The following is a 57671-nucleotide window of genomic DNA, read 5'->3' on the forward strand; positions in this document are numbered from 1 at the left end:
AGAGGAGGCTGAACATGCTTAGTTTTGCATTTATGCGCCATGCTTATATGGCGGGGACGATCATTGCGATTATTAGCGGTATTATCGGGGTCTACGTCATTGGCCGTAACATGTCGTTTCTGAGTCACATGCTTTCTGAGATTGGTTTTTCTGGGGCCTCGTTTGGAATTTTTATGAGTTGGCCACCGTTAAACGGAATGTTAATTTTTACGATCATTAGTTCTGTTTTAATTGGACAAATGAGTTCGAAATCGTCACGCCGAGAATCTTCTATTAGCGCGATTTCCAGTTTGTTTTTAGGATCAGGAATTCTATTTCTCTCCTTGGCAAATAAAAATGCGAGTGATGCTACCAGCATTTTGTTTGGGAGTATGATTGGCATTAGCTCATCTGAAGTGAAACAGATTATGTGGCTATCGTTGGCGGTACTGATCGTTATTTTTCTGGTTTATCGAGACCTTAAATTTGATTCGTTTGATCATGTGGGGGCGGCCGTTAAGGGCGTGAACACGCAAGCCATTTCCATTATCTTCTTGGTGATTTTGGCCTTGAGTGTGAGTGTGGCCGCTCAGATTGTCGGTTCATTAATGATTTTTGTTTTGCTAACCTTGCCAGCTTCGAGCGCTAAGTACTTTACGCGAACCGTTAGTGGCATGATGATATTTGCGATTGGAGCTGCTTTAATCGGCGTATGGCTTGGCTTGTACTTAGGCTATGTCACCAATTTACCGGTTAGTTTCTTTATTGCCATTATCGAATGCGCGATTTATTTTACTGCGTTGGGCTGGAACCGAATTAAAAGCTAAGTAAAAAACTACCGATTATAAATAGCTATCATAAATCCGCTGCTTGCAACGGATTTTTTATTTTATAAGTAAAACTAGCATTATCCATCTAAAAATTTAAAAAATGACGGGAAAACTTTCTGTTTTTTCTCCAAAACACGAACATTTATGCTATGATCGAGAGTAAAGAGTTTTTAAATTAGAATGGAGTGTTAACGGTGAGTATCCGAAGAAGTGATCGATTAATCGATATGACAAGATATTTTTTAGAACGACCACATACGTTAGTAACGTTAAGCTTTTTTGCCGAACGTTACGCGTCTGCAAAATCCTCAATTAGCGAGGATATGGCCATCATTAAGCGAACGTTCGCGGATCGCGGTACCGGACGATTAGAAACGATTCCAGGAGCAGCCGGTGGAGCTTTATTTATTCCAACCATCAAAAAAGGTGAAGCTAGTGAAATTATTGAGGATTTGATTCAACAGCTTTCGACAGCGGATCGAATTTTACCCGGTGGCTATTTGTATATGTCTGATTTATTGAGTGATCCGATCGTTCTTAAAAAAGTGGGTCGCTTGATTGCTAGTGAATATGCAGATGAAAAAGTTGATGCAATTATGACCGTTGAAACGAAAGGCATTCCGATTGCTCAGAGTGTAGCCAATTATTTAGGAGTGCCGTTTATTATTGTGCGTCATGATTCAAAGATCACAGAAGGTTCCACGATCAGCGTGAACTATGTGTCTGGATCTTCTGCGCAAATTAAAAAAATGGAGCTTTCTAAACGCAGTTTGAAGGCCGGCACTCGAGTACTCGTGGTCGATGACTACATGAAAGGCGGCGGCACCTTAAAAGGGATGCAGGCGCTGATTACTGAGTTTGAAGCTGAACTAATTGGCACGACTGTTTTTGCAGAAGGTAGTTTTACGGGACAACGGATGATTGATAATGTAACATCATTATTGAACGTAGATGCTAGCAACGATGAAATTCAAATTCAACCTGGTAATTATTTAACCAAGGTTTTTAATCAGTCTAATTAAATAAGGAGAATTTACAATGAGTGGAAAGTATACGGTTATCTTGGCAGCTGGTCAAGGAACACGGATGAAATCTAAATTATACAAAGTTTTACATCAAATTTGTGGAAAATCAATGGTCGATCATGTTTTGACGCAAGTTGAAAAAACCAACATGGATAAAGTTGTGACGGTTGTGGGCCATGGCGCTGAACAAGTTGAAGAAGAACTTGGCAAACGGACTGAATATGCTTATCAAGAGTCACAATTGGGAACTGGTCACGCTGTCTTACAAACTGAATCTATTTTAGGAGATCAGGATGGTATGACAATGGTTGTGAGTGGCGATACCCCCCTTTTTCGGGCAAGCACTTTTGAAGACTTGTTTGAATATCACAAAGAAAAAGGTGCAGCAGCCACAATTTTGACGGCGGATGCCGATGATCCATTCTCTTACGGCCGGATTGTTCGTAATAATGTTGGCGTTGTGTCTAAGATTGTTGAAGAAAAGGATGCCACTCGTGAAGAGGCAGCTATTCATGAAATTAATACAGGTGTTTACTGTTTTGACAACAAAAAGTTATTCGCCGCGTTACATAAAGTAAGAAATGATAATGCCCAAGGTGAATACTACTTGCCAGACGTGATTGAAATCATGAAGTCTGAGGGTGAAATCGTTGCTGCGTACGAAATGAAGGATTTCTCAGAGTCAATGGGTGTCAACGATCGAAAAGCGCTTGCCCATGCTACAAAGATTATGCAAGAACGGATTAATGAACAACACATGGTTGACGGTGTTACTTTGATTGATCCTGATAACACGTATATTGATGTTGATGTCAAAATTGGTTCTGACACAATCGTTGAGCCTGGGGTATCGATTTCTGGTAAAACTGAAATTGGTTCTGATTGTGTGATCGGAGCTAATTCTAAAATTGTATCATCTAAAATCGGGGATCGCGTGCATGTGACTTCTTCTACAATTGAAGAATCAATTATGCATGACGATAGTGATATTGGTCCTAACAGCCATTTACGGCCCGAAGCTGAAATTGGTGAGTTTGTGCATATCGGTAATTTCTGTGAAATTAAAAAAGCTAAGTTGGGTGCGAGAACCAAAGTTGGCCATTTAACTTATGTGGGAAATGCTGAATTAGGAACTGATATCAATGTCGGCTGTGGGGTGGTCTTTGTGAACTACGATGGGATTAACAAACACACCTCAATCATTGGCAATCACGCGTTTATTGGTAGTAATTCAAATATTATTGCGCCAGTTAAGATGGCAGATTATTCATACGTTGCAGCGGGGTCAACCATTACCGATGATTTGGCGAAATATGATATGGGAATTGCCCGTGAACGGCAAACTACCAAACCAGGATACTTTAAGAAGCTTCCAGTGTATGAAGCAGCCAAAAAAGAAGAGGCAGAACGCCAAAAAGACTAGATTTGGACTTGCTTTTGGCCCTGTAAATGACTTATGATATAGAGTGGTAATCGAACAGATTCTTAAAAATCATTATTGGAGGATTTCATGTCTGGACAATATTCTGATCCAAAGCTGAAGATTTTTGCTTTGAATTCAAACAAGCCTTTAGCAGAAAAAATTGCTAAAGCAGTTGGTGTTAAGCTAGGTAAGACTTCTGTTGATCGTTTTAGCGATGGCGAAATTAGAATTAATATTGAAGAAAGCATTCGTGGGGACCAAGTGTATATTATTCAATCCACTTCGGCTCCTGTTAATGATAACTTGATGGAACTTCTAATTATGATTGATGCACTGCGGAGAGCAAGTGCACAGACCATCAATGTTGTGATTCCATATTATGGTTATGCACGTCAGGATCGTAAGGCACGTTCGCGGGAACCAATCACCGCAAAACTTGTGGCTAATATGATTGAAAAGGCTGGTGCAACCCGCATTATCGCCCTCGATCTACATGCTGCCCAGATCCAAGGATTCTTTGATATTCCCATGGATCACTTAATGGGAGCACCATTGTTGGCAGATTACTTTATTGAGCATCATCTTGATAAAGATTCTGTTGTGGTTTCTCCTGATCACGGTGGTGTGACACGAGCCCGTAAGTTAGCTGAGTTCTTAAAAGCTCCAATTGCCATCATTGATAAACGTCGTCCACGTGCTAATGTGGCCGAGGTTATGAATATTATCGGTGAAGTTAAAGGCAAACGTTGTATCATGATCGATGATATGATCGATACAGCCGGGACCATTACTTTGGGTGCACAAGCCTTGATGGATGCTGGCGCAACGGAAGTTTATGCTAGTTGTACGCATCCTGTTTTGTCAGGCCCAGCCATTGAAAGAATCGCTAACTCACCAATTAAAGAATTAATTGTGACAGATTCGATTGATTTACCAGAGGAAAAGAAAATTGATAAGATTACGCAAATTTCAGTTGGTCCATTAATTGGTGAAGCAATTCGCTTAATTCATGAAGACAAGCCAGTTAGTCCACTGTTTAATAATCGTTTCAGTAAAGAAGAAGCTTCACGCGATTAATATAGGTTAATATAAAAACAGCAGAAATTGATAGAATTTCTGCTGTTTTTTTGTGCCGAAATTTTGGTATTAGTTTGTGGTGCGGAGTTTAAAACATAAAACAAAATACACATGTTAACGCTATCATTAATGCTAGTAAGGTGTTAGAATTTAAATAGAAGCAGGAAATTTTTTTCTGCATATTTAACTGATTTTATTTGAAGGGAGAGAAAAAATGAATAAAAAAGAAACTACCTAAACACGAAAATACGTGCTACTGGCAAGTACGCTATTGTTTTCGGCATCAATTTTAGGGATGGGTGTTACGCCTAATCAAGTACGTGCGGATACTTCGGAAGTTGCAGCAACTTCGAAAGAAAATGTGAGTTCAACAGTTGAAACGGCAAAAGCCAATTTTTCTCAAACAAAGAAAGACACTAATTCAACAAGTCAAAAAGCAACTCAGGAGACATTTAAACAAACGACTGAATATCAAAATGCAGCCGGGCAGCCAATTGCTAATTCCACCAGTACAGAGCTTAAGGCTGGTGAAAATTATAGTTTGAGTGCTCCAGAAAGGATTAACGGGTACAAAGTCAATTATAGCGAGAGTAGTTACACGTTAGTAAATGAAGATGGAACAAATACTGACAAAGTGAGTGTTATTGCAGCCGCTGCAGGACTTACAAGCGATCCAAGTACTTGGGATGCTTCTGACTGGCAGACGGTATTGGAAGTTCTTAATTCAACAACGGTGTCAGAAAATGGGGTTGGTAAAGGATATAGCATCACTTTGACTTACAAATATGATGCTGAGGAACCTCAAGGAACATTTAAACAGACGACACAGTATCAAGATACGGCTGGAAAAACAATTGCTGGATCGATTAGTACAGATCTTAAGGCTGGTGAAAATTATAGTTTGAGTGCTCCTGAAAATATTGCTGGGTACAAGGTTAATTATGGCAAGAGCACTTACACAGTGACTAATGAAGATGGCACAACAACAGGGACACTGAGTGAGCTCGCAAACAATGTTGGCATTACAAGCGATCCAAGTACTTGGAATGCTTCAGATTGGCAGGCTGTATTGAATATTCTCAATTCAACGACGGTGTCAGAAAATGGAGTTGGCAAAGGTTACAGCATTACTTTAACTTATAAATATGACGCTGTAAAACCAATTATCAACGTGAAGCCAAAACTTACGATCAAAAAAGGCACTAGTTTTAAACCGCAAAATCTGGTTAATTCGATTGTTTCTTCAACGGGAACAACTTTAAGTTATGCTGAAGCGATTGCTAATGGGAGCTTAGTTGTAACTGGGCCAAGCAATTTTAATACAAATATTGCTGGTAATCGTGGGACTTACACATTTACGTACACAGATCCAACTACAGGACTCTCTGTAGCGGCGACTGGCGTGGTTGTTGTAGCGGCTGATAGTGGTTCAGAGAATCCTGGAACACCAGGCGGTGATGGTAACAATGGAAATGGTGGAAACTCAAACGGTAATGGTGGAACGAACTCCAACCAGAACCAATCCGGTAATCAAGGCAATGGATCAGGTCAAGGGACAAGTCAAAATCCTGCAGCTACGGGTCAAGGAACCTCAGAAACCAACAATGTGCAAAAAAATTCTAGTTCGGTTTCGGCAAATAAAGAATTGCCACAAACAAGTGAAGCAAGTAGTATTGCCGGCAGAAACGTCGGATTTATTGGACTATTTTTAATGGCAACTCTTGCGCTGTTGGGATTACCTAGAAAGAAACGCTATTAAACCCGATTTGTGAGCATTGATATACTAATTTAAAGTAAAAGGCAGTGAAATTCTATTTACTGCCTTTTTTGATACTCATATTTCTACGCGAATTTTATAATCAAGTTAGCCACCTTTTAAAAGTGGCCAAATAAAAGACACCAAGACGAAAAAATCAGGTATCATTGAAGTTCCCACACTAAACAATGAAAGAGGTTTTCGTCTTGGTGCAAGAACAGCTTATCACATCTCACGTAAAGGGTCATCATTTAACTCCAATTGAGCGAGGCAGAATTGCTGGCTTACTTTCTGCAGGCAAATCTGCTCGTCAAATTGCCGCTGAAATTGGTGTCTGTCATCAAACTATTAATAATGAGCTTAAGCGTGGCCGCATTCAACAGGTAAAGAAACTCAATGGTAAAGAACAGTACTTTAGCGTTTATGCGCCTGATACGGCCCAAGTTCGGTATCAAACGAATCGACAACGCTGTCATCGACCTCTAAAATTTAAATTTGTTACTAACTTTCTGGCTTACTTTGATGATCATTTCCACCAAGATGATTGGTCACCTGATGCAGCAGTCGGCTTCGCCCACCAACAACATCTGTTTAAGCGCACGGAGATGGTTTGTACGAAAACTCTCTACAACTATATCGATGCGCAATTGTTAGAGATCCGTAATCTTGATTTGGTGGAGAAGGCTAACCGTCGTACTAAACATCACTGGTCAAACAAGCATCGACGTTTAGCTGGTAAAAGTATTGAGGAACGTCCTAAAAGGGTCGACAAACGCAAGGAATTTGGCCACTTTGAGATTGATACTGTAGTTGGTAAACGAAGTGGACATGAAAGTGTATTATTGACCTTCACGGAACGTAAAACTCGTTATGATATTGTTCGCTTGATTGAAGGCAAAGATGCTGATTCGGTATCGTATGCACTTAAGGGAATTTGTGCTGAATTTGGTGATCTTATTAAATCTGTTACTGCTGACAACGGAACGGAGTTCACAGCCTTGAATGCAGTCTTAGACGGCGTAGCTGACATCTATTATGCCCATCCGTATAGTTCCTTTGAAAGAGCAACCAATGAAACTCATAACCGCATGATTAGACGATATTTACCTAAGGGACACTCATTAGATACGATTGGTCCCAAGACGGTTTCAATGGTTGAAAGTCGTCTTAACCAATTACCGCGACGTATCTTGAAGTATCAAACCCCAAAAGAAGCTTTTCAAATTGAAGCAGCACGTATTCGTAAATCATGTAGTGCGTAGCTATTATCTTGACCTTCAATAGATATTCTGACTTGCCCCGCAACTTCGCCTGCGGGGTGGCTAACTTGTTCTTGCAATTTCCGACTCATATTTCTATGTAAATTAGACAAAATTAGGTAAAATAAGACCATAAACTAATATGGAGGTTGTAACTATGACAATTGAAAATAAATTACTCAGTTCGCTCTCTTATTTAAGTATTTTGTTTCTTCCCGTTATATTTCCGCTGATCGTTTGGTTAGTAACAGCTGGTCGTCCTGAAACTCATCGCAATGCCTTGAATGCATTACTCTTACATCTTTTTCCGGCCCTTTTAATATTTGTTCTCCTTATTCTGGCAGGTGTTCATGGGCTGATTACAAATAACGCGCAGTCAACTGGTTGGATGATTGTGATTTTTGGTGGGCTCTGTGCAATCGTTGCAATAACGTTAACTATTTACAGCATTTACAAAGGAATTAAAATTTTGGTTGATTAATGATATGGCCGCTACAAAGCCCGCTACAATGGGACCTATCAGACTTATAAAAAATAATTAAAAAAGTTAAGTGTTTTTGTTGCAAACGGTTACATCACGTGGTAATATAATAAGTGAGGAAAGGGAAAAGTTAAAATTTCCGATTAACTCAAACTTCTCAAAGCGCCTTAGGTCAGTCGATAGTTGCCGATGGTGATCTAACGTAGAGGCGCAGCTGAAGGTTATGTTGTGAAGGCTTATCATTCATGGGCATCGCGTAGAAGTTTTGCTTGTTGAAAAACATGTGAGCAGTTTACAGTCAGAATTATGTGTTTAACTCAAAAGTTTGGATGCGCGATTTACGAGAGTATGATTTGATACCGTAAATCATGGGCATCGATAGATAAAAGTTTGGTGTTGAAGAACATTATGAGTTGTTAAGGTAGTTAGTACTTGGCTCGAAAAACCTGGATGTGCGGTTCGTGACTTAAAACGTCATGAGTCATGAGCATCGATTCAAAAAAGTTTTGATGTTGAAAAATATCAAGAGCAGTCAAAGTAGTTGGTACTTGGCTCAAAAATCTGGATGTGCGAATGATGGGTGCATAATCTTCTTGGTAAATGTTGCAACTGGTTTAGATTTAGATTAAATGTTTTTGTTGATATGTAGTTGAACTTCGGTTTAAGTAGGTGTTGCCAATGACAAGAGAAAACGTAAGTTAGAAATAACTTACAGAGTTCCAAATTATAAGAAAAATTGTGTAGTAAGAACAAATAGAAGTACGTTTGCGGAGGGTATTCAGCATAAAAAAACTTAATGCTTCCAAAACCGTCTTTAATCACCGTTAGCCTGTATTTTGTGTATGTATCAAGTGGGGTTCAAACTTACGCTGATCATATTAGCAGATTTTGATAACGACGATCACAGGTAGGTCAGGTTCACGACGGTAGAACAATAGAACAATGAAGGTGTAATGTTATTAACAAATTTGATTTTGAAGATGTTAATCGCGAAATCCTTTCCTCGTAGGTAGACTTTAAGCTTTGAGAAGAACTTAGAGTCTACTTTTTTTGCGTCCAAAAACAAAAAAATAGCAGCCATGGAGCGCTACTATTTGCGAGCTATTTAGTTTAATAGAGAGTGGCTGGACGAGAGTAACCAACGCAATGCCACCATGGAGAAGCAACCTTTTCGGTAATTACGCCTCGATTTTGAGCATCAATCATTTTACCGCTACCTACATAGATACCAACATGGGTGATGCGCTTTTTACTGCTACCGAAGAAAACCAAATCGCCTTTTTTTCGTGAACCAGTGGAAGCTTTTTTATACTTATTGTATTGAGATTGTGCGGTTCTTGGTAAAGTCTTGTTAACGGATTTCTTGTAAACATACTTTGATAAACCGGAACAATCAAAACGATTGGGACCAACAGCGCCATAAACGTAACGTTTGCCTAATTGCTTATGAGCATAACTATAAACTTTAGAGTAGAGCGCTGTTCCTGGCTTAACTTTAAGATAGCCATGCCAAACCCAGCCAGAAGCCTTACCGTTAGAGCTAATTGCATAATAGTATTGAGTGCGAACACCGTTTCTTAAGATGACACGTGATTTGGTGACCCGCCAAGTGGTTCTTGGATAATTTTTTAAATAGTGGTTAGTTTTGAAACTTACATAAGGTAGCTTACCGTTCAAGTTAAACATGTTGCCTTTAGCACTTGTCCGAACGTAAGGCTTTACGGCCACATTCTTTGTAGAAACCACCCGAAACTTAGTTGCAGCGTGTGCTTGCGTTGTTGAAACGGCGGTGATGCCGATAAAAATAGAAAGAATCGCGAATAGTTTTATTATGTATCTCATGACGTACCCCCGTACTAAATGTTTAATTACTATAATTACGGGTTAAATATTACAACGAAGTAACTAAGCTGTCTCAATGCGATTAAGTAAAGAAGAAGGATTGAAACAAATTGACTAGTATTCAAAGGTAAATTGAGTTAGTAATATCGATTTAAAACAAAAAAAGAGCCACGAAATGGGGACTCTTAATGATTGCAAAATATGAAATTAATTAACATTATCTAAAGGGAATTGTTTTGAAGCATGTTTTTTCTTGAGGAGACGAAGCTGATCTTTCAAGCTCTGAATTTTATCGTCATGCTTGATTTTCCAGTCCTTGTAGGTAGATCGAGTATCCGTGTCACCAATTTCAAGACCAGTTTCAAGCCAGAAAACAGCTTCGGTTAAGCTTGCAAAATTCTTCATCCATAATGTGTGACCGTTGTCCGAATCAAACGCAACGTATGATTTATAGTGCTTTGTAAGGTAGGTGTGCTTCATGATTTTGAAAGCTTTACGCTGCCTTGTCAGTTTGTAATCGGGTAAAATAAAATGGCCTTGTGATTTGAGTTCTGGAACGTTGTTATTGCGCTTTTGTTCTTTATAATCGGTTAAAAATTCTTTAGCTGTTGGTTCGGTGATTAGTTCAACATCGATTTGACTCATGGTCATTCCCCCTAGGATATAATAGTTATATTTTACCATAAGAATTAATTTTTTACTCATATAAACCCAGTAATTAGTACAATTTTAAGAGAGTTTTAAAAAAATAACTGCATTTCGTAGAGCTTCCGTATTGAGTATTTTGCAAAAATCTTCTATAATTTTTAGTAGATAGAGATTATTCATTATTATTAATATACATACGAGCCTTGTGGTAATAAGTCAAGTATGTAAAAAGCTTTGTTTTTATTATTAATCAGTTCTTGAGAGTATAGCTTCCCCAGCCCACTAAAACAGTTAATTTAGCGGGTTAAGAAGGGACTCAGTATCGTAAACTCGAAAGCTATACCACTTTGGGTGGTATATAAAATTGATGGTTTCTAAGCAAGACTTCCACCAATCTTACAAGCTTTCGTGCCGTCAAGACAATAGCTCGACGATGACGATACTTGGGTACCTCTTCATATTTTTTGTGGTAATAGCGTTGGTAAGTAACATCATAACGTCTTATCGAGTTGGCAGCTTCAACTAGATAATAACGAAGATATTGATTACCCTTACGAGTTCGTGGTGTAGCTTGACGAACGCTTGTGCCTGATTCATGTGGTAACCAAGCCAGGCCAGCATACTTGGCAATATGACTTTCATCGGGAAAACGTTCAATTTGACCAATTTCTGCCACAATACCAGCCGCATAAACTGGGCCAATACCGGGAACACTAGTTAAACAATTGATATCTGTGATTTGAGTAGATATCTGTGTAATTGTTTTATCCAAAACTTGGATTTGTTTTTTTAACATCCGAATTTCATTCGCATAGACCGCCAAAATTTCATCAACAGAATCTGTTACGACTTTTGATAGGCGATAAGAAGAACGGGTTGCTTTCTTAATAGCTTTAGCAACGGCTTCGGCATCACCAAACTTACCGTGAGCTAACTGTTGAAGATGGGTGACTAATTCATCAAGAGGTAGCGCCGCTGCCTCGTCCAAGGTTAACTCTTCATCAGTAATTAGGGTCATCATAGTTGAACCAAAAACGGATGTTGGCAGCTCCCGTTCTAACGTATTACAACGATAATAAAGATTATTCAAAAAATGATTTTTAGAATCAGTCATTTGTTTAACCAAGTGATAACGTTCCCGTGTTAGACGTTGCAAAGCCACATAGTTTTCTTGGCGAGCAACTGAAGTTCCCAGTGGTTTGATCCGTAACAAATCAGCTAATTGTTTGGCATCAATCGCATCCGTCTTACCATCATCAAATAACTGGCTAAAATGATGTGACGTATAGGGGTTAATGGTGATAACCGATAAGCCTAAGGCTTGTAACTCGCTATCTTCGGCGAAAAAAGTCATCGGATGAAAATTATAGACCGAGGTGGCTTCCATACCAACAGTTATCTTTTCATAATGGTGGGTTTTAGTCTCAGTTAAGATTACCTGTTTAATTTTAACGGCACCATTAAGATCATTAGTAGTTTCATCTTGAAAACGGCAATGTTGATCAGAATCTAAAGCACAAAAGTCTAATTTATTTTTACCAACATCAATACCTAAATATAAATTCATAGGATAGGACCTCCTTTCACTTTGAATTAATTGGATAAGCTTAGGTGCTGCGTGATGTTCCCTAATTCCAACTCTAACGGGCATCCTCGCAATATAAGAAGACTAGATTAAAAGATTCAGCTGCGTGTCACGCGAGTGAACACGAATTAAATTAATCGCTACAGCTTGTGGTTTGCGGTGTTTCGAATTGTCTGGGCGGCGCGCTTATAACGTAGATAATCTACAGGAGATGAAAGCCTATACCAGTTGGACCTAAATCCAATGAACAATTAGAGAATATCACGCAACATCTAAGTAGGGAATAGTAAATAACAAAGTTTCAAATTATATAATACGAGGAGATGGCAATATGCGAAAATATGTCGCAGAAATCATTGGAACTTTTGTTTTAGTTTTTGTTGGAACGGGTACTGTTGTAATTGCTAAAGGAAGTACTTTAACAATTGGATTGGCTTTTGGATTGGCAGTTACCATTATGGCCTACTCAGTGGGTGCCATCTCAGGCGGTCATTTTAATCCGGCAGTTTCTTTAGGGATGCTTTTAAACAAACGGATTAGTGGAAAAGATTTTATTGGTTATGTGATTTCGCAATTTATTGGTGCAATTTTGGCCTCTGCAATGGTGTTTGATTTGGTTCATGAACTAGGATTATCAACAAAAAGTTTGGGTCAAACAGACTTTCCAAATATTTCTGTGGGTGGGGCTTTTATTACAGAAACCTTGGTCACATTCTTATTTGTGTTAGTTATTTTGTTGGTAACGAGTAAGAAATGGGGAAATCCAAATTTTGCTGGTTTAGTTATTGGACTGACATTAGGATTGATGATCATTGTGGCGTTAAACTTAACGGGCGGTTCATTGAACCCAGCAAGAAGTTTCGGGCCAGCGCTTTTTGCGGGCGGTTCGGCAATGGCACATTACTGGTTGTATTTGACGGCTCCGTTGGTAGGTGCAGTGTTGGCAGCGGGTGTGAGTCAGTTCTTGGGTAGTGAAGAATAAAGTGAGTGAGACAAATCGGTAAAAGGTCGGAAATAAGTGGGCTGGATGCGGGATCACAATCCCGCGGGAAGCGTACTTATTTCCGGCCTTTTGATTTGTCAAGCTGTCCTAAAAAAAGTGAGTGGAATAAGCCGGTAGAAAGTTTTCTATAAGCGCACCGTAAGCGGGATCGTAATCCCGCAGTAGGCGTGCTTATAGGAAACTTTTGGTTTATGGAACTGTCCTAAAGTTCGGCGGAAAAAAGCAGTCGAAGACGTGCTGTCCAAAAAGTTTTACGACCGAACCGGATTCCAGCACCAACGTTGCCGCAAAGCTAAAAACTAGCCTAAAGAATTGAGACCGATTTCATGCTATAATACAGGCATCAAATAAGATCTGGGGGAGCTCAAAATGGCAGACAAAATTTTGGTTTCGACAACAGAAAATATTCCAGGACATAATTATGAAGTGATCGGCGAAGTATTTGGGTTAACTACGCAATCTAAAAATGTATTTAAAAATATTGGCGCGGGGCTTAAAGGCATTGTTGGCGGTGAGATTAAAGCATACTCCGAATTGTTGACAGAAGCTCGTGATACGGCAATTAGTCGGTTACGCGACAATGCTACAGAGATGGGTGCAGATGCGGTAGTGATGATGCGCTTTGATTCGGACTCGATTAGCCAAGATATGGAAACAGTTGTGGCTTATGGCACGGCAGTTAAGTTGATTGATTAATATTTCAAAAAAATAAGGCTCAAGAAAGCTAGAAATAGTTTTCTTGGACCTTATTTGAATTTAAGATTTCTTTTTATGATGAGGTTTTTTCTGAATTTTGGAAACTTGATTTTGCAGCTGGTTCACTTGATCGGAAAGATCGTCAATTTTCTTTAAGAGTAAACTTAAATCGTTATCCTGCGTGCTCGTTGTGTCGGAAGTGAAGAATCCGGTAATTGTACTGGTTAACAAACCAATAAAACCAATCCCGCCTAACATCAGGACTGCCGCGATGATTTTTCCAATTGTCGTATGGGGAAAAATATCACCGTATCCAACGGTGGTTGCAGTTGTAATGGCCCACCACAAAGCGTTTGAAAGAGAAATTTTTTCGACGATTGAGTAGAGAAGGGCACTTAAAACAACGATCACAACACTGATATATAGGAGATACACAAAGCCGGTTGCGTAAAAGAAACGATGCACAGACTTGGTTATTTTACCGTCTAATCCTAAACGCCAAAAAATATGGTAATAACGAATGAGACGGATGACGCGCTCAATTCGAAAAATTGCAAAGATAGGATGTAACGGAATTAGTCCTAACATATCAAATGAGTTGTCGATGAGAAAGCTTTTCTTATTTTTGGAAAATCGAAACCGAACTAAATAGTCGACCAAAAAGATTGCCAGCATACTATTCATAAAAATCCCAGATGGCCCGGTTAGTAAGTTTCCATGTGTAAAGAAAGTTGAAAAGGCTAATCCACTAGAAATAAGTGCTAGTCCGCCAATCGCTAAGTGATAACAAATAAGCCATTTTTGTTGTTTTTTAGACATATTATTCACCCATACTTTTACTTGTTAAGCTCATTTTAAACCTTTCACAAGCTGTGTAAACAGATGAATTTTGATCGCAAGAAAACTTTTAGGATTGAAATGCCAAATTGGGCTAGCAAGTCGGCTTTCAATCGATTAGAATCGAGGGAGAGTGTCTCAAAACGATTCCAAGCACAATCTAAATTAGGAGGCCCAACAATGAAAAAAATATTGGCACTACATACAGGTGGCACAATTTCGATGTCGGCAAATGAACTGGGCGAAGTTTCGACAAATAAGGAAAATCCTTTGTTAGACAGCCGTTTTATTGACGATAATATTGAATTGACAAACGAAACGATTTTAAATAAACCTTCAGAACACATCACACCCGCAGATATGTTTAAGATGCAACAACGCGTAAAAAAAGCCGAAACACAGGATTATGATGGCATTGTGATTACGCATGGGACAGATACATTAGAAGAAACGGCTTATTTTTTGGATTTAACCTTGCCAAATCATTTACCAGTCGTTTTAACAGGGGCAATGCGGTCTTCTAACGAGCTCGGTTCAGATGGTGTTTATAACTTTCAAAGTGCAATTTTAACGGCTGCTGCGGACGAGTCTGTTGACAAAGGTGTTTTAGTGGTTATGAACGACGAAATTCACACGGCTCGCTATGTGACCAAAACGCATACTACGAATGTCGATACTTTTCGCACCCCCACGTTTGGACCAATTGGGTTAGTTGGCAAGCGCGGTATTCACTATTTTCAAGAATTAATTCAGCAAGCCGATGTGCAAGTTGATAAACTTAAACATAACGTGTATTTGTTGAAGGCCTATGCCGGCATGCCGGCTAGTTTGTTAAATTGTTTGGACCAAGAAGATACAAATGGGCTTGTCATTGAAGGCTTAGGCGCTGGGAACATGCCACTTGAAACGGTTGAAGCGATTCAGCACCTTATCGCCGATGATATTCCGGTAGTGATGGTTTCTCGCTGTTATAACGGGGTGGCTGAACCAATTTATGATTATCCGGGTGGTGGGATTGCGCTGGAACGAATGGGCGTCACATTCTGCCAAGGATTAAATGGACCTAAGGCGCGGATCAAGCTACTGGTCGGAATTAGTGCCGGGTTAACTGGCCAAAAGTTGCGCGATTATATTAGTAATGCAGTATCGTAAGATTAAAATTTTGTGAGAAAATTAAAAGTGCGCTATACTATTGCTATCTAAAGAAAAAGGTTGGGATGAAATGGCTGATAAAACAAAATTAAGAAATGATTTTTATGATGCAGTAAATGGCGAATGGCTTGAAACTGCAGTAATTCCAGGAGACCACTCTTCGACAGGTGGTTTTATGGATTTAGTAGATGATGTGGACGAAAAATTAATGAGTGATTTTGCTGATATGAAATCTGGCAAGCTTGTTAATGAAAACCCATTGATGAAAGAATTTTTGAAGTTTTATGAATTAGCAGCAGACTTTAAAAAACGGGATCAAGATGGTGCCGCTCCTTTGAAACCATATATTGATAAAGTTGAAGCAGTTTCTAGTTTTGAAGAGCTCAGCAAACAATTTAAAGAGTGGTCCGTTGAGGGCTTACCAACGCCATTTGATATTGGTGTGCAGCCTGACCTTAAGAGCCAAGGCAAAACTAAACTCAATGTACTCTGGGCTGAAGGTGGCGGTTTGATTCTTCCTGACAAAACCTATTATGATAAAGATAATCAGGCTGGTCCCCAGCTTTTAGCAGTCTTTACACAAATGGTAGAGAAGTTACTCACAATGGTGGGTAAATCTGAAGATGAAGCTAAAAAAATGGTGGCGGATGCCAAACAATTTGATGCTTCGATGGCACCGTTTAAGAAAAATTCTGAAGAGATGAGCGATGTTGCCAACTTATATAATCCGGTTGAATTTGATGAATTTGTCAAACAATTAGGTGAATTTAAGATTGGGGATGCCGTTGTTGAATTGTTAGGTGAAAAACCAAAGCAAGTGATCGTCACGGAACCAAAGTTCTTTGAAAACTTTACTAAAATGGTTAATAAAGAGACTTTCCCAGCATTTAAGAATTGGGCAATTGTCAATGTTGTTCGTCATCTGGCAACGTATTTGGGAGAAGACTTCCGTCAAGTTGCTGGAACGTATTCACGAACTTTATCTGGTCAGAAAGCTGCAATGAAACAGGAAAAGAGTGCCTTTTATTTGGCACGGCGGATCTTTAGTCAAGTTGTTGGTGACTACTATGGTAAGAAGTATTTTGGTGAAAAAGCTAAGCAAGACGTTCATGATATGGTTGTAGCTATGACAGGTGTCTATAAACAAAAGCTCCAGAACAACACATGGCTTAGCAAGGCGACTCGTGAAAAAGCGGTTGTGAAGTTAAGCGCGATGGATATCCATGTTGGTTATCCAGACAAGATGGAAGACGTCTTCAAGAAGTTGCATACAACCACAGCTGCAGAAGGCGGTAGTTTGCTAGAAAATATTCAGGCCTTTTCTAAAGTGTTTACTGAAGATGAACTCAGCAAATTTAATCAACCAGTCGACAAAGAAAAGTGGGAAATGAGTGCTGACACTGTGAATGCGTATTATTCACCAGAAGGTAACTTGATTTGTTTCCCAGCAGCGATTCTTCAAGCACCATTTTACAGTTTAAAACAAACAGCAAGCCAAAATTACGGTGGTATCGGGGCAGTTATGGCTCATGAAATTTCGCATGCGTTTGATCCGAATGGTGCTTTGTTTGATGAAAACGGAAGCTTGAATAACTGGTGGACAGATGATGATATGAAGGAATTCAAAAAGCGTTCGCAAGCCATGATTGACGAATTTGATGGACTCCCATATGCGGGCGGTAAGGTTAACGGTAAGTTAGTGGTAACCGAAAACGTGGCTGATGATGGTGGTTTGAGTTGTGCTTTGGGTGCGGCTAAGCTGACTGGTGATCCTGATTTAGAAGAGTTCTTTGTAAACTGGGCAACAGTATGGCGTAGTAAGGCGACAAAGGAACGCAAACAATTACTCCTTTCAATTGATGTGCATGCCCCAGATAAGTTGCGGGCAAATGTGCAGGTTAAAAACTTTGATGAGTTTTACGAGACTTTCAATGTGCAACCTGGCGATGGTATGTACTTGGCACCGGAGAAACGGGTGCAAATCTGGTAGTGAGTGGATTGAAGCGGTAGTGAGTGAGATAAAGCGTTAAAGGCCGGAATATAACTGTCCTGGATGCGGGATTGCAATCCCGCTGGAAGGATAGTTATATTCCGGCCTTTGCTTTGTCGAGCTGTCCTAAGGAAGTGAGTGAAACAAGTTGGTAAAAAGAGACGCATAAGTGTGACGGATGCGGGATCGCAATCCCACGGTAGGCATGCTTATATTTTTTGTGCTGTCCTAAGGAAGTGAGTGAAACAAGTTGGTAAAAAGAGACGCATAAGTGTGACGGATACGGGATGGCAATCCCGCTGGAGGCGTGCTTATGCGTCTCTTTTTGACTTGTTGAGCTGTCCTAAAAACAGTGCATAAAATTCCCAGGAATAAAAAAACACCAACCAATCATTTTTAAAGTGATCAGTTGGTGTTTTTAGATACCAAAATTTATTTAGTAATATAAATATAAAGGTGAGTGGTTGAATAACCGACTGCAAATTTGACACCGTTAGATTTAATCACGTTAGTGGCAGTCGAAGTACTGCTACTATTTTTTGCATCTTTTTGTAATTTTTCAAATTGTTTCATAACTGACTTATAGTTTGCGCCTAATTCATTAGATAATAGCGCAAAAACAGTTCCAAAATCTTTTTGACCATCTTTTTGTTTCATGGCTTTTACAGGCACGATAAGGGTCAAGCCCATTAAGTTCTTGTCCTGATAGTTGGCCCGAACGGTGTAATTGTGTTGGGTAATCACATTTTTTACACCATTTGATAAGGTAGTAGGTAATAATTTATCTTTGTTTTCTTTCTTAGCGGTTGCCATTGCAGCCTGGACTTCTTTGCCTTCTTTTTGAAGGGCAGTCATTTCTTTTGCTTGGGCCTGTAATTTTGCAAGAGCAGCCTTTTGTTGGGATGCAGGAAGCTTAGCAATCGCTGCTTTGGCTTTAGCTGCTGAAGTTGTTGTCGATGAACTAGCCTTAGCCTTTTTTTCAGCTGCCGCTAAATCCTTAGCTTTCTTTTGATCAGCTTTTGATAGAGACATCCCAATGACTGCCTGGTTATAGCTAGCGGAAATTGTTTTGTATTTGCCAAGCGCCTTGGTTTTATTAATAGTAACTTTTTTAGTGATGACGTCAGAATCTTTTTGAGATGTAACGACAACAGTTTGCTGCTTAGTTTTAGCGGGAACTTCGATTATATAAGCACCATCAGTATTTTTGACAGCCTTTTTTGATTGGTTATCAATTTTGTAACTTATTTTGGCATTTTTACTCGTCTTTCCTTTAATGACGGCTACCATTCCACTCGGCGTTTTCGTGGATGCGCCAACGGATAATTTATGATTGCCACAACCAGCTAACGTGGCGAGCGCCAATAGACCAATAACCCCAGTTAAAAACTTTTTCATAATGTACCATCCTTTAATTTTACGTTTATACGTGCCCAATATGACACGCTGTCATAAACATGAATTATACACCCTTATTATAAGAAATACGAGAGCCAATCATCTGAATTTTAAATAAATTTAGATTGCTTTTTTAAACCATTTGCAAATGTAAAATAATATAAAGTTTGTGTTTTACTTTGAAACGATTTTATAGTAAGATATATATTGTGGTTTTGATAGTAAAACACGAACAAACATATAGAGCTAATTTGAAATTAGCAAGGCTAAGGGAGAAATGCAGTTATGGGAGAAAAGATTAAGAATTATTTTGAGATCGATCAGTTACATACAACCGTGAAACGGGAAATCTTGGCAGGATTTACCACGTTCATCTCAATGGCCTACATTTTATTTGTGAATCCAAGTGTCTTGGGAGCTTCAGGAATGGACAAAGGGGCTGTGTTTACAGCCACAGCCTTAGCTAGTGCGTTGGGTTGTTTCTTGATGGGAGTGCTTGCTAAATATCCAATTGCAACAGCACCAGCATTAGGAATTAACGCTTTTTTCGCTTATTCAGTTTGTATCGGGATGAAGATTCCTTGGCAAACAGCATTGGCCGGCGTTTTTGTTGCTTCGTTGATTTTTATTGTCATTACAATTTTTAAATTACGTGAAATGATTATTAATGCCATTCCTGCAGATTTGAAATACGCGATTTCTAGTGGGATTGGGTTGTTTATTGCTTTTATTGGTTTACATGATGGTGGTTTGATCGTCGCTAATAAATCGACAGTGGTTGGTTTAGGTTCATTGGGAGTTGCCACAACCTGGTTAACAATTTTTGGTTTAATTTTAACTGCAATTTTAATGGTTCGTCGTGTACCAGGTGGAATTTTTATTGGTATGGCAGCAACTGCAATATTAGGTTTGCTAACTGGTTTGATTAAGGCACCAGCCCAATGGGTATCAGCTGCTCCAAGTTTGAAACCAACATTTATGGTTGGCGTACGACATATTGGTGATATTAATACAGTCCAATTATGGGTGGTTGTTTTAACATTCTTATTGGTTACTTTCTTTGATACAGCTGGTACCTTGGTTGGTTTAGCACAGCAAGCTGGATTTATGAAAGATAATAAAATGCCACGAGTTGGTAAAGCTTTGATGTCAGATTCGACTGCAATGTTGGCTGGTTCAGTCTTTGGAACTTCACCAGTTGGCGCGTATGTTGAATCTTCAGCCGGAATTGCCGTTGGTGGTCGTTCTGGATTAACGGCTGTGACAACCGGAGTATTGTTTATCTTGGGATTATTCTTCTCACCAATGTTAGCTGTTGTCACGAGTCAGGTAACAGCACCAGCGTTGATTATTGTTGGGGTATTGATGGCACAATCCATGAAACATATTGCTTGGGAAAAAATGGAAATTGCCATTCCAGCATTTTTGATTTTGATCGGAATGCCATTGACGTATAGTGTTTCGGATGGGATTGCCCTTGGGTTTATTACGTACCCAATTACAATGATTGCTGCAAAACGAGGTAAGGAAGTGCATCCGATTATGTACGGATTGTTCTTCGTGTTTATCTTCTTCTTGTATATTTTGAACAAAGGCTAGTGAGTGAGACAAGTCGGTAAAAGGCCGGAAATAAGTGTGCTGGATGCGGGATCGCATCCCGCGGGAAGCATACTTATTTCCGGCCTTTTGACTTGTCGAGCTGTCCTAAGGCTTAGCGAAGAGGTGCAGGTAAGGGAAGTATGCGGGATCGCAATCCCGTTGGAAGCATACTTATTTCCGGCCTTTTGACTTGTTAAGCTGTCCTAAGTAAGGCTTAGCGGTAAATGACTAAAAGGTAAAAACTTATGGAATAAAAGATGGTTCACATGTAAAATGGCAGTCAGAATTTAACGCTTTTCTCTTCATTTTTTTGTCGTGTTAGTATCATTACTAAAATTAGTGACAGAAGTTTTTCTTGGATTGAATTTTTTGGTAGTAGATGACGACTTTTTATCAGGAACTGACCACGTGTGTGCCCACCATGCGGCATTAGTGCTATCTTGTTTACTGGAGCTAACAACATTAGTGTCAAAGGAGGCCTTGTGTTTGCTATACGATGATAAACTGATAAATATTAAACATACCAGTACTAAACCAACAATAGATAAAGTAAGATAACGTAATTTTTTTTTCATGTTAAACTTCCTCTCTGCAATTACTGAGCATGCATCCAAAAGTCAGCTTTCGAAAACGCTTTAAATGACTATATTATATACCCGAATGAGTAGATGAGCGTACTTTTAGTTTCATTTAGTTCAAGTTATCGGTGAACGTTATGCATTACTTCTTATTTTTGAATCGTTTTGCTTGCCTTTAATTCTATTTTAGTGTTAGTATTCAAAATAGTAGTTACAAATGCAAGTACAGTAACTACAGCTAACAAAGGTAGTTGGTACGACATATCATTTTTGAAGGGAAGAACGCGGCTGCAGCAAAAGATATTCATTTTGAAGCATTGATATTTCGTATCTCATTCTAATCCTTTGTTGAGAAACAATAAGGAAAGAAGGTTTTACAATGAGATTTGGAAATTTTAGTAATCGTGATTATCGCATTGCTTTGGATACAGAAACACAATTATTCTGGGCAAGTGAAAAACGCGATCCAAATATTAAAGCCAGTGGTGTGACAATCACTGAAGCACTTAACAAGTTAAACGAAAAAACTAATGGTCTAGTACAACAGTACGCAAACTAATAAGAAATTCGAGGTCTAGCAATTTTGGATGCTAATGATTCCGTTTCGGATAACGTGTTCGATTCCTCTAGGATAAGTTGATACAATGGTATTAAACTTATCCTAGAGGAATTTTTTTATACATATGAATTGGAGAAAACTAACATGGCAAGTAAGAAAAAATTTTACGCAGTCGCAAAAGGCAAGCAAACCGGTATTTTTACGGACTGGAACGAGACTAAGGCAATGATCGATGGTTTTCCTGGGGCAAGATACAAAGGGTTCACAACGGAAGCTGAGGCCCGTCAATGGTTAGATGATGGTGGGACAATTACGAAAAAAACAGTTTCTAAAAAAATAACTCCTGCCCCAAGCCAACAACCAAATGATTCCGACCTTGTGGTGTATACAGACGGTGGATCCCGAAATACGGGGAATGTGAATGGCGGACACGTTAAGAAACAGGATAAAGCAGCTTGGGCATATTTGATTAATTTAAATGGTCAACAAGTCTCGGATTCTCAAGGTGAGTTTGGCGCAACGAATAACCGCATGGAAATCATGGCGTTGATTCGTGCCTTGGAATGGCTGGAAGCCAATCGAAAACAAACGGCTGCTATTTCAATTGTGACGGATTCCCAGTATGTTTTAAATGCGATTCAAAAGCACTGGATAGCTGGCTGGAAACGGCGCGGCTGGAAACGTGGAACGGGGCAACCATTAGCTAACAGCGAGTTGTGGCGACAATTGGACGGGCTTTTACCTAAGTTCAGTCATTTGCAGTTTCATTGGACAAAAGGCCACGCCACTAATGAAGGCAATGTTTTTGTGGATCATTTATTAAATCAAACGATGGATAAAATGAGTGGTACACAACGACAATCAGTTGCTAGTAAGCCCGTTATGTCCCAAACAACTCCGAAATCTCCAAAAAAAGTGCAACAAAAAAGCGTCCCGACTTCAGATGCACAAAAGTCACTGGACGCGATTAAAAAAAGTTTAGAAAAATTGGAATGGTACAACGACTAAACGGATTTGGAGATTGAAAAACTTAAAGTGTTTTTCCCACCGGGATAGGTTGGATCAATTTCAAAGCCGGTTTTCTTTAAGACCGTGATTGCTGGTGTGTTGGCCTGCTTTGCGACCGCATATAAAGTTGTTAAACCCAACTCATTAAAGGCAAATTCTGTCATATGTTGAAGAATTTCGGTCATGATGCCATGATTTTGTTGATTGGGAAGGATTTCAAACCGAATTTCTGCGGCCGTTTTGGGGTCATTAAAATTCCAAATGCAAAAAGTTCCCAAAAATTCATCAATTTTACGATCGGAGATTCCCCATAACAAAGAGTCGTTGTTCATGATCAGACGCATGGCTTGATTCACGTAATCAACAGTATCTTGGATCGTGGGATCAATTGTCCGATCACTCATTTTGGCGATGTTTTCGTCATGGCGCAGCGTATAAATATCTTTAACTTTTGTGGCTGTAAGCCAATCCAGAGTGAAATGGGGGGTCAGGATTGGGCGATATTTTTCGAATTTTTCCATGGTTACTCCTTTTAATTTTCTTTTCAGTTTAAACGTATAACTCTAGCATAAAGCATTTTTGTGAAGTTCCAAGTAAATATGCTTGGTGTTTTGCGATTAAGCGATTACAATGAAGAAAAATCGAATTGGAGGGCGTCATAATGAATATTAAATTTGATTCGGCATCTGCAGAAAAAATTCAAGCTCATTTGGATGACAATAAACGTTTATTATTAACTTTTGAAGATGGGGTGGGAGACTATTCCCAACATGCGATGATTCATATGCAAGTCCAGTTTACCATTAATATTGTAGCTAAGGATATGCCGGTAACCGGCTATAACGAGACTGTGCAGTCTAACATTGGTGATTTATTAATTAAGGATTACTCAACTGATGATTTGGAAGAAAATATGACGATGAAATTCAACAGCCATCTTGGAACTTTGCAACTAAGCGGAGATGGTGGTGCCATTGACGATAACGTTGGTTTTATTGATTTTACGGACAAAAATGGAATTAAAAATAATCCGGCAAGATAAAGTTTTTTTCTAATTTAAATAATTAACTGGCAACCACACTTGTTTAAAAACTTGGGTGGTTGTTTTTGGCTGTCTTCAAGCATTGTCACGTCTGCACAACTCTTGTAGAATGAAGAGACGTACTACTTGGAGGTGTGTGAAATGGATGATCGAACAAAACAAAAATTTAGTTGGCCATTATTCTTTAGCCCATTTGTGTCGCGACTAGGAGATGCGCTCTTTATTTTTGGGCTAAACTGGTTTATTGTCCGAGCTACCGGTCACGCCTCCTTGCTAGGGATTGTGCAAGGAATCGGGGGAATTGTTTTAGTGGCAGGTGATTTATTTGCTGGTCCGTTGGTTGATAAATATAATCGGAAACTCGTTATGTTACTTGCTGATCTCGTTAGTTTCCTCGCGTGTTTAATTATGGCCGGGATTATGGATGTCAACGAGCCGGTATTTTACCAATTAGTTTTGTTAACTTGCATCATTGATATTGGGTTGGCATTTAACTTTCCAGCTGCTAAAGCGGTAATTCCAGAAATCATTCGCAGTGATAAATTGTCGGTATTTAATTCTTGGTCAAACACGGGCCTGACCCTGGCAGATATCATTGCGCCATTGTTTGGTGGCTTCTTACTGACCTTGCACTGGATTAATTTTCGGTCCTTTTTATTTATCAATGCCGGTTCATTTTTGTTATCCTTTATTTTGACTTTGGCACTGAAGTACAAGCCGGAAAAAGACCATACTAAAGAATCAATGCCGATTTTAGAGAGCTTGGCCAAGGGTTTGGCATACGTTCGAAATAAACGAGACGTGTTCCAGCTGATTATTTTTGACGCGTTTTTAGCCGCCATGTACGCCGGCTACACACTGTTACTTCCTTATGACGTGGATCGCTATTATAACGGCGATGAGAAATTATATAGTTATGTCTTGACGTTGATAGCTGTGGGCGGTATGCTGGGAGGCCTATCTTTAGTTTTAAATAAACATAAACCAAAAATTAAAACGAATTATCAGGATGCTTTTATTTTAGCAATCATTTTGATATTGACCGGCGTTTGGGTTAATTATGGGTTGTTGTTAATTTCTGCATTTGGTTACGGATTTTATACTTCACGAATGGGAATCCGCATGATGACCATTGTTCAAGATTTGACAGATGTGGCCTTTTTAGGCCGGGTTTTTTCGATTTGGTTTCTCTGTTTTGACAGTATGCATCCATTCGGGTCGTTTGTCTTCGGATTCATTTCTGATTGGTTTAATCATGGAACATTTTTCGTGCTTGGAGGATTAGTTCTCTTGGGCTTGTTGGTTGTATATATAATGAGAAGAAATTCAGATTAGGGGGTGTTTCGATGGATTCAATTTTATATGATTTGGAGTTTGCCAAGAATGATCAACGGTTAGCTAACGTTTTTCCAAAAGAACAGGAAACATTTTATACCGGCTTTGTTAATAGTATTGGTGCGGATGGGGTCATTCTTAACACTTACGATGATACTGGCCAAGCTGATGGCGCGGTCTACATTCAATTTGATGCCATTGATAATGTGGAGTTTGACAGTCCTGATCTGGATAACATGTTGGAAACCATTCAGATTGCGGAAAACGATCAGCTATTTACGGTAACGGATCAGATTCCGGTTTTCGTTTCAACTAGTGATTTAATTAAACAAGTAGTGGAAGCTGCTTATAAAAACAAACAGTTTTTAGTTTTAACTAGAAGCGATCTAGAGCATTATCAAGAGGGCGCTGTTACTGCAATCCATGAAAATGATTTTGAAATGCATTTAGTGGACAAATTTAATTTGACGCATGAAATTACAACTACGTTTAAATATACAGAAGCCGAAATTGTGGAGTTTTCTGGACGAGAACTAGCAGTTGAAACGGCGACCTGGCCCAAAATTGCACAGCAGCAACCAGAATCTCGGTTAACGTTAACCGATGCAAAAGGTTTTTATGCAGTTTTGAAAAACGCGGAACAAAAGCAAGAACTGATTACAATTAATGACGAAACTAAATCACCAAACTTTTTTGTGGGGACCGTAAATGCCGTCAATGAGACAGAAGTTTTGTGCAATTTAGTGGATATGGCCGGGCAATTCGGTGGCTATTCACTAATTCGGCTTGATGCAATCGCCAGCATCACATTGCAATCCGATTATATGCAGGTCATGAAGGCTTTTATTGGGTATCAAAAAAAGAACCAGACCTTCGTACAACCGGTGCTTAATGAGGAACGTTTATTTGATGCTACGGATGATTTGATGATGGCGTTACTCAAACAAACTGAGATCTTTTCACGGGTCTTGAGCATCGCTTTACTAAGTAGTGCCCGCGAAATGGGCTATGTGACGGATGTGACTGCTGACACTTTCCGGTTCCATGTGATTGATCCTGATTTATATGTCGATCAAACAGGCGTGGAAATTGCGATTGAAGAGGTGGATGAACTGTCGTTTGACTTCTTAAATGCGGTTCTCATTGAAAATCATTTGCGTGATAAGGGACTTTTGTAAGAGGTGAAAGAAATGGCATTTGAAGTAATTTGTGGGGATGTGACGACCATGCACGTGGATGCAATTGTGAATGCAGCTAATACCACATTACTTGGTGGGGGCGGTGTTGACGGGGCGATCCATCGCGCAGCTGGTCCAGAGTTATTGGCGGCTTGTCGATTGCTCCATGGTTGTAAAACGGGTGAGGCTAAGATAACGCCTGGTTTTAAATTACCAGCTAAGTTTGTCATTCATACACCAGGTCCCATTTGGCGTGGTGGCCAGCATCATGAAGCTGAATTGCTCCGAAGTAGTTATCAAAATAGTTTACGATTAGCAGAAGAAAATCACTGTGGCAGTGTGGCGTTTCCGTCGATTAGCACAGGTGTGTACCGGTTCCCACTGCAAGCGGGAGCTGAGCTTGCGGTTACGACTATCAATGAATTTTTAAAAACTGCCCAAAATGTCAAAGATGTGACAATGGTTTGTTTTGATGAGGAAACTTATCAGGCCTATGTAGAAGCGCAAAAAGTATAATAAAATCTAAAAAATCGGCTTTGAAATGACTTGGAACTTTGCCTTTATTTTTCAGGACAACTAAGCAAGTCAAAAAGAGACCCATAAGTATGACTTCCACGGGATCACGATCCTGTATCCGTCACACTTATGGGTCTCTTTTTACAACTGACTTCTTTCACTATTTATTATCTCTCATAAAGTTACTAATCCGGCGAACATCATCTTCCGTTGGATTATACTTGTTAATTTTGATGTTATGGATTTTTTCCACAGATAAATGTGTGCCAAATGCCACTGAAGCATCTGTCATATCATGTTTCTTTTGGTAATTAATAATCTCTTCTGCAAGTTTCGTTAAATCGTTCATGGTAAATCCTCCTCATATTTAATGGCTATTTTGCATCCGCAAAATCTTATTTTCGCTACGGTGACCATCCTCGCTAAGGCAATAACGCCAAGTCGGACTGGCCCTCCTCGTTTTTTAGTGACTATTTTGCGTCCGCAAAATCCTATTCTCGTTACGGTGACCATCCTCGCTAAGGCGATAACGCCAAGTCGGACTGGCCCTCCTCATATTTAATGGCTATTTTACATCCGCAAAATACCATTATCACTACGGCATTTCGACACCCAGCCGGACTGATCCTTTTCGTAATGTTGAGCCCTTACATTTAATGTACCATAGTTGAGAGTGAAATGACCATTATTTACGCGGATATTCCAAAGAAATTCGTCAAAATTGGGTAGAATTTGGTATAATGCAACACAAGAGGGATTGAGGTGAAAAGCATGAAATATCAGAATTTATTATTTGATGTGGATGATACGTTATTAGATTTTCAAGCAGCTGAGAATCAGGCGCTTAAAGGGCTGTTTACAGAAATTAAATATCCACTAACAGATGACATGGTTACCTATTTTCGCACACTTAATGAGCATATGTGGCAACGCTTTGAGCTTGGCCAATTAGATCGCCAAACACTGGTTAACACGCGATTTACCAAACTTTTCGCCCATTTTAATGAGGCAGTTGATGGGATTAAGTATGAAAAAATTTATCGAGAATTTTTGAATCAGGGTCACCAGTTAGAACCCCACGCGGTAGAATTACTGAACAGTTTGAAAGACCAATTTAATCTATTTATCGTTTCCAACGGGATTGGATCTGTTCAACAGCAACGGCTAAACGATTCGGGATTGACTACATACTTTAAACATATTTTTGTGTCTGAAGAAGTTGGCTATCAAAAACCAAGAATTGAATTTTTCGATTTTATTGCCCAACATATTGCTGGGTTTACTCCCAAAAATTCTTTAATAATCGGTGATTCATTAACGTCCGATATTCAGGGTGGCGCCAATGCGGGAATCGATTCAGTCTGGTTTAATCCAGCGTTACAACCAAATCATTCATCAGTGAGTCCAACTTATCAAATTGACGACTTACTAGATCTAAAAGCAATTTTGTAATCTTAATTTTAAACAGGACAGTTGCTCAACCAATTCGAGAGTAAAAACCGAATTAGGGGAGCGGACTGTCTATTTTTTTGTCTCAAATCCGAATAATTGCAAGTCATTTTTGAAAGTGGTATCTTAGATTGTTAGAATTCTAACAATAAAAATGCAGAGGCTACTTATGCAAAAACATCTTGGAATTAATCGGCAAATTCATATTCTGGCGAATTGCTCAACCCGAAAATTTAATGAAAGCTTTTTGGATGATGATATCACTGGTAAACAAGGGAGCGTTTTACACTTTCTTCTGATGCGCGCGGGAAAGCAGGCAGTTTACCAACGAGACATCGAAAAACAATTTGGTATTCGGCGGTCATCGGTAACTAGTCTGTTACAGAAATTAGAAGATAATGGCTACATTACGCGTGAAGCGGTCGAAAATGATGCCCGATTGAAACTAATTGTGCTTACCCCCAAGGCTTTAAAATTCCAGAAAAGTGTTGTCCAAGGGACGATCGATTTTGAAAATAAGATGATCCAAGGAGTTTCTGTAGACGACATTGCTACTTGGCAAAGAGTAACTCAACAAATGACGAAAAATTTAAAAGATGCAAAAGTAGGAGGTGACGACTAGTGCTAAAACGAATTGGACATTCAGTAAGAGAGTATAAAAAGTATGCCTTGCTTTCACCAATATTGGTAGCCATCGAAACCTTTATCGAAACGTTTATTCCGTTTTTAATGTCAAAAATGATCGATAAGGGAATTGTTCCCGGAAATTTAGCGTATATCGAAAAGTTAGGGGCCTTTATGTTAGTGGGGACACTAATTTCTTTAGCCGGTGGTGCAGGAGCTAGTTGGTATTCAAGTAAGGCTAGTGCGGGATTTGCAAAAAATCTGCGCCATGATTTATATCATCACATTCAGGATTTCTCCTTTGAAGATGTGGATCATTTTTCGACCTCTAGCATTGTGGTGCGGCTTACAACGGACATCATGAATATTCAACAAGCTTTTCAAATGTTGATTCGAATGGCTGCCAGAGCCCCATTGATGCTAATCTTTTCAATCACAATGGCTTTCACGGTGGATGCACAAATGGCCATGGTTTTTGTTGTGTCTGTACCGGCCATGGTAATCGGATTAACGGTGATTATCGCCATTGGTCGACCGCTGTTTAAGAAGGTTTACCAACGTTATGATGGATTGAACCAGGTTGTTCGAGAAAATTTACGTGGCATTCGGGTAGTAAAAACTTACAATCGTGCTGAAACGGAAGATAAAAAAGCGGCGCAAGCTTCTTCTAGGATCTATGAAGTCTTCAGTAAAGCAGAACGGATTCTCCAATTAAATAGTCCCATTATGCAGTTTGTGATGTATGGCACATTACTGTTCTTGGCGTGGTTTGGGGCTAGAAGGATTGTGGATGGCACCATGCAGACTGGTCAATTAGTTAGTTTAATAGCTTATGCCATGTCAGTTTTGATGAGTTTGAATATGTTATCAAATGTGTTTAATCAAATGACAATTTCTTTAGCCTCTGCACAGCGGATCAATGAAGTTTTGACGTATGAAAGTACGCTGATAAATCCGAAAAACCCCGTAACTGAGGTAAAAGATGGCGACATTGAATTTGATAATGTGGATTTTGCCTATGAAGATGACCAAGTAACGCGGTTGGAAGGTATTAATTTGCATATCAAACCAGGCGAGACTATTGGGGTGATTGGTGAAACTGGAAGTGGGAAGAGTACGCTTGTACAGCTGATTCCTCGCCTTTATGATGTTAATCAAGGGGTCGTCAAAGTTGGTGGTCAAGATGTGCGAAACTATGACATTAAAACACTTCGGGATAATGTTTCCATGGTGCTGCAACAAAACGTTTTGTTTTCAGGGACCATTGCGGATAATTTACGCTGGGGTGATGAAGAAGCTACTGACGAACAATTAGTGCAGGCTGCCAAATTAGCTCAAGCGGATGCCTTTGTTCAAAGTTTGCCAGATGGTTACAATACACACATTGAACAAGGTGGGAGTAACGTGTCTGGTGGCCAAAAACAACGGCTGACAATTGCTCGAGCCCTGTTGAAAAAGCCTAAGATTTTAATTCTTGATGATTCAACCAGTGCCGTCGATACGCATACAGACAGCTTGATTCAAAAGGCGTTTCGTGATGAATTGCCTGAAATGACCAAGCTGATCATTGCCCAACGGATTTCTTCCGTGCAAGGTGCAGATCGAATTGTGGTCATTGATCAAGGCAAGATTGAAGCAGTCGGTACGCATGATGAACTGATGAAATCAGACGAACTTTACCAAGAGATTTATAACTCTCAAATCAAAGGAGGAGAAGCGCATGCAAAGAACTAGAGTTGCCGGAAGAGCTAAACTAGATGGCTCGGCGTGGCAGATTTTATGGCGGTTATTAAAATATATTTTGCAGAAAAGTCACTTTGCCCTTTTTATTGCCTTCTTCTCTGTGATTATTTCGGCTGGAGCATCAGTCATTGGGACACTATTTATTCAGCGTTTGATTGATGACTACATTACGCCATTAATGAAAGTTGCTCATCCAAATTTCACCCCATTATTGCATATGATCATTTTAATGGGGGCAATTTATTTGTTGGGGGTCGTCGGAACCTTGTTATATTCACAGTTGATGATTATGACTGGGCAGAAATTGCAAAAACGAATTCGGGATGAAATGTTTACCCACATGCAAAAGTTGCCCTTGAGTTATTTTGATTCCAACGATTATGGGGATGTCATGAGCCGTTACACCAACGATGTGGATACTTTGCGGCAAATGGTAGAACAGAGTTTCCCCATGTTTATCAACGCGCTTTTTAACATTGTTTTCACATTAACAGCCATGATTACGTTGAGTCCAATGTTGACCATAATTAGTTTGGTAATTTTTGCGCTGAGTGTCTTTATCGTACGAAAATTAAGTTCGAAAAGTAGTTATTATTTCCGCATGCAACAAAAGTCGTTAGGAAATATTGATGGTTATATCGAAGAAATGCTGAATGGTCAAAAAGTTATTAAAGTATTTTCTCATGAGAAACAATCTAAAGCAGGATTTGATACACGAAATGAAGAATTACGTCAAGACGCCAGCATGGCTAATGGCCTTTCAACGATGTTATTCCCAATCATGGGAAATGTCGGCAATATTTTATATGTGCTGATTGCCGTTGTGGGTGGGTATTTGGCAGTTAATCATGTCACGCCCATTACGCTAGGTGAAATTGCCGCGTTCGTTCAGTTGAGCCGTTCTTTTAGTCAACCAATTGCGCAAATTACCATGCAGTTAAACTCGATTATCATGGGGTTGGCCGGTGCGCAACGGATGTTTCAATTGTTTGATGAACCGGTTGAACAGGATTCAGGAAATACAACCTTAGTTTATGTGACTGAAAACGAGCAGCACGTCTTGACAGAGACCAGTGTCCGGACTGATAAATGGGCCTGGAAAACGGTTGAAGCTGATGGCACTGTTAAACTCATACCGGTCAAAGGCCACATTCAATTTAAAGATGTCAGCTTTAGCTATGATGGCAAAAAGACTGTTTTACATCACATTTCATTAGATGCGAAACCTGGGGAAAAGATGGCGTTTGTCGGGGCAACCGGAGCCGGCAAGACCACCATTACCAATATGTTGAATCGTTTCTATGATATTTCCAGTGGTCAGATTATTTATGACGGTATCGATATCAAACAAATCCAAAAGGCTAGTTTGCGGTTATCGATGGGAATTGTTTTGCAGGATACGAATTTATTTACTGCTTCAATTCGTGATAATATTCGCTATGGTCGTTTAGAGGCCACAGATGAAGAGGTGATCGCGGCCGCTAAATTGGCAAATGCGGATAGCTTTATTCGTAATTTGCCTAGAGGATACGACACGGTGATTGACGGTTCTGGGTCTGATTTATCACAAGGGCAGCGTCAATTATTATCAATTGCACGGGCGGCCATTGCTGATCCACCAACCATGATTATGGATGAAGCTACTTCAAGTATTGATACGCGAACGGAATCCTTGGTTCAATCCGGGATGGATAATTTAATGCGGGGTCGGACGACGTTTGTGATTGCTCATCGTTTATCTACAATTCATAATTCGGATGCAATTCTTGTGATTGAGGATGGTAATATCGTTGAAGCTGGGAACCATGAATCCCTGATGGAAGAAAAAGGCGAGTACTACGAACTTTATACCGGTAAAACTATTCTGGAATGACGAATAACATTATTGGGAAGTTGGTACGGACAATGCTAGAATGAAGAAGTGTTCTTAAAAGGTGGGTAGCTTTTAAAGGCCGGCCTTTTTTGACACGTTTAAATAGATTAATCATAGGGAGACGTGAGAAAAATGATTCAAATTCCACAAGACATGACAGAGGTTAAAGTTAAAATTGCCCAACTAGAAGAACTAGGACATACCAGCGATGAAAAAGAAGTTATTTTTGATGCCATTCAAGATAATGCGCAATCAATTTTAGATGAACAACTTGAAGGCCATTATTATTCTTGTACCTTAGATAACGACACAATTACTGTGTATGAAACACCTGAAAAGCCCGCTGGAACTGTTAAATCTCAAGGGGCTTCCTTCGAAGATGATTTTCGTAAGGATGCAAATGGTATGTTAATTTATTTAAGTAAAGAAATCAGCAGAGTTATTAATCAACGCTAATTTAAAGGAGTTCTAAATGAGCATTAAATTAATTGCGAGCGACATTGACGGCACATTCTTAGATGATCAACACGAGTTTGATCGCGTTCGGTTTCAAACACAACTTGACGAGATGAATCAACAGGGCATTCACTTTGTTGTAGCTAGTGGAAATCAGTATTTGCACTGTACCAAAGTGATGGCCGGGCTTACCGGTGATCTCACCTATGTGGTGGAAGATGGGGCCTTGATTGTGGAAAAAGACCAAGTGCTCGATTCCAGTCCGATTGAACCAGAATTGTGGCAAGAAGTTGTAACTACGGTGATGAAACAGCCGATGTTTGCGGATGCCGTCATTATTTTGTCTGGTGAGAAAGCAGCCTCTACAAATATCACGCCTCAAAGCGAGACTTGGGATCGAACTAGATACTTTTATGAAAAGCTTATCCATAGGGATGATCTTCTGTCAGTTACAGATGATATTTATAAAGTAGACGTTAATTGGCCCAACTTGAGTGATGTGCGGGATAAACATGCGGCATTGTCCGCTGAGTTTGGAGACCACTTAACAGAAGTGATGAGTGGGCTTGGTGGGATTGATATCATTAAACCACATGTCACTAAGGCGTATGGATTAGAGCAATTACAACGGATCTGGAACGTCTCAATGGCGGAAACGATGGCGTTTGGTGACAATCAAAATGATGCTGAAATGTTGCAGCATGCCAAATATGGTTACGCGATGAAAAATGCGGCGCCAGAAGCCAAGGCAGTAACCTCGCTAGTGACGCCGCTTGATAATAATCATGGTGGTGTGCTGGATATGATTGATCGGGTGTTAAATGGACAGTTTTAGCTGTAAAAAAGCTAAAATTCCATTGGTACATGAAACTTAAGGTTGAAATTTGGGTCTAAGTTCATTAGAATTACACTATACGCGTCGGTAGTGTAATGGATAGCACATGAGATTTCGGTCCTCATGATGAGGGTTCGATTCCCTCCTGACGCATCATTGATATAACAGCATTTAGCATGGGCTTACGGCCTGTGCTTTTTTGTTTTTGGCCAAATAGGTACGAAAATGGGTACGGGTTATTTGAACCTGTTTGAGCTTGGATGTTCCAGCTGATTTTTGAAATGATTGTAGACCTCTAAATCTACTGCTTTTTATTCATTTGGTATAAGCTGCCTGACCTTTTTGATTGCAGATATAACGCAGTGGCGTAGATGGAGCCATGTGTTAATTAATGATGATGTTATTTATTTTTGTGAATTTCTTGTAACCAGTTAGCTATTTGCTTCATGGTTTCTTCGTTGTCAGGCGAATTGGTAACTGAGAGAACAAAGTCGCCAGCTTGATTAACAATTCTGTTGTTAACTAGTTGGTAGCCATTTTGATTGATGAAATAAAGACTCGCCATCAAAGCAGTTCGTTTGTTGCCATCCACAAAAACATGTTTTTTGGTAATTTTTTGCAGGATAAAAGCAGCTTTTAACCAAATCGTCGGATACAGTTCGTGATCGAATACGATCTGAGCCGGTTGCTCAATAACAACGTGCAAACTCTCAACAGATTGAACACCATAGTTGGTTCCACCGACCTGAAGTACAACTTGCTTGTTTATCTCAATAAGCTGCTGGACTGTTAAGTATTTAAACTTCATATTATCGGTCCTTTAAATACTCAAGAACTGGTTTAAATTGATCAACAAATTCAGTAATGTTTGTAGTTTCCTCTTGATTTAATTGATCAATTCGTTTAAAAATTAAGTCTCCGTGTTCATTAACTGACGGCTTAAATTGAACATCAGTGGGCACATTTAATTCACTTGGAACAGTGATGACAGTAGATTTAGCAACTTTACGAGTTTTAACAGTTTTTGGCATGAGTATCATTCCTTTCAATAGCATAAGTTAACACATGACGATGACATATGCAAGACATATGCCGGACTGCGTTACAGAATATAATTGAATTTATTGTACAAAACGCAACTAATTCTGCTTACTTGCTTCTTTATCGCACGGGGCGGAAGAATTGGAATTTGCTACTGTGCCTTTTTAAAAATTTAATATTTAAAGAATGAAGTCGTTAAGCTTTCTATGTGTTTTTAGACGTTAGTGGCGATCATGATCAATTGTAATTAGGTAATGGTGAAATTCATTTTGTACTATTCAATAAAATCTTGAGAAATCAGTGACACTTTGTAGGTACGGTAGTATTTATAAAAACTTTGCTAAATCTAAAATTGTAGATAAAGTATGGAAAGCGTATGAACCTGTAGTTCTAGTAGGAAATTGAATTTTTTTAAAAACAAGGGAAGACGAATCATTTTCTAATCGGAAATTGCAAGAACAAGTTAGCCACCCCGCAGGCGAAGTTGCGGGGCAAGTCAGAATATCTATTGAAGGTCAAGATAATAGCTACGCACTACATGATTTACGAATACGTGCTGCTTCAATTTGAAAAGCTTCTTTTGGGGTTTGATACTTCAAGATACGTCGCGGTAATTGGTTAAGACGACTTTCAACCATTGAAACCGTCTTGGGACCAATCGTATCTAATGAGTGTCCCTTAGGTAAATATCGTCTAATCATGCGGTTATGAGTTTCATTGGTTGCTCTTTCAAAGGAACTATACGGATGGGAATAATAGATGTCAGCTACGCCGTCTAAGACTGCATTCAAGGCTGTGAACTCCGTTCCGTTGTCAGCAGTAACAGATTTAATAAGATCACCAAATTCAGCACAAATTCCCTTAAGTGCATACGATACCGAATCAGCATCTTTGCCTTCAATCAAGCGAACAATATCATAACGAGTTTTACGTTCCGTGAAGGTCAATAATACACTTTCATGTCCACTTCGTTTACCAACTACAGTATCAATCTCAAAGTGGCCAAATTCCTTGCGTTTGTCGACCCTTTTAGGACGTTCCTCAATACTTTTACCAGCTAAACGTCGATGCTTGTTTGACCAGTGATGTTTAGTACGACGGTTAGCCTTCTCCACCAAATCAAGATTACGGATCTCTAACAATTGCGCATCGATATAGTTGTAGAGAGTTTTCGTACAAACCATCTCCGTGCGCTTAAACAGATGTTGTTGGTGGGCGAAGCCGACTGCTGCATCAGGTGACCAATCATCTTGGTGGAAATGATCATCAAAGTAAGCCAGAAAGTTAGTAACAAATTTAAATTTTAGAGGTCGATGACAGCGTTGTCGATTCGTTTGATACCGAACTTGGGCCGTATCAGGCGCATAAACGCTAAAGTACTGTTCTTTACCATTGAGTTTCTTTACCTGTTGAATGCGGCCACGCTTAAGCTCATTATTAATAGTTTGATGACAGACACCAATTTCAGCGGCAATTTGACGAGCAGATTTGCCTGCAGAAAGTAAGCCAGCAATTCTGCCTCGCTCAATTTGAGTTAAATGATGACCCTTTACGTGAGATGTGATAAGCTGTTCTTGCACCAAGACGAAAACCTCTTTCATTGTTTAGTGTGGGAACTTCAATGATACCTGATTTTTTCGTCTTGGTGTCTTTTATTTGGCCACTTTTAAAAGGTGGCTAACTTGATTATAAAATTCGCGATCATTTTCTAATTAAGATCTTTGGTAAAAAATTATAAACGGTTTTATGTCACAAATCTTAAAAGAAATTATAAAAAGTTTTGGAGTGTAGTAATAATGCTGAAGTGAACCCATAAAATTGGACAAATATTTATGCTGCTCTCTGAACGGCGAGTTCTCGTTATTTTACCGGGGACTTGCCGTTCAATTTTGTTTTAATTCGACGATTATTATAAAAACCTATCCATTCGGTCATTGCTTGGATTAAGCTAGCTTTATCTTCAAAATGTTCATCCATCATTTCAGCTTTCATAATGTGAAAGAATGACTCCATCGCCGCATTATCAAGACAAGTTGCTTTACGTGACATGCTTTGATAAGCGTGATGTTGCTTTAAAACCTGCTGCCAGTGTCGATGTTGATACTGAAAGCCTTGGTCAGTATGGACTGTTGTCCGGTAATTTAGTTTTGGTAGCTTTTCTAAAGCCTCTTTAAGCGGTTTAATTGCGAATTTAACTGTTGGATGTTCACTAATATTGAATGCTAGAATTTCTCCAGAAAACAAATCAAGAACTGGTTCGAGGTAAACTCGTTCGTTCATTCCCATGTTTCCATGTCTGAATTCACTAACGTCTGCGACGAGCTTTTGATAAGGTCTATCGGTTTTGAAGCGTCGCTTTAAGCGATTAGCGGCGATTTTACCCACTAAACCTTTATATGAATTATATTTTTTGGTTTGTCGATTAAAGGCATGACACAACCACCCGTGTTCCTGCATAATTCGCAAAACGCGTTTATGATTAACTTTAAATCCTAAATCATGTAATGCATTTGTAAGTCTTCGATAGCCGTATTTTTTGGTGTATTTTGGATCTTTTTGGCGAATCTCGTCTATTGCTTGAATAATCTGGTCATCATCAAATTTACGTCTCTCATGACTCTGAGTGTAGTAATAGGTACTGCGTGGAATTTGGATTACTTTAAGAATCAGTTTGATAGAAGTTTGGAATAGTTGCCTTAACTCGATGGCTATTTCTGAGATTTCTTTTGTACTGATTTTTTCCGAGTTAAGGCCTCTAATTTTTTTAGGTAGGTGTTCTCAATCTTTAACATTTCATTTTCTTTTTGAAGCTGTTTTAAATCCTCTTTGGCTGTGGAATTGTCCTTTTCGACAATGGGTTTGCGACTTTTATTCTTGTGTTTTACCATGTTCTTGGCGTTGCCTCGCTTTCGCTCTAGACCCACAATTCCTAATGCCTTAAACCGACTTTCCCATTGCCAAATGGTACTCGGCGAGGATAAATTAAAATGTAAGGCAGTTACTGGAAGCGAGGCCTGATTTTGTTTTCTCCAGTTTAATACATCGACTTTGAACTGGCTAGCATATTCTAAATCCATTGCTTTGCGTTTAAGACCGTTAAGGCCAAATTTCTCATATCTTTGAATCCAATTTAAAACTGTGGCACTACTACCAATCCTGTATTTGTGTGCTAATGAATTAACGGGCAGACCACCTAAATATTCAGTTACTACTTTCACTTTGAAATCAAAATTAAATTTAACCATAAAAGAACCCCCAAGATTAGATTTTATCTGTCCAATCTTGGGGGTTCACTTCATTTAAGGAAAGAGATTTTTGTTTGTTTATATTTTTTATTAATCACTAGAACTAGCGTTACTAGCGGAACTTTTGGATTGACTGGAACTGCTGCTTGCTTTGCTACTTGAACTAGCTTTAGTTTGTGAACTAGAAGTTGCCTTGATTGATTCAGATTCACTAGAAACTTTTTCGGCATTAGTCGAATTTTGTTTGGCGTCTCTGGCAACTCTGGCCTGCTCACGTTTTAAAGAAGCGGCGACTTTATTGTTAGAAGCCTTTTCTCGTGCGAGAGATTCTTTGGCCTTACTAATTGAATTGCGGGCCCGAAAAATTGACGAGGATTGCGCGTTAGATCGGTCTTTCGCACTAAGGCTTGATTTAAATTTAGCGATCGAGGCCGATTCCGCACGTTTTTCTTTCCGTGAGCTCGCAGCACTAGGAGTCAGGTTATTGGCAGGGGGCTCCATTTGGGCATGCCGAATATACACGAAGGTCGTGGTCGCGATAAACAGCAGCGCAACCGCTATCCAAAATATGATCTTAATGCGTGATTTTTTTCCGTGTTTATTAAGATAAAGATTTCTTCGGTTCATAAGTCAAAGCGTACCTCCTAAGCCAGAGTTGTTTAGCTTCATTATAAACGATTTTTAGTCTGTTAGGGTACAGCGATGATTGATTACGAAATTTTGTGAGCTTAGAAAAATATGGTGATCGTCCTAATCTGGTTGCCGTTCACTTTATCAGATTATTGAGTTAATTCAAAACTATCATCGAGTAGCCCAAATAATTGATCGGGATCGTCAATTGCAGTGAGGTCGGCTGTAATCCAGTGCTCTTTATTCATGTGATAGGCAGGGTAGTAAGATTTACTGCTTTTTAAAATTGCACCCAGTTCAGGATTTACTTTGAAGTCGATAACCCCAATTTCAGTTTGCTGCTCACCGTACAATTTGTTCTGTGGAATAAGCATCATTAAGCCAAACCACTTGTTATTACGTTTGTTTTTGAAGACACAATAGGTGGGGAATTTTTTAAATGGATATTCAGGTTGAATATCGTACTTTTCAGTTACATAGTTAATTATTTCTTCACGTGTAACCATTTTTTCTGCCTTCTTTTTTGATTAGGATAATCAAAAATGACTATGAACCTCAATTATTAGTTCATAGTCATTTTTTAGTATCCTTATTAATTTATTCGTAGTGGGACCAAGCAGATAAGATTGTGACAATATGATTATTCTTGTCAATTGAATAAACTACGCGATGTTGTCCATTTAATCTGCGCGAATATTTACCTTGACCAGGTGGTGTAAGTTTCTCAAAGTATTGAACTGGGTCGTATGGGTTTTGTTTTAAAGTTTCAATAATGTCTCTTAAAGAATCACGTAAATAACTGTTTTGAGCTTTCTTTAAGTCAGATCGTGCTGACTTGACTGCTCTAACTTTCCATTCAGTCATTTGTTTTTTCCGAATCAACTTCTTTATTAATATCGGCTAACATGTCATCGATATCTTCTGTCTGGTCCTTTTCGTGTGCAAGTGAGAATTGTAGTTGGCCGTTAGAAAGAAGTGCCATAGTTTCCTGTTGCGCCTCCCAGTCACTTTTACTAACAATAACAGCAGAAGTACTTTCATCACCATTGGCACGTACAATTGTAATAGGCCGACTATTTTTATTAACGTCTTTTAAGATATTATATAGATTTTGGCGTGCTTTTGTTGGAGTGTAAATGTCTTGCATAGTAAATTCCCCCTTGTATAATGTTACTTTTCTAAACACATTTACATAATAACGTACTTAACGTCGTACGTCAATGCAAAGTGTCTGAAAGAAAAAGTCATATCAAGCGGACAAGCCAAAGGGTGTATAACCATTACACAGGTTATACAAAAAAGAATTTAGTGGTTCAGTTAATTCAAGTTATTAAGTTTAGGTGCAATTAGGCTATGAAAGAGTTTTATTTCTTATTTGAATAGATAACTAATTGCCTTACTTATTTTTTTTCGTTTAGTCACATAACCACCATGGACAATTTTAGGCTTATTTTCAAATGCTGCAAGGCGTCGTCGATACCAGCGCCGAGTCACATAGTAAATCAATAAAAACAACGTCATAAAGGTGATTAAGCCAGGCATTCCCCAAACGATAGTCCGAAATGATGTCCAAAAAGGAATGTGGGTCAGGACAACACCACCGCTATGATCACGCATTACACGCATAGTTACGGAATGGCCGGTGGGATATTTATGATAGATGGCATCACTAAACTCGTGTTTAATAGTGTTTAACTGCGCTTGTTTGGAATGATATTGAATAGTTAAAAAATAGTGATAACGGATATTTTTTCCACCCTCAAATTCGAGGTTTCGTTTGGCAATATAACCCGTTACTGATGTACCAGTATAGCGGGTGGCTAAACTTTTTGTGGTCGGAATGATGCCGGTCGTTAAGAGAAGCCCAGCGATCGCAATCAAAAGGGGGCTAAATGAAATTGCCGAGAACCATTTAGGGCTTTTTTTATTTGGCCAGAATAAGGAGTCCAAAAGCATACAAATTTCCAGAAAAATGGCGGCCACTAAAATAGCAGCCAACCAAGTTAGCATGACATCATGAGACTGTCGATGGCGATTGGCAATATTGGTACTCAAACTACCATTATTTTTGTCCCATAAACGATAAACAGCTTTGTTGATTGGTGTGTGTTCCAGTGAACCGTCGTCAGATTTATAGTAGGCGGTGTAACTTTCGACTAATCCGGTTTGCGTTTGATGAACCGTGATTTTAGAAATGGTTTGGTTAGCTGGAAGTTGGTTAGTTATATGCGGTGTAAACAAATACCAGGCACCCCAAAACATGACAAGGTTGATCACAATGACACCAATGACAGTATAGATGGGATTGGTTTTTTTATCCGAATTTTCCATATGAGTGAATCTTCCTTTTTAAGCAAGTTGTTAAAAATGGCTACATTTCGGATTGAGACTGAAATGCGGCCATTTTTTGTTTAGCTATCTAAATGTTTAAAACAGTGAGATGACGTAGCTTCCGAGTCCTAAGACGCCAAGCACCCCAAAAAGGATGCCAAATATGTATGTCCAAATACGGTTGCGGATGAAAAAGAGAGAGGAATTGTCTATGACTTCGACACGCTGTCCCGTTTGTTCATCAATGTAGATCCTTTTTTCGGTGGAAATAAAGAAGCGACAAAATAGGTAATTTACTCCAGCAGATACGGTTCCTGCAACAAGCCACATTAAACTAGATTGCAGTGCGTTTGGTAGATTTAAGCTTTCAAACATTGCCCCAACGAAGATTCCGAGAAAACCTGCGACTAGAACTAACAGACCTTTACCTTTCCAAACAAGCATTTTCGGTTCCTCCTTATGGTTCAATTATTAATATAAGTATACAGAAATTTTGGCTGTCGTCAACTAATTTTTCAATGAAAATGAGTATCTTTATCCCATTTTTTTTAAAGTAATGTTTAGCTAATGTTAAAAGTGATTGTACTAGAAGAAATTATTTGATAAAATTGAGAGAAATTCGTATTAAATACATTTAAGAATTGCATAATAATATCATCAAGGGCTTTTTATTTATTTTTACAGCCATTTCTAAATGATACTAACTTCAAACCAGCAAAGGATTCCTAATTCCCATGAAAAAAGTGACAGTGATTGCCCTAATTATCTTTTTCATTTGGTTTACGACCATCCTTATTATGTGCGTTGGCCGTTTCAATACGTACTATCTTAACAATTTTGATGCCTATAATTTCGATAGCCCCGTTATTTACAACGTGATCAAAGGCCGTCAGTTCAAAGTGACTTATTTAAACCTAGTTTCACAAAATGGCTCTGGTTTATATCATGACAGTAAAAACGAAACTATCCGTCTTTTAAATAGCGAACGGTTTAACTATGGGAATGAGACGGATTATCCAGGATATTGGAGTAGTCAAGGAAATACAATTACGATGACTGATTTTGATGGTGAATCTGGATTTAAGATTAGTCATTTGAAGCATGTTAAGGGCCACATTTATATTGCTCAGTTGGAAGAGTATGGAGATGGTGAGGTTATTTACAGGATCAGGTTGGTAACTCAAAAGAAAGCCAAAACGACTTTAAGCGACTTATTTAATTTCTATCCAACATACGATCTTTTAAAAGGTAGTTAATTAGCTGCACATATTTGGAGGAATAAAATGAAAAAATTTGGTTTGAACTATACGCTCACCATCATTGGTCTAATTGCAACGATTGCTCTGTGGTTGGCAGCTCAGGTTTCTGCGGCCGTGGACTTTCGAGCGAATCCATATCGGTGGTATAAAGTTATTCAAATTTCAGCAAAAGACGTCACAATTCATAGCTGGGCGATTTTGGCAGTCGTCACACTTGTGTTTGCTTGGCGAAGCTTTAAGGTGCGTTCGACAGTTACCAACGGTGGGTCAATTAAGCAGTTTAACCAGCTTCTATTATGGTTTGGCTGCTTGATGCCGTACATTTTGGTGATTGCATCCGAAACGTTATTTTATGTAGCGGCGCATACTTGGTTGAATAGTGGGACGGATAACAGTGATAACGGAATGTGGTTTTATGCGTTGGCAGCGCCTATTTTGATCGGTGTATTTAGCCTGATTGTGCAAGCAATTACATTTATCCTCCTTTATTCAGGTTTCCGAAATGTGAAAATACGCAAAATTATTCTTATTACGTTGATTGTAACTTACGGCCTTTTCGTAGCTGAACGAATCGGGTGGATTGTATTGATGGGAATGGGCGTTGGTGTAGGTGTTTTATCGGCAAGTGCCAGCATTTTTGTGTTTTTATTAGTGCCATTTATTATTATGCCAATTCTTTCAGTGATCACGATCATTCAAAATAAACGGGTGCAAATGGACAAGAGTCGGACATTTGAGGGGTAAGTGATGAAAAAAGCACTTTTGGTGTTAGGCATTCTCGGAATATCAATCGGTGCGCTTTTGACGGCATGTTCACCAAAGCATATAGAGGTGACTAATGCGGTGAATCGTTTAACGCGTGATTATCATACTCATAACTATCCCGGAAAGATCACTGCAGTAAAAGCGACCCATACTGGGTATGAAATGTATACATATTTAGATTTAAAATATAAATATACAGAAAAGGTCAATGGTCGCAAAGTAAGTATTTCAGATGAAGCGGGTTTTGATAAGTACGAAGATGGGAAAAAGTATGACACCACGATGTATTATGATGGGAAATCCGATTTTTCACAAGACATCGCGATTTTTGTCCAGCAAGCCGCTTGGCAAACAGCCCAAAGCTAAAAAGGTTGTTGCGAGGACACAGCGTGTGTTCAAACAGTTGGCAACCAAAGTGCATGGATTGTCCTACAAAAAAGTTACCGGAGAAGTTGGCGGTGAGTTGGAACGTAACTATGCATTCCTGCCTTCAGGAAAGAAAAATGCGAGCGCACGAGAAACTCTCACCAATCAAATTACAAAAAATCGGCGTAGTGCTTCTAAAACGGCCCAGGCTTTCAATGGTTTCTATAATTTCCCGGTACAGCGTTTTATGGCACAAAATATCATGTGGTTGCATGTGGATATGCAATATCCAATGGCGCACGATAGCCAATCAAAAAAAGGTGCAAATCAAATTAATGTGATGTACAACCAGATGTTCACCCAATTGAAAAAGCTGGATTTGACTCATTTGCCAGACGGAAAATATGTGGTGGAAGTCTGGTTTACAACCAAGGGTAAAGAAAACGATAATTTGGATGACTGTCTGTTAACCATTCATGATGGAAAACTGACAGATGCCAAACGTTATCAGGACAACCCCTATGGAGAATAAAAATGAAAGCACATCATAAACTAACTGTATTAGGTGTAACGCTTCTAATTTTGGTTGTGAGTACGGCGGCGCTTGTTTCTCAAATCCAGTTTAACCAGCAAGAACAGACATTTATCAAAAAGTATAAATTTTAAACGTCATGAAAGTGCGATAATCCTGTTGTGCTTGTCAGATGAAATAATATAATTCATCTGATTATCATGGAGGATTTTTTCTGTGTCTAGATCTAGATACACAACAGCTAAAAAATTAGCGACAGCAAAATAAAATGCATAGCTCAGCTCTTGTTTAAGGATTATGTGCATGAGATCGAACCTTTCTTTTTTTATTATTATATCCTACTTTGTAGAATGAGGTTAGATAAAATTAGACGTTTAAGTTAGCTATATTTATAATTCGAAAAGTTTTGTAGTGCTTTTTTTGCCTATTATTTAAACGGAAAGGCTCTAGATTTAGCAAATATAAACTTTAGCCACTAAATTATTGATGTGCAATCGTTTGATTATACGTAAAACACCAAAATATATCTTTGCATTTGCCCTATTTTTAATGTTTTTTTGGTGAAAAAGTGCTATTATTTAATCGTTTACATGTATTGAATTTTACATATGGGTTTATAAAAAACGGAGGAAAGATTATGATTGACAATCAGCGAAAAAATAAGCGTTTAAAGTTATTACATGATAGTGGTCGGCTAAAAGAACATTTCAAAATGTACAAAGTGGGGCGAACCTGGTTATTTTCCGGAGTAACGGTTCTAGTTTTTGGAGCCGCTACTTTCTTCGATTTACCAAGTATCAAAGCAGATACTACTGCTGCCTCTACTGTGGCTACAGAACAAGTTAACGGTTCATCTGCTTCCACTGCTAAAGCTTTGAGTTCAGCAGCTAATTTCAGTTTAGCTACAAGTAATGCAAGTGCAAGCAGTTCTATCGCCTCAGCTGGCAATTCTAGTGCTACTAATACAAACAGCGTGGCTTCAAAAAATGTTGCTGTTTCACAAAGTAATTCTAGTTCTATGGCTGTTTCGCAAAACTCTCCCGTAAGTAGTGCGGCAAATCTGAATAACAGCGGTGATAAAACTAACAGTTCTGCTGTAAGTGAGGTTAGTTCATCAAGTACTAACCAGACAGGTGCGAGTGTTGCTCAAACTAATTCTGAAAGTACTGTCACTTCTCATGATACAGGTGGATCCATGAGCAGTACCGAAAGTCTGAGTTCGAACAAAAGTATTTCGAGTACAGAAATTGAAAATTTGCAAGACCAATTACCTACAGGAACTTTAGTTACAGAGAATAATGGTATTCTTCATATTGATCTATCAGCTGGAGATGATCCAACAGCTGTAAAAGCCATTCTTGAAAATATGGATATTGAATTTCCAGTGACCTTAAGTGCTAAGGATGCTGATACTGCGACAAGTTACTCGGCAGCTAATTTAATAAATAGCGGTGAAATTATATTAAACAGTCTAAATTGGTCATCTGCTGATAATAGCACAATGGATTATTACCAATTTTCTGTCCCAACGGATGGATTAATAACAATTAAGGCTAATTCGGGGTTAAAGGCCGGAGATACAATCAATTTGGGAAATCTTTCAATTACGGGTCAATTAACCGGTAGTGCATCAATGAATCTAAGTTCAGCAACTCTAACAGGAATTGGAACGCTATCAGGCTCTGTGATTACGTTGGATGATACTTATAATGATGCTGTAGACCACTCAATTAGTATCAAGTTCCCCACAAATATAAGTTCAAATACGACTAAAAATATTGACGACAGTAGTCTGAAAATTTCTGAAACTTATTTAGGTCAAACAATAACAATTAACTATGAACCAGTTATACCAGCAGCAGTTGTGGATAATGGTGGAGGTTTTACTGAAAATTCATATACAAATGGTACGACCGGTTATGTATATTCAGGCGTTCAATTTGGTAGTACAACTCCATATAAAGACTTACTAGGATCAGATGGCACAATAACAACGGATACTTCTTATCCAGACCAGGACCTGGTTTATGTATGGAGGTTTGCGGCCAATCCAAATTTACAAAGTGTTTCATCCCCCCAAATATATGAAAATGGTGGCACAACTGGAATGCAAGGTATTATGCCGGATGCTAGCGGTATTGCTAATAATGGACATTACACCAATGGAAGTTTTGATGGCTTAAAATTTTACACAATTCCAAGTGATACAGCAATTGCGGACGTTGAAAATGTTTTGCCAGTCGGCGGGTATACAACTTACCAGGATGCTGATGGAAATTGGTATGCAGCAGTTAATTTTGGTCAGTTTGGCACTGACAATGCAGTAAAGACAACTGCTGACTGGGTTACTGATAGTGTCAATGATAATCCCTGGACTGCTGATGAAGGAGCAGATGAAAAAGCAGTTACTGCTTTGACTGGCAACAATGCCATTAATGGATCCTTTATTAGTGCTGGTATTCAAGTCAATGGAATTCCAATTGATCCTAACTATGTAACACCATTTGAAATAACTGTTTATTCAAGCAGTAATAGTTTTGCGACTCCGATTAGTAATTTAACTGCTGAAACAAAGCCAACGAGTGTCGCGGTGGCAGGTCAAAATACTGTTCAATTTGTGAATGCGGATCAGGATGGTAACCTTATTGGAGCTACAACAGATTCAGACGGTAATTCAGTTCCAGCTTCAACAACTCTAGCAGGTTGGGCGGATGGCAATAGTGTTGGTCAAACGGCAACAAATTATGACTATACTGCAGCCAAAAATTTGACTGATAGTAATGGAGAAGCATACCGATTGGATGATGAAAGTCAGGCAGAATATACAGGCCCTTATAGTCTGACGAATAAAGTGATTTATGTTGTTTATGATGCCACTGTCAATGTTACTTTGACTTACGTTGATGATGACAATAAAGAAGAACCTGTGGGTGATTCAGTTACACAAAGTGGCTTTGCGGGCGATTCGGTTACGTTTGATAATATTACTGTTCCAGCTAATTATGAATTGGCCTCAGGAGAAACTGCTGCAGACAAAACAGTAACGCTAATGGCTGATGACAGTGATAATATTGTGATTCACTTAGTTCATAAAACCGTCGTAACTACACCAACAGATCCGGATGATGTGAACTATGGTGATACGCATCAAAGCGTAAATGAAATAATTAATTATGTGTATGCCGATGGCACACAGGCTCATGATCCAGCGACGGCTAGTTTAGACTTTACACGGACGGTTACGACGGATAGCGTTACGGGTGAGGTAACCAGTTATGGTGACTGGACAGCAGTTGATGGTGATGACTTTGCGGCAGTGGAATCACCGGTAATTGTCGGTTACACACCAGATGTTAGCAGCGTCGCTGCGGTAAACGATGTGGACGCGGCAGCGGACGATCTTACTGAGAAAGTAACTTATTCAGTAGATAATCAAAAAGCAAACATTAAATACGTTGATGAAACAACAGGCGACACACTTAAGACTGATCCGATTAATGGGGATAGCAATACAACTAGCGATTACAGTACAGCTGATGAAATTGCGGCATTAGAAGGACAAGGTTATGAACTAGTTAGTGATACGGTACCGGCAGGTGGCATTGTATTCGATACCGATGGCAAGACTGATCAGAGCTACACGGTTACTTTTAAGCATAAAACCGGCACAACTACACCAACAGATCCAGATGATGTGAACTATGATAATACGCATCAAAGCGTAAATGAAACAATTAATTATGTGTATGCCGATGGCATACAGGCTCATGATCCAGCGACGGCTAGTTTAGACTTTACACGGACGGTTACGACGGATAGCGTTACGGGTGAGGTAACCAGTTATGGTGACTGGACAGCAGTTGATGGTGATGACTTTGCGGCAGTGGAATCACCGGTAATTGTCGGTTACACACCAGATGTTAGCAGCGTCGCTGCGGTAAACGATGTGGACGCGGCAGCGGACGATCTTACTGAGAAAGTAACTTATTCAGTAGATAATCAAAAAGCAAACATTAAATACGTTGATGAAACAACAGGCGACACACTTAAGACTGATCCGATTAATGGGGATAGCAATACAACTAGCGATTACAGTACAGCTGATGAAATTGCGGCATTAGAAGGACAAGGTTATGAACTAGTTAGTGATACGGTACCGGCAGGTGGCATTGTATTTGATACCGATGGCAAGACTGATCAGAGCTACACGGTTACTTTTAAGCATAAAACCGTCACAACTACACCAACAGATCCGGATGATGTGAACTATGATAATACGCATCAAAGAGTAAATGAAACAATTAATTATGTGTATGCCGATGGCACACGGGCTCATGATCCAGCAACGGCTAGTTTAGACTTTACACGGACGGTTACGACGGATAGCGTTACGGGTGAGGTAACCAGTTATGGTGACTGGACAGCAGTTGATGGTGATGATTTTGCGGCAGTGGAATCACCAGTAATTGTTGGCTACACACCAAGTCAAGCCACATATAAAGCAGTAAATAATGTTACAGCTGATCATGGCAATATTGTCGGTACAATTACGTATAGCAAGACAGCGATTGAAAATGAAGATTTAACTATTAAGTATATTGATGATACTGATGATTCGACAGTTAAAACTGATACAATTTCTGGAGAAATTGGTGCGAGCGGCAGTTACAAGGTCAATATTTCAGCAGGTTATACATTAGCTGATGGACAAAATAGTTCAATGGATTACACAATTACAGCTGATGATAGTGATAATTTAACCGTGCATTTGACACATAAGATTCTTACGGTTGATCCAAGTAACCCTGGTCCTGATCCGGTTGATCCTGATAATCCCGATGGACCAACTAATGCGGATTACACTGACGAAATGAATCAAACGGTGAATGAAACGATCCATTACGTTTATGCAGATGGTTCAAAAGCTGCTGAAGATCATACGGATTCCGTGTCATTTAATCGCACCGTCACCATTGATGAAGTAACTGGCCAAGTTGTTTCATACGGTGATTGGAAAGCAGTTAATGGAGATAACACATTTGATGCTGTGACATCACCAACCATTGCTGGATATACTGTGAGTCAAGCGGTTTATGCTGCACAAACAGTTAGCGGGGATTCTAATAATATTGAAGCAAAGGTAACTTATACAGCAAAAGCCCCAGCTGGTAATTCAGGCGACAATGGCGGTGATAAGACCCCAGAGCAACCATCTACAGAATTACCAGGAGCAACTGGTGAGACTTCAAATACTGTTGAACAAACAGGGGCAAAGACTCAATCAAAGCAAGAACCAGTTAAGACTAATAATTTAGTTCTTCATAAAGAGTCTCAGGCCAAGAAAGCAGCAGTTAGTGAAGTTAAGCGAGCTGGGATTTTACCACAAACTGGTGATAATAAAAATTCAAGCCTATCTGTCTTAGGTGTAGCATTATTATCTGCAACTTTAAGCCTATTTGGATTACGACTAAAGAAAAAAGAAGATAACTAAAGGAAGTGGAAATTTTGAAAATTGAAAATTACCGTTTATTTCGACAAACTTGTTTTGATCTCGATAATGAGAAAGTGGATAGCTATGAATTGCTGATGCGGAAACAGGATGGCTATCGGTGGCTGGCGCCAATTGATTTTAATATGCTGACACCACAGGCTTTTTCAGAGATTGTGACTGACGCGTTGCTGCATTTGCCTTCTAACTCACGAATCATGATTAACTTAGATCATGACCAGTTTGTGGATCACGCTATGTTGGATGCTTTAATTGCCATCCACAAGCAGATGCCAGATTATACTTTGATTGTAGAATTGACAGAGCGGGATAATGCGAAAACCATTATGAATGTTGAATTGTTAACTTCTGCAATGTATCTTACAGATAAAGGTCTTCTGCTATGTCTCGATGACGTTGGTTCAGGTGTCAATAGTTTCGATACTTTAAAGCCGTTATTACCTTATGTCGTAGAACTGAAGTTTGCGCTTCAAAACTTTGAGCCGGAAATCAGTGTGGCCTATAATAAATTGGCTTTCTGGAATCAAGTGGCTAACTATTTGGACAAAAAGTTTGTTTTGGAGGGAATCGAAACAGGCGAAGATTTGGTGATAGCTCAACAACTAGATATCGAGTACGGTCAGGGTTTCTATTTTGACCGACCCCAACAATTTTATTAGAAGATCAAAATCGTTGAAGGCCCATTCGTAGATGAATGGGCCTTTTTAGTTACTTTTCGAAAATTATAGTGATATGCGATAGAATCAGCGGAAAAGATCAGCTATTTCAAATATTTATCGCTATAATAAAGGTAACAGATTTATTCGAAGGGGAGTTTGAAAAAATTGAAGCGGAAAACATTACTTTGGGGAATTTTAGGAATCGCGATTGTGGCAGGAATTGTAGTTGGATTCACAAATATGCAGCCGACAGCTCCTGTACAGGCCAAAACGAACCAGTCAGTTACTTTATATAATCAATGGAAGAAAGCCTATGTTGCGGGTGGGTCGAAAAAGTACGTAAAGTCCAATAACAGCCAGGGAGCTACGAAGGTCATCTCTGAAGGCCAAGGCTATGGAATGCTGGCGACAGTGTTGGCCGCCAAAAAAGGAGCTAACACGCATACTACGTTTAATCAATTGTATAGCTATTATCATGCACATCGAATTTCTAGTAAGAATCCGTTAATGAGCTGGGAACAAACAAGCCGTCGCGGGAGACTAACCAGCGTCGGTTCTGAGAAGAACAGTGCCACTGACGGTGATTTGGATATTGCTTATTCTTTGATTTTGGCTGATAAAAAATGGGGAAGCAAAAAAACAAATTACAAAGCTGCTGCTAAGGCGCTTCTAGCAGCGATTAAGAAACGCGAAATTAACAAGACGACTTATCTACCCAAGATGGGTAATTGGGCGACTAGCAGTTATGACCAAAGTAAATTGCGCACGTCGGATTTGATGACGGGCTATTTCAAAACATTTGCCAAGTACACTAAGGATCGTACTTGGACCAAAGTGGCCAGCCAGAGTCAAAAAGCAATCGTAAAATTGAGTGCACGCAATAAATCAGGTCTATTTCCAGACTTTATTAAAGCAACAGGGAAAACTATTAAGCTATCAGCAGTTAAGCCCTATCAGATTGAAAGCGGCCGTGATAACCAATATGGGTACAATGCATGTCGGGTGCCGTGGCGATTGGCGCAAACTTACTTGATTACTAAAGATGGCACCACGAAGCGGGTGTTAAAAAAGCAGTTGGCTTTCTTTAACAAACGAAAGAAAATTACGGCTGTTTATACGATGAGTGGTAAGGCGGTTAATAATTATGCAAATACAGCCTTTACCGCCCCTGTTAATATGGCTGCTAGAACCCTTAAACAAACCAGTTTGAAAAAGAAAACAGCTAAACAGTTGCCTAAATCAATTGAGAAGAAAAATTATTTCTCAGCAACTTTGCAGGTGGTCACTGGATTACAATGATCAATTCAAGATTGTGATAATCCTTTTATATGAAAAATGATGTGTCAATCGGTAAGGAAAAATGTCTCAATAATCATTGAACATCCTTGTCAAATTTAAATCTCATATGCCATATGATTTGCTCCTTTTTCGGAATACCCAATTGTACGCAAATAGTCGCGATAATTGGCTCTCCTCCATGGGTGGTTCATAGAAGCCTTGGGCTTCTTGTTCTTTGGGGCCATATTAGATGGTTTTTCAATAATAACCTCGAAAGCTGGCGAAACTAAGTCATGATCTGCAAGCGGATGTAAATCAAATATTTGATCTGCATCTGTAGTAGCGTAAAGCTTACCAGTTAAAGTTTTAACGATTAAGACCTTAGTTCGTGGTTTTAAACAAACTAGCTTATCTGATTCAAATAATTGATATTCCTGATTATTTAATTTGACAGTGTGACCAGATGAAATTGAGCGCTCTCGAGTTGTGATTAAAATCTGATCAATTTCTGAAGATGTAAGTTGTTTGTCAAAGCCACTCGTGTTAATTTTAATAGGTAAAGCAAACTTTTGATTGAATTCTTTTACAAATGGGTTGAGGAAGTCGTTAGCTTGCTCAATTGTCGTTGTATTTGCTAGTTTAAGTTCATTTAAAAGTCGGCTTTGTAGTGTTTCAAAAAGGCGTTCAATTCTGCCTTTGGTTTGCGGTATGCTAGTCACTGAGAGTTTGGTTCCCAGTGACTTACACGCATAACCGAATTGAGTGAGTGGGTTTTCCTTCGTTGGAGAATCTGCTTTTTTGTTTGAGTTAAAAACCGTTCTTCGGTCTGTTAAAATCTCATACGGGATTCCAAAAGAAGTCAATATTTGAGCCATAACTTGATAATAAGCGTTTAACGTTTCTTCGGTATCAAAGTAGGCGCCAACAATCGCACCACTATAATCATCAATCGCGGCATGTAGATAAGTCTTTGTATTGCCGAACCAGAGCTCAACCGAGGCATCCATCTGAATAAGTTCACCGGCAAATTTTTTCCTAGCGCGTGACGGATGAGCCTTTATTGCTTCCACTGGTTCAACAACTTGTAAGGTCTTTTCGTCACGTTTAGACAAAGCCTGCCGTTGTTCCTTGAGCTTTAATTCTTTGCGTATTTGTCTTTTGGTATTGTGATGAGCTTTGGGTGACAGAACCCGATGGGTTCTAAGTATTCGTCGTAAAGTTGATTCAGAAACTTGAATACCTTCTCTACTTAATAAAAACTCATAGAAATGGGAAATATTGAAGCCTTGGTAATCAGTTTCATACAGCTTAATAATTCGATTGATTTGTTTGGTTGAGATCTTATTCTGTGGCTTTTTGCCAGTATTGCCATGCACAAAGCTAGATTTACCCTTAGTTCGATATTTGATTATTAATCGATCAATTTGTCGTAATGATAGATTTAATTCAATACTAGCTCGACAACGATTCTTTCGTTCATTAACTACTTGCTGAATTACTTGATATTTGTGGTCTTCTTTCACTGTTAAAACAACCTTTCTCATGTTGTCCACCTCCATTAACTATTTTGCCGGAGGTGAAACATATTTGCGAGACATTTTTGCTGACCAATTAGTTAAGACATTATCACTGGCGAACAACAGATAATCCTTTTATATGAAAAATGATGTTGACATCAAAATACCCGAATGATAAGTTTAAAACGCTCGAAAACTAAATTTTAGGAGCTTAATCAAATGAAAGATCTCATTTCAGATCGAAAAGTAATCAACACGGCACTGTGGATATTCTTCATCGGCGTAACGTTGTTTGGCAACGTGCCCTTATTTGTGATTACTTATTTGACGGTGGCAACGTTTATGATTCTCAGAACGACGCAGATGCAATTAGCCAAAAAGGTTAAGGTGCCAATGATATTTACCTATTTTGTATTGGCGATCTTGCAATGTATTTTTGCTGCGAATACCATTGGCGCCTTCAATAACGATGTGTTTACAGAAATTTTGAGCCGGGTGGTTGCCGCAGCGTTTATTTTGCTTCCTTTGGCGGTCGAACGGAATATTATTATTCGCAAACGGACTGATTTTTATTTACCGTCTGTCAAAGAAATGGCGACCATTAGTTTTGAACAGTTACGGAACAACAAATCTACCATCAAAGAGTCCCTGCAAGGGTTTAACAAGGTTAGGCGCACCCTCGCAAGTGATAATTTGAAAGAAACGTTTGAAGACCTGCACCGCCATAGTTCCACCAGGTATATTAATAATGGCTCGTTGACCGATGAATATTTTGAGTTGGCTAATCAAACGTTAGCTGATCCATATATTTACTTGGTTATTTCCAATACAGGAAGTAGCGCCAGTGAAATTATTTCTCTGTTTACCCAAAAACAATATAATCATGCTTCACTTAGTTTTGACGCTGATTTAAAAACGATTGTCAGCTATAACGGTGGGGAAAAAGTGTATCCGCCAGGTTTAAATGCTGAGATGGTTGAAGCTTTTCATAAAAAAGACGATGCCTCAGTTTTGATTTATCAGTTGGCTGTCACACGGGCCCAAAAACAGATCATTATCGATAAAATTAAAGAGATTAACTCAACCGGTAGTGCCTATAATCTATTGGGGTTAGTGACCAAACATTCATTGCGACCTAACATTATGTTTTGTTCGCAGTTTGTTTATCAAATGCTGAAATTGGCACACGTTGATTATTTTGATAAACCAGCTGGAGACGTTCGGCCAACCGACTTCATTGAGTTGGACTACTATAAAAAGCTAGAATTCTGTTATGAAATTAAATTTTAAGTGGTGACTGGTACAGCTATTAGGGCTGTGCTTTTTTAAAATAAAATTATGAAAGCGCTTATTATGAGTGCTAAAATAAAGGCGTTTAGTTATGAAAGGGAGTTTTGAAATGACAATTGCAAATCAAAAAGTGCTGGCCGCAATTAAACAGACCACTGATCTTTGGCGAGCGTCTGATGAAAAACGTGATGCTGGGTTACCGACGACATTTTCAGATGTGACGCGGTTTGATAATTTGAGTTACGGACCAGCAGAAAGTGAAAATTTGTTGGACATTTATACGCCCAAAGATACAGCTAAAACAGTGCCCACGATTATTAATATTCATGGTGGCGGAAATGTCTACGGTTCAAAAGAATTGTATCAGCATTATTGTTTAGGCTGGGCCCAAGCTGGATTTGGCGTGGTGAACTTTAACTATCGATTAGCGCCAAAAACACCTTTTCCGGGGGCGTTACAAGACACTGATTTAGTTTTGAAATGGCTTGTGGAACATGATAAAAAATATCGATTGGACCTGAACAATGTGTTTATTGTGGGTGATAGCGCTGGAGGAACTTTAGCTGAGCAGTATTTAACAGCTTATACCAATCCAGATTATCGCCAAGCTTTGAAATTAGGTGAGCGTCCTAAATTGACGATTAGAGGGGGCGGTCTTAACAGTGGCTTCTACTTTATTAAACGTTCGGGAGCAGTCACTGCAGATAGTTTAATGGCAGCATACTACACGCCGGGAGTAATGAAACACTATGATCGAGAATTAAATACGGCGGAGTTTATAACCACCGCATTCCCACCGGTTTACGTTATGACAGCCACCAATGATTTCTTACGTGATGAGGGGGTCCGGCTGGATCAATTTTTGTTGGATCACAAGCTGGCCCATCAATTTAAAATTTACGGTACCGAACAAGATCCAAGAGAGCACGTCTTTCAGCTGAACCAGCGAGATGCGATTGCAGCTGAGGCAAATCATGATGAAGCAGAATTTTTCCGCGGTCTTGTGAAACGTTAAAAAATAATTAAAAAACTTGTTGACTTCTAATTTTATAATTCTATAATAAGGAACATCAAGTTGAAAGGGGTGAAGTCACATGACACATTTTGTTAAAGCTGTTTTAAGTATTTTAGTCATTATTAGCTTATTAATTAAAGTGCACAGTAATGTGACTTCAATCCTTGGCTAATAGCTTTTTAGTATTACCATAAAAGGATAATTGGGTTGCTCGCTGTGCTTCGTAAATGAAGTGTAGCGGGCATTTTTTTATCCAAATTTAAGGGGTGTTGTGTATGGATCGAAAATGGAAAGTATCAGTATTTTTTGTAGCAGCAGCAATGTTGCTGGCGGGTTGTGGAAGTAAGGGTGCTAGTGCAGGGACGCATAAGTACGCGACGAAGCAAAGTTACAATTTAATGGCTAATACTGAGGTCGAAACGATGGATCCCTCATTAGCGGACGACTCGGCGTCACTTTTGCAATTGAATAATACCAATGAAGGTCTTTATCATCCAAATAAGAATGGTAAATTAGTGGCTGAAGCAGCTACTAAAACCAAAGTTAGTAAAGATGGATTAACCTATACATTTACATTACATAAAGGGATGAAATGGAGTAACGGAGATCCGGTTACTGCTCAAAACTTTGTTTATGGCTGGCAACGGACTGTTGACCCAGACACCAAGGCTCCAAACGCCTTTTTGTTTGCCCCAATTAAAAACGCAAATGCCATTATGAACGATAAGAAGAGTGCTAAGACACTCGGAGTTAAGGCAGTTAATAAAACAACTTTTAAAGTGACATTATCAAAACCAGCTCCTTATTTGAAACAAATGACGGCGCTCCCTGCGTTCTTCCCACAGGATAAAAAAGTGGTTGAAAAATACGGAAAATCTTATGGGACAACTAGCGCCAAAACTGTTTACAACGGTCCGTTTGTTCAAGAAGGTTGGACTGGGTCTAACTTAACTTGGAAGATGAAGAAAAATACTAAGTATTGGGATAAAAAAGTGGTTCACTTATCAACGGTTAACATGCAGGTGGTTCAAAACTCAAGTACAGCACTGAATCTATACCAAGTGAAAAAGCTTGATGATATTTCATTGTCTGGTGAACAAGCTACTCAAGAGAAAAGCAATAAAGATTTTTATTCTTCATTAGCTAATTCGATGACCTACGCAGTTTATAATTTTAAAAATCAAGCTATGCAAAATATTAATATCCGTCGTGCACTGTCACTAGTCTTAAATCGTGAACAAGTAACTAGCAAGGTATTAGCAGATGGGTCAATTGCACCAAAAGGATTTGTGCCGTCTAAGCTTACTGAAAATCCAAAGACGGGGACTGATTTTGCAACCGATGCTGAAGTTGCTAATACCACGACCCAAAACAAGAAGCTTGCTAAAAAATACTGGGCAAAAGGGATGAAACAGCTTGGCAAAACAAAACTAACCATTCAATTAATGTGTTGGGATGAGGGAACTAATTCGCAAGTTGCTGAATACATGCAAAGTGAGATTAACCAAACTCTTAATGGCGCAGATGTAAAAGTAAGCACCTTGCCAAAGAAATCAGCTATTACTAAGATGTCCAGTCATACGGGATTTGATATGGCATTGACTGGTTGGAGTCCGGATTTTGTTGATTTGATGGATGTCCTTCAATTGGAACAAACCGGAAATCCTTATAATTTTGGCTCGTTTAGTAATAAGACGTTTGATAAGTACATGAAAGCTGCGATTACAACTGACGCCAACGATTCACAAGCGCGATATGACGATTATGTGAAAGCTGAAAAAGTTTTGATGAAACAACAAGGAGTTGCGGTTATCGATCAGGGAGCATCAACCTATTTGCACAATCCAAAGGTAAAAAATGCCGTTTCAACAACTGATGGTGGAACTTACCTGAAGAATGCTTATGTGACTAAATGATGCATTAATAAATAACTATTAAAAAAGGGAATTGATAGCCTCGCTTAGTTTCGACGGCCGTCAATTTCCTTTTTAAAATTTCTAAACGTTATTAAATTTAACCAGCGACAACTTGGAAAAAGAGAACTGATCCCCATTTTTCTGATTTAATTAAGCCTTTTGCAGTCTTTGCAGCGGCATCTAAATCAGTGGCAGAGGTTTTAAATTCCATACGCATTCCAGTTTTTTTGACGAATTCAAAGTTAAAATCGCCGTCAGTATAGTTAGTTAAAAGCTCAACAATTTCATCTTGTTTTTGTGGTGAATTTACAATAATCATGTGTGTATCTCCCTGTCTTATGTATTTGTTTGATCTGATCAAGTAAATTCTATAATAAAGAGGATTAAAAGTAAACCCTTACAAAACGGCAAACTTAAAATGACGTTAAGTTTTTTAGAGTGGCATTCATTTTGAAGACGAAAAATCTGAATATTTTGTGAATCTTTCAAAAATCTCTATAAAATAATAAGTTTGAAGTGTATGCTTGGACATGGAGATTTAT

General features: G+C 39.1%; 57 protein-coding genes and 1 tRNA gene (1 of these 58 cut by a window edge). 38 read left to right on the top strand and 20 right to left on the bottom strand.

The genetic code is table 11. The features are described 5' to 3' along the window. From PI20285_RS00560 to PI20285_RS11570, 9 genes are all read left to right on the top strand, one after another. Positions 1 to 22: the 3' end of a metal ABC transporter ATP-binding protein gene (locus tag PI20285_RS00560; protein WP_057775196.1), read on the top strand. The gene continues 674 nt to the left of window position 1, outside the view; 22 of the gene's 696 nt are visible here — the last part of the coding sequence; the start codon falls outside the window, past its left edge; the stop codon is at positions 20 to 22. Beyond that, a complete protein-coding gene (locus tag PI20285_RS00565) occupies positions 15 to 806 on the top strand; it encodes a metal ABC transporter permease (RefSeq protein WP_057775193.1) in 792 nt (263 codons plus the stop codon). Before PI20285_RS00560 ends, PI20285_RS00565 begins: the two co-directional genes overlap by 8 nt. A gap of 197 nt (positions 807 to 1003) precedes the next feature. Then, positions 1004 to 1831, top strand: a complete 828-nt coding sequence (gene purR, locus PI20285_RS00570; RefSeq protein WP_082623323.1) for a pur operon repressor — start codon at positions 1004 to 1006, stop codon at positions 1829 to 1831. Between the two features lie 16 nt (positions 1832 to 1847). Beyond that, positions 1848 to 3257, top strand: a complete 1410-nt coding sequence (glmU, locus tag PI20285_RS00575) for a bifunctional UDP-N-acetylglucosamine diphosphorylase/glucosamine-1-phosphate N-acetyltransferase GlmU (protein WP_057775191.1) — start codon at positions 1848 to 1850, stop codon at positions 3255 to 3257. An 87-nt stretch (positions 3258 to 3344) separates the two neighbouring features. Then, positions 3345 to 4334, top strand: a complete 990-nt coding sequence (locus PI20285_RS00580) for a ribose-phosphate diphosphokinase (RefSeq protein ID WP_057775189.1) — start codon at positions 3345 to 3347, stop codon at positions 4332 to 4334. A gap of 271 nt (positions 4335 to 4605) precedes the next feature. Then, entirely contained in the window at positions 4606 to 6093 is a 1488-nt protein-coding gene (locus PI20285_RS00585) for a MucBP domain-containing protein (RefSeq protein ID WP_057775186.1), read from the top strand. A 185-nt stretch (positions 6094 to 6278) separates the two neighbouring features. Further along, on the top strand, positions 6279 to 7352 hold the full coding sequence (locus PI20285_RS00590; protein ID WP_105782158.1) for an IS30 family transposase: 1074 nt from the start codon (positions 6279 to 6281) through the stop codon (positions 7350 to 7352). Between the two features lie 154 nt (positions 7353 to 7506). Continuing rightward, positions 7507 to 7830, top strand: a complete 324-nt coding sequence (locus tag PI20285_RS00595) for a magnetosome magnetite crystal formation protein family (RefSeq protein WP_057775561.1) — start codon at positions 7507 to 7509, stop codon at positions 7828 to 7830. A gap of 476 nt (positions 7831 to 8306) precedes the next feature. Next, positions 8307 to 8459 (top strand): hypothetical protein, encoded by a 153-nt coding sequence (locus PI20285_RS11570; protein WP_156406548.1) that lies wholly within the window; start codon positions 8307 to 8309, stop codon positions 8457 to 8459. Between the two features lie 481 nt (positions 8460 to 8940). Here PI20285_RS11570 and PI20285_RS00600 read toward each other — a convergent pair whose 3' ends face one another. From PI20285_RS00600 to PI20285_RS00610, 3 genes are all read right to left on the bottom strand, one after another. Continuing rightward, positions 8941 to 9672: a C40 family peptidase gene (locus PI20285_RS00600; protein ID WP_057775563.1), complete on the bottom strand. Its 732-nt coding sequence runs from the start codon at positions 9670 to 9672 to the stop codon at positions 8941 to 8943. A 207-nt stretch (positions 9673 to 9879) separates the two neighbouring features. Further along, complete coding sequence (locus PI20285_RS00605; RefSeq protein WP_057775565.1) at positions 9880 to 10317, bottom strand: hypothetical protein; 438 nt, start codon at positions 10315 to 10317, stop codon at positions 9880 to 9882. A 340-nt stretch (positions 10318 to 10657) separates the two neighbouring features. Continuing rightward, a complete protein-coding gene (locus PI20285_RS00610; protein WP_057775612.1) occupies positions 10658 to 11887 on the bottom strand; it encodes an IS110 family RNA-guided transposase in 1230 nt (409 codons plus the stop codon). 349 nt (positions 11888 to 12236) lie between these two features. Between PI20285_RS00610 and PI20285_RS00615 the strand changes: the two genes are divergently transcribed. After that, positions 12237 to 12887 carry an MIP/aquaporin family protein gene (locus PI20285_RS00615; RefSeq protein ID WP_057774425.1) on the top strand — a complete coding sequence of 217 codons (651 nt, stop codon included), beginning with the start codon at positions 12237 to 12239 and terminating at the stop codon, positions 12885 to 12887. A gap of 390 nt (positions 12888 to 13277) precedes the next feature. After that, positions 13278 to 13604: a heavy metal-binding domain-containing protein gene (locus PI20285_RS00620; protein WP_057774422.1), complete on the top strand. Its 327-nt coding sequence runs from the start codon at positions 13278 to 13280 to the stop codon at positions 13602 to 13604. Positions 13605 to 13664: 60 nt separating this feature from the next. Here the strand turns inward: PI20285_RS00620 and PI20285_RS00625 are convergent, their stop codons facing one another. Further along, complete coding sequence (locus tag PI20285_RS00625) at positions 13665 to 14423, bottom strand: potassium channel family protein (protein WP_057774420.1); 759 nt, start codon at positions 14421 to 14423, stop codon at positions 13665 to 13667. 198 nt (positions 14424 to 14621) lie between these two features. Between PI20285_RS00625 and PI20285_RS00630 the strand changes: the two genes are divergently transcribed. Both PI20285_RS00630 and PI20285_RS00635 read left to right on the top strand, forming a co-directional pair. Further along, complete coding sequence (locus PI20285_RS00630) at positions 14622 to 15593, top strand: asparaginase (RefSeq protein ID WP_057774417.1); 972 nt, start codon at positions 14622 to 14624, stop codon at positions 15591 to 15593. A 70-nt stretch (positions 15594 to 15663) separates the two neighbouring features. Further along, entirely contained in the window at positions 15664 to 17583 is a 1920-nt protein-coding gene (locus tag PI20285_RS00635) for a M13 family metallopeptidase (RefSeq protein WP_057774414.1), read from the top strand. 432 nt (positions 17584 to 18015) lie between these two features. Here PI20285_RS00635 and PI20285_RS00640 read toward each other — a convergent pair whose 3' ends face one another. Beyond that, positions 18016 to 18981 (bottom strand): hypothetical protein, encoded by a 966-nt coding sequence (locus tag PI20285_RS00640; protein WP_057774412.1) that lies wholly within the window; start codon positions 18979 to 18981, stop codon positions 18016 to 18018. A 285-nt stretch (positions 18982 to 19266) separates the two neighbouring features. Here PI20285_RS00640 and PI20285_RS00645 point away from each other — a divergent pair, with 285 nt between their 5' ends. The 3 genes from PI20285_RS00645 to PI20285_RS00660 all read left to right on the top strand — a co-directional run bounded on the left by PI20285_RS00645 (position 19267) and on the right by PI20285_RS00660 (position 22725). Then, positions 19267 to 20580, top strand: a complete 1314-nt coding sequence (locus tag PI20285_RS00645) for an NCS2 family permease (protein ID WP_057774408.1) — start codon at positions 19267 to 19269, stop codon at positions 20578 to 20580. A gap of 957 nt (positions 20581 to 21537) precedes the next feature. After that, the gene (locus tag PI20285_RS00655) at positions 21538 to 21717 is read left to right on the top strand and encodes a hypothetical protein (protein ID WP_057774402.1); all 180 of its coding nucleotides are present in this window, start codon (positions 21538 to 21540) and stop codon (positions 21715 to 21717) included. A 144-nt stretch (positions 21718 to 21861) separates the two neighbouring features. Further along, a complete protein-coding gene (locus PI20285_RS00660; protein ID WP_057774399.1) occupies positions 21862 to 22725 on the top strand; it encodes a ribonuclease H family protein in 864 nt (287 codons plus the stop codon). Here the strand turns inward: PI20285_RS00660 and PI20285_RS00665 are convergent. Continuing rightward, positions 22722 to 23246: a GNAT family N-acetyltransferase gene (locus PI20285_RS00665; RefSeq protein WP_057774396.1), complete on the bottom strand. Its 525-nt coding sequence runs from the start codon at positions 23244 to 23246 to the stop codon at positions 22722 to 22724. The genes PI20285_RS00660 and PI20285_RS00665 overlap by 4 nt on opposite strands. 140 nt (positions 23247 to 23386) lie before the next feature. On the opposite strand from PI20285_RS00665, the gene PI20285_RS00670 reads away from it, so the two are divergent. From PI20285_RS00670 to PI20285_RS00685, 4 genes are all read left to right on the top strand, one after another. Next, positions 23387 to 23767 carry an iron-sulfur cluster biosynthesis family protein gene (locus PI20285_RS00670; protein ID WP_057774393.1) on the top strand — a complete coding sequence of 127 codons (381 nt, stop codon included), beginning with the start codon at positions 23387 to 23389 and terminating at the stop codon, positions 23765 to 23767. 141 nt (positions 23768 to 23908) lie between these two features. Then, positions 23909 to 25102 (top strand): MFS transporter, encoded by a 1194-nt coding sequence (locus PI20285_RS00675; RefSeq protein WP_057774390.1) that lies wholly within the window; start codon positions 23909 to 23911, stop codon positions 25100 to 25102. An 11-nt stretch (positions 25103 to 25113) separates the two neighbouring features. Beyond that, complete coding sequence (locus PI20285_RS00680; RefSeq protein ID WP_057774388.1) at positions 25114 to 26280, top strand: hypothetical protein; 1167 nt, start codon at positions 25114 to 25116, stop codon at positions 26278 to 26280. A 12-nt stretch (positions 26281 to 26292) separates the two neighbouring features. Then, entirely contained in the window at positions 26293 to 26796 is a 504-nt protein-coding gene (locus PI20285_RS00685; RefSeq protein WP_057774385.1) for an O-acetyl-ADP-ribose deacetylase, read from the top strand. 160 nt (positions 26797 to 26956) lie between these two features. Here PI20285_RS00685 and PI20285_RS00690 read toward each other — a convergent pair whose 3' ends face one another. Continuing rightward, positions 26957 to 27145, bottom strand: a complete 189-nt coding sequence (locus tag PI20285_RS00690) for an LBP_cg2779 family protein (protein WP_057774383.1) — start codon at positions 27143 to 27145, stop codon at positions 26957 to 26959. A gap of 422 nt (positions 27146 to 27567) precedes the next feature. On the opposite strand from PI20285_RS00690, the gene PI20285_RS00695 reads away from it, so the two are divergent. The 7 genes from PI20285_RS00695 to PI20285_RS00725 all read left to right on the top strand — a co-directional run bounded on the left by PI20285_RS00695 (position 27568) and on the right by PI20285_RS00725 (position 33929). Continuing rightward, positions 27568 to 28248 carry a YjjG family noncanonical pyrimidine nucleotidase gene (locus tag PI20285_RS00695; RefSeq protein WP_057774380.1) on the top strand — a complete coding sequence of 227 codons (681 nt, stop codon included), beginning with the start codon at positions 27568 to 27570 and terminating at the stop codon, positions 28246 to 28248. Positions 28249 to 28414: 166 nt separating this feature from the next. Further along, positions 28415 to 28867 carry a MarR family winged helix-turn-helix transcriptional regulator gene (locus PI20285_RS00700; protein WP_057774378.1) on the top strand — a complete coding sequence of 151 codons (453 nt, stop codon included), beginning with the start codon at positions 28415 to 28417 and terminating at the stop codon, positions 28865 to 28867. After that, positions 28867 to 30603, top strand: coding sequence for an ABC transporter ATP-binding protein (locus PI20285_RS00705; protein WP_057774375.1), 1737 nt, complete (start codon positions 28867 to 28869; stop codon positions 30601 to 30603). Before PI20285_RS00700 ends, PI20285_RS00705 begins: the two co-directional genes overlap by 1 nt. Beyond that, complete coding sequence (locus PI20285_RS00710; RefSeq protein WP_057774372.1) at positions 30590 to 32485, top strand: ABC transporter ATP-binding protein; 1896 nt, start codon at positions 30590 to 30592, stop codon at positions 32483 to 32485. The genes PI20285_RS00705 and PI20285_RS00710 overlap by 14 nt, the downstream gene beginning before the upstream one ends. 132 nt (positions 32486 to 32617) lie before the next feature. Continuing rightward, entirely contained in the window at positions 32618 to 32941 is a 324-nt protein-coding gene (locus PI20285_RS00715) for a hypothetical protein (protein WP_057774369.1), read from the top strand. Positions 32942 to 32957: 16 nt separating this feature from the next. Further along, positions 32958 to 33776, top strand: a complete 819-nt coding sequence (locus PI20285_RS00720) for a Cof-type HAD-IIB family hydrolase (RefSeq protein WP_057774367.1) — start codon at positions 32958 to 32960, stop codon at positions 33774 to 33776. A gap of 81 nt (positions 33777 to 33857) precedes the next feature. After that, positions 33858 to 33929, top strand: a tRNA-Arg gene (locus tag PI20285_RS00725). 247 nt (positions 33930 to 34176) lie between these two features. Here the strand turns inward: PI20285_RS00725 and PI20285_RS00730 are convergent. The 11 genes from PI20285_RS00730 to PI20285_RS00780 all read right to left on the bottom strand — a co-directional run bounded on the left by PI20285_RS00730 (position 34177) and on the right by PI20285_RS00780 (position 41467). After that, positions 34177 to 34584, bottom strand: a complete 408-nt coding sequence (locus PI20285_RS00730; protein ID WP_057774364.1) for a type II toxin-antitoxin system death-on-curing family toxin — start codon at positions 34582 to 34584, stop codon at positions 34177 to 34179. 1 nt (position 34585) lies between these two features. Continuing rightward, entirely contained in the window at positions 34586 to 34807 is a 222-nt protein-coding gene (locus PI20285_RS00735; RefSeq protein ID WP_057774361.1) for a hypothetical protein, read from the bottom strand. Between the two features lie 537 nt (positions 34808 to 35344). Continuing rightward, positions 35345 to 36418: an IS30 family transposase gene (locus PI20285_RS00740; RefSeq protein ID WP_105782159.1), complete on the bottom strand. Its 1074-nt coding sequence runs from the start codon at positions 36416 to 36418 to the stop codon at positions 35345 to 35347. Positions 36419 to 36677: 259 nt separating this feature from the next. Continuing rightward, complete coding sequence (locus tag PI20285_RS00745) at positions 36678 to 37577, bottom strand: IS3 family transposase (protein WP_105782160.1); 900 nt, start codon at positions 37575 to 37577, stop codon at positions 36678 to 36680. Continuing rightward, positions 37526 to 38062, bottom strand: a complete 537-nt coding sequence (locus PI20285_RS00750; protein ID WP_105782161.1) for a helix-turn-helix domain-containing protein — start codon at positions 38060 to 38062, stop codon at positions 37526 to 37528. The genes PI20285_RS00745 and PI20285_RS00750 overlap by 52 nt, the downstream gene beginning before the upstream one ends. A gap of 90 nt (positions 38063 to 38152) precedes the next feature. Next, complete coding sequence (locus PI20285_RS00755) at positions 38153 to 38689, bottom strand: hypothetical protein (RefSeq protein WP_057775294.1); 537 nt, start codon at positions 38687 to 38689, stop codon at positions 38153 to 38155. Positions 38690 to 38841: 152 nt separating this feature from the next. Further along, the gene (locus PI20285_RS00760; protein WP_057775296.1) at positions 38842 to 39198 is read right to left on the bottom strand and encodes an MmcQ/YjbR family DNA-binding protein; all 357 of its coding nucleotides are present in this window, start codon (positions 39196 to 39198) and stop codon (positions 38842 to 38844) included. A 91-nt stretch (positions 39199 to 39289) separates the two neighbouring features. Continuing rightward, positions 39290 to 39556: a Txe/YoeB family addiction module toxin gene (locus PI20285_RS00765; protein WP_057775298.1), complete on the bottom strand. Its 267-nt coding sequence runs from the start codon at positions 39554 to 39556 to the stop codon at positions 39290 to 39292. Then, entirely contained in the window at positions 39549 to 39839 is a 291-nt protein-coding gene (locus PI20285_RS00770; protein WP_057775299.1) for a type II toxin-antitoxin system Phd/YefM family antitoxin, read from the bottom strand. The genes PI20285_RS00765 and PI20285_RS00770 overlap by 8 nt, the downstream gene beginning before the upstream one ends. A gap of 224 nt (positions 39840 to 40063) precedes the next feature. Then, positions 40064 to 41023 carry a hypothetical protein gene (locus tag PI20285_RS00775; protein WP_057775301.1) on the bottom strand — a complete coding sequence of 320 codons (960 nt, stop codon included), beginning with the start codon at positions 41021 to 41023 and terminating at the stop codon, positions 40064 to 40066. A gap of 96 nt (positions 41024 to 41119) precedes the next feature. After that, on the bottom strand, positions 41120 to 41467 hold the full coding sequence (locus PI20285_RS00780; protein WP_057775303.1) for a hypothetical protein: 348 nt from the start codon (positions 41465 to 41467) through the stop codon (positions 41120 to 41122). A 290-nt stretch (positions 41468 to 41757) separates the two neighbouring features. Here PI20285_RS00780 and PI20285_RS00785 point away from each other — a divergent pair, with 290 nt between their 5' ends. The 8 genes from PI20285_RS00785 (at position 41758) to PI20285_RS00815 (ending at position 51412) form a co-directional block, all read left to right on the top strand. Next, positions 41758 to 42279 carry a hypothetical protein gene (locus PI20285_RS00785; protein WP_057775305.1) on the top strand — a complete coding sequence of 174 codons (522 nt, stop codon included), beginning with the start codon at positions 41758 to 41760 and terminating at the stop codon, positions 42277 to 42279. A gap of 27 nt (positions 42280 to 42306) precedes the next feature. Next, positions 42307 to 43026: a hypothetical protein gene (locus PI20285_RS00790; RefSeq protein ID WP_057775306.1), complete on the top strand. Its 720-nt coding sequence runs from the start codon at positions 42307 to 42309 to the stop codon at positions 43024 to 43026. A 3-nt stretch (positions 43027 to 43029) separates the two neighbouring features. Then, positions 43030 to 43413, top strand: coding sequence for a hypothetical protein (locus tag PI20285_RS00795; RefSeq protein WP_057775308.1), 384 nt, complete (start codon positions 43030 to 43032; stop codon positions 43411 to 43413). 25 nt (positions 43414 to 43438) lie between these two features. Then, on the top strand, positions 43439 to 43945 hold the full coding sequence (locus PI20285_RS00800; protein ID WP_057775310.1) for a hypothetical protein: 507 nt from the start codon (positions 43439 to 43441) through the stop codon (positions 43943 to 43945). Between the two features lie 2 nt (positions 43946 to 43947). Beyond that, positions 43948 to 44079, top strand: a complete 132-nt coding sequence (locus PI20285_RS11985) for a hypothetical protein (protein ID WP_269084011.1) — start codon at positions 43948 to 43950, stop codon at positions 44077 to 44079. 503 nt (positions 44080 to 44582) lie between these two features. Beyond that, positions 44583 to 49436, top strand: coding sequence for a mucin-binding protein (locus PI20285_RS00805; protein WP_105782162.1), 4854 nt, complete (start codon positions 44583 to 44585; stop codon positions 49434 to 49436). 14 nt (positions 49437 to 49450) lie between these two features. Further along, the gene (locus PI20285_RS00810) at positions 49451 to 50113 is read left to right on the top strand and encodes an EAL domain-containing protein (RefSeq protein WP_231908615.1); all 663 of its coding nucleotides are present in this window, start codon (positions 49451 to 49453) and stop codon (positions 50111 to 50113) included. A 165-nt stretch (positions 50114 to 50278) separates the two neighbouring features. After that, the gene (locus PI20285_RS00815) at positions 50279 to 51412 is read left to right on the top strand and encodes a family 8 glycosyl hydrolase (RefSeq protein WP_057775549.1); all 1134 of its coding nucleotides are present in this window, start codon (positions 50279 to 50281) and stop codon (positions 51410 to 51412) included. A gap of 95 nt (positions 51413 to 51507) precedes the next feature. Here PI20285_RS00815 and PI20285_RS00820 read toward each other — a convergent pair whose 3' ends face one another. Continuing rightward, on the bottom strand, positions 51508 to 52935 hold the full coding sequence (locus PI20285_RS00820) for an ISNCY family transposase (protein WP_057775614.1): 1428 nt from the start codon (positions 52933 to 52935) through the stop codon (positions 51508 to 51510). 192 nt (positions 52936 to 53127) lie between these two features. On the opposite strand from PI20285_RS00820, the gene PI20285_RS00825 reads away from it, so the two are divergent. The 3 genes from PI20285_RS00825 (at position 53128) to PI20285_RS00835 (ending at position 57129) form a co-directional block, all read left to right on the top strand. Next, complete coding sequence (locus PI20285_RS00825) at positions 53128 to 54198, top strand: hypothetical protein (protein ID WP_057773352.1); 1071 nt, start codon at positions 53128 to 53130, stop codon at positions 54196 to 54198. A 109-nt stretch (positions 54199 to 54307) separates the two neighbouring features. Then, positions 54308 to 55213 carry an alpha/beta hydrolase gene (locus PI20285_RS00830; RefSeq protein ID WP_082623260.1) on the top strand — a complete coding sequence of 302 codons (906 nt, stop codon included), beginning with the start codon at positions 54308 to 54310 and terminating at the stop codon, positions 55211 to 55213. A 275-nt stretch (positions 55214 to 55488) separates the two neighbouring features. Then, complete coding sequence (locus tag PI20285_RS00835; RefSeq protein ID WP_057773354.1) at positions 55489 to 57129, top strand: peptide ABC transporter substrate-binding protein; 1641 nt, start codon at positions 55489 to 55491, stop codon at positions 57127 to 57129. Between the two features lie 97 nt (positions 57130 to 57226). On the opposite strand, the gene PI20285_RS00840 is transcribed toward PI20285_RS00835, so the two are convergent. Then, on the bottom strand, positions 57227 to 57448 hold the full coding sequence (locus tag PI20285_RS00840) for a hypothetical protein (RefSeq protein WP_057773356.1): 222 nt from the start codon (positions 57446 to 57448) through the stop codon (positions 57227 to 57229). Positions 57449 to 57671 lie beyond the last annotated feature (223 nt).

The organism is Pediococcus inopinatus (assembly GCF_002982135.1).
GTDB classification, from domain to species: Bacteria; Bacillota; Bacilli; order Lactobacillales; family Lactobacillaceae; genus Pediococcus; species Pediococcus inopinatus.

Coding starts and splice junctions, on each gene's coding strand:
- PI20285_RS00670 (WP_057774393.1), top strand. CDS start 23,387: ATGAATATTAAATTTGATTCGGCATCTGCAGAAAAAATTCAAGCTCAT.
- PI20285_RS11985 (WP_269084011.1), top strand. CDS start 43,948: ATGAAAGCACATCATAAACTAACTGTATTAGGTGTAACGCTTCTAATT.
- PI20285_RS00695 (WP_057774380.1), top strand. CDS start 27,568: ATGAAATATCAGAATTTATTATTTGATGTGGATGATACGTTATTAGAT.
- PI20285_RS00565 (WP_057775193.1), top strand. CDS start 15: ATGCTTAGTTTTGCATTTATGCGCCATGCTTATATGGCGGGGACGATC.
- PI20285_RS00735 (WP_057774361.1), bottom strand. CDS start 34,807: ATGCCAAAAACTGTTAAAACTCGTAAAGTTGCTAAATCTACTGTCATC.
- PI20285_RS00730 (WP_057774364.1), bottom strand. CDS start 34,584: ATGAAGTTTAAATACTTAACAGTCCAGCAGCTTATTGAGATAAACAAG.
- PI20285_RS00660 (WP_057774399.1), top strand. CDS start 21,862: ATGGCAAGTAAGAAAAAATTTTACGCAGTCGCAAAAGGCAAGCAAACC.
- PI20285_RS00620 (WP_057774422.1), top strand. CDS start 13,278: ATGGCAGACAAAATTTTGGTTTCGACAACAGAAAATATTCCAGGACAT.
- PI20285_RS00645 (WP_057774408.1), top strand. CDS start 19,267: ATGGGAGAAAAGATTAAGAATTATTTTGAGATCGATCAGTTACATACA.
- PI20285_RS00700 (WP_057774378.1), top strand. CDS start 28,415: ATGCAAAAACATCTTGGAATTAATCGGCAAATTCATATTCTGGCGAAT.
- PI20285_RS00675 (WP_057774390.1), top strand. CDS start 23,909: ATGGATGATCGAACAAAACAAAAATTTAGTTGGCCATTATTCTTTAGC.
- PI20285_RS00775 (WP_057775301.1), bottom strand. CDS start 41,023: ATGGAAAATTCGGATAAAAAAACCAATCCCATCTATACTGTCATTGGT.
- PI20285_RS00760 (WP_057775296.1), bottom strand. CDS start 39,198: ATGGTTACACGTGAAGAAATAATTAACTATGTAACTGAAAAGTACGAT.
- glmU (WP_057775191.1), top strand. CDS start 1,848: ATGAGTGGAAAGTATACGGTTATCTTGGCAGCTGGTCAAGGAACACGG.
- PI20285_RS00615 (WP_057774425.1), top strand. CDS start 12,237: ATGCGAAAATATGTCGCAGAAATCATTGGAACTTTTGTTTTAGTTTTT.
- PI20285_RS00610 (WP_057775612.1), bottom strand. CDS start 11,887: ATGAATTTATATTTAGGTATTGATGTTGGTAAAAATAAATTAGACTTT.
- PI20285_RS11570 (WP_156406548.1), top strand. CDS start 8,307: ATGAGTCATGAGCATCGATTCAAAAAAGTTTTGATGTTGAAAAATATC.
- PI20285_RS00590 (WP_105782158.1), top strand. CDS start 6,279: ATGAAAGAGGTTTTCGTCTTGGTGCAAGAACAGCTTATCACATCTCAC.
- PI20285_RS00685 (WP_057774385.1), top strand. CDS start 26,293: ATGGCATTTGAAGTAATTTGTGGGGATGTGACGACCATGCACGTGGAT.
- PI20285_RS00750 (WP_105782161.1), bottom strand. CDS start 38,062: ATGGTTAAATTTAATTTTGATTTCAAAGTGAAAGTAGTAACTGAATAT.
- PI20285_RS00755 (WP_057775294.1), bottom strand. CDS start 38,689: ATGAACCGAAGAAATCTTTATCTTAATAAACACGGAAAAAAATCACGC.
- PI20285_RS00640 (WP_057774412.1), bottom strand. CDS start 18,981: ATGAAAAAGTTTTTAACTGGGGTTATTGGTCTATTGGCGCTCGCCACG.
- PI20285_RS00635 (WP_057774414.1), top strand. CDS start 15,664: ATGGCTGATAAAACAAAATTAAGAAATGATTTTTATGATGCAGTAAAT.
- PI20285_RS00805 (WP_105782162.1), top strand. CDS start 44,583: ATGATTGACAATCAGCGAAAAAATAAGCGTTTAAAGTTATTACATGAT.
- PI20285_RS00780 (WP_057775303.1), bottom strand. CDS start 41,467: ATGCTTGTTTGGAAAGGTAAAGGTCTGTTAGTTCTAGTCGCAGGTTTT.
- PI20285_RS00720 (WP_057774367.1), top strand. CDS start 32,958: ATGAGCATTAAATTAATTGCGAGCGACATTGACGGCACATTCTTAGAT.
- PI20285_RS00655 (WP_057774402.1), top strand. CDS start 21,538: ATGAGATTTGGAAATTTTAGTAATCGTGATTATCGCATTGCTTTGGAT.
- PI20285_RS00715 (WP_057774369.1), top strand. CDS start 32,618: ATGATTCAAATTCCACAAGACATGACAGAGGTTAAAGTTAAAATTGCC.
- PI20285_RS00795 (WP_057775308.1), top strand. CDS start 43,030: ATGAAAAAAGCACTTTTGGTGTTAGGCATTCTCGGAATATCAATCGGT.
- PI20285_RS00785 (WP_057775305.1), top strand. CDS start 41,758: ATGAAAAAAGTGACAGTGATTGCCCTAATTATCTTTTTCATTTGGTTT.
- PI20285_RS00600 (WP_057775563.1), bottom strand. CDS start 9,672: ATGAGATACATAATAAAACTATTCGCGATTCTTTCTATTTTTATCGGC.
- PI20285_RS00820 (WP_057775614.1), bottom strand. CDS start 52,935: ATGAGAAAGGTTGTTTTAACAGTGAAAGAAGACCACAAATATCAAGTA.
- PI20285_RS00765 (WP_057775298.1), bottom strand. CDS start 39,556: ATGACTGAATGGAAAGTTAGAGCAGTCAAGTCAGCACGATCTGACTTA.
- PI20285_RS00840 (WP_057773356.1), bottom strand. CDS start 57,448: ATGATTATTGTAAATTCACCACAAAAACAAGATGAAATTGTTGAGCTT.
- PI20285_RS00690 (WP_057774383.1), bottom strand. CDS start 27,145: ATGAACGATTTAACGAAACTTGCAGAAGAGATTATTAATTACCAAAAG.
- PI20285_RS00770 (WP_057775299.1), bottom strand. CDS start 39,839: ATGCAAGACATTTACACTCCAACAAAAGCACGCCAAAATCTATATAAT.
- PI20285_RS00605 (WP_057775565.1), bottom strand. CDS start 10,317: ATGAGTCAAATCGATGTTGAACTAATCACCGAACCAACAGCTAAAGAA.
- PI20285_RS00710 (WP_057774372.1), top strand. CDS start 30,590: ATGCAAAGAACTAGAGTTGCCGGAAGAGCTAAACTAGATGGCTCGGCG.
- PI20285_RS00830 (WP_082623260.1), top strand. CDS start 54,308: ATGACAATTGCAAATCAAAAAGTGCTGGCCGCAATTAAACAGACCACT.
- PI20285_RS00790 (WP_057775306.1), top strand. CDS start 42,307: ATGAAAAAATTTGGTTTGAACTATACGCTCACCATCATTGGTCTAATT.
- PI20285_RS00740 (WP_105782159.1), bottom strand. CDS start 36,418: ATGAAAGAGGTTTTCGTCTTGGTGCAAGAACAGCTTATCACATCTCAC.
- PI20285_RS00580 (WP_057775189.1), top strand. CDS start 3,345: ATGTCTGGACAATATTCTGATCCAAAGCTGAAGATTTTTGCTTTGAAT.
- PI20285_RS00665 (WP_057774396.1), bottom strand. CDS start 23,246: ATGGAAAAATTCGAAAAATATCGCCCAATCCTGACCCCCCATTTCACT.
- PI20285_RS00835 (WP_057773354.1), top strand. CDS start 55,489: ATGGATCGAAAATGGAAAGTATCAGTATTTTTTGTAGCAGCAGCAATG.
- PI20285_RS00625 (WP_057774420.1), bottom strand. CDS start 14,423: ATGTCTAAAAAACAACAAAAATGGCTTATTTGTTATCACTTAGCGATT.
- PI20285_RS00595 (WP_057775561.1), top strand. CDS start 7,507: ATGACAATTGAAAATAAATTACTCAGTTCGCTCTCTTATTTAAGTATT.
- PI20285_RS00680 (WP_057774388.1), top strand. CDS start 25,114: ATGGATTCAATTTTATATGATTTGGAGTTTGCCAAGAATGATCAACGG.
- PI20285_RS00825 (WP_057773352.1), top strand. CDS start 53,128: ATGAAAGATCTCATTTCAGATCGAAAAGTAATCAACACGGCACTGTGG.
- PI20285_RS00630 (WP_057774417.1), top strand. CDS start 14,622: ATGAAAAAAATATTGGCACTACATACAGGTGGCACAATTTCGATGTCG.